Source organism: Lacisediminimonas profundi, from assembly GCF_008831265.1.
In the GTDB taxonomy this organism is placed as follows: Bacteria; Pseudomonadota; Gammaproteobacteria; order Burkholderiales; family Burkholderiaceae_D; genus Lacisediminimonas; species Lacisediminimonas profundi.
The window spans coordinates 230,687-288,357 of sequence record NZ_VTTH01000003.1 but is presented as its reverse complement, the minus strand read 5'-3'; the positions used below and the strand labels follow the sequence as shown (position 1 = coordinate 288,357).

At 62.8% G+C, this 57,671-nt stretch carries 45 protein-coding genes (2 of these 45 running past the window's edge); 23 read left to right on the top strand and 22 right to left on the bottom strand.

Annotated elements, in window-relative coordinates; all coding sequences use genetic code 11:
- Window positions 1-718, top strand: partial view of a beta-propeller fold lactonase family protein gene (locus FVE66_RS11045; RefSeq protein WP_151447487.1) — the 3' portion only. Its footprint begins 425 nt before the window's first position; only the last 718 of its 1,143 coding nucleotides appear in the window; the start codon falls outside the window, past its left edge; the stop codon is at window positions 716-718.
- Between the two features lie 172 nt (window positions 719-890).
- Here FVE66_RS11045 and FVE66_RS11040 read toward each other — a convergent pair whose 3' ends face one another.
- The gene (locus FVE66_RS11040) at window positions 891-1,760 is read right to left on the bottom strand and encodes a fumarylacetoacetate hydrolase family protein (RefSeq protein WP_151447725.1); all 870 of its coding nucleotides are present in this window, start codon (window positions 1,758-1,760) and stop codon (window positions 891-893) included.
- Between the two features lie 149 nt (window positions 1,761-1,909).
- Between FVE66_RS11040 and FVE66_RS11035 the strand changes: the two genes are divergently transcribed.
- The 4 genes from FVE66_RS11035 (at window position 1,910) to FVE66_RS11020 (ending at window position 7,415) form a co-directional block, all read left to right on the top strand.
- On the top strand, window positions 1,910-2,881 hold the full coding sequence (locus FVE66_RS11035; RefSeq protein ID WP_151447486.1) for a Bug family tripartite tricarboxylate transporter substrate binding protein: 972 nt from the start codon (window positions 1,910-1,912) through the stop codon (window positions 2,879-2,881).
- Window positions 2,882-2,991: 110 nt separating this feature from the next.
- Window positions 2,992-4,173: an alpha/beta hydrolase family protein gene (locus FVE66_RS11030; RefSeq protein WP_151447485.1), complete on the top strand. Its 1,182-nt coding sequence runs from the start codon at window positions 2,992-2,994 to the stop codon at window positions 4,171-4,173.
- Window positions 4,174-4,289: 116 nt separating this feature from the next.
- Window positions 4,290-4,757 (top strand): CreA family protein, encoded by a 468-nt coding sequence (locus FVE66_RS11025; RefSeq protein WP_151447484.1) that lies wholly within the window; start codon window positions 4,290-4,292, stop codon window positions 4,755-4,757.
- A gap of 207 nt (window positions 4,758-4,964) precedes the next feature.
- The gene (locus tag FVE66_RS11020) at window positions 4,965-7,415 is read left to right on the top strand and encodes a patatin-like protein (protein ID WP_151447483.1); all 2,451 of its coding nucleotides are present in this window, start codon (window positions 4,965-4,967) and stop codon (window positions 7,413-7,415) included.
- Window positions 7,416-7,560: 145 nt separating this feature from the next.
- On the opposite strand, the gene FVE66_RS11015 is transcribed toward FVE66_RS11020, so the two are convergent.
- From FVE66_RS11015 to FVE66_RS11005, 3 genes are all read right to left on the bottom strand, one after another.
- Window positions 7,561-9,447 carry a potassium transporter Kup gene (locus tag FVE66_RS11015; RefSeq protein ID WP_421829574.1) on the bottom strand — a complete coding sequence of 629 codons (1,887 nt, stop codon included), beginning with the start codon at window positions 9,445-9,447 and terminating at the stop codon, window positions 7,561-7,563.
- Between the two features lie 81 nt (window positions 9,448-9,528).
- Window positions 9,529-10,215, bottom strand: coding sequence for a response regulator (locus tag FVE66_RS11010; protein WP_151447482.1), 687 nt, complete (start codon window positions 10,213-10,215; stop codon window positions 9,529-9,531).
- On the bottom strand, window positions 10,212-11,672 hold the full coding sequence (locus FVE66_RS11005) for a sensor histidine kinase (protein ID WP_241673159.1): 1,461 nt from the start codon (window positions 11,670-11,672) through the stop codon (window positions 10,212-10,214). The genes FVE66_RS11010 and FVE66_RS11005 overlap by 4 nt, the downstream gene beginning before the upstream one ends.
- Before the next feature lie 310 nt (window positions 11,673-11,982).
- Between FVE66_RS11005 and FVE66_RS11000 the strand changes: the two genes are divergently transcribed.
- The gene (locus FVE66_RS11000; RefSeq protein WP_151447481.1) at window positions 11,983-13,539 is read left to right on the top strand and encodes an AMP-binding protein; all 1,557 of its coding nucleotides are present in this window, start codon (window positions 11,983-11,985) and stop codon (window positions 13,537-13,539) included.
- A 21-nt stretch (window positions 13,540-13,560) separates the two neighbouring features.
- Here FVE66_RS11000 and arfB read toward each other — a convergent pair whose 3' ends face one another.
- Window positions 13,561-13,971, bottom strand: a complete 411-nt coding sequence (gene arfB / locus FVE66_RS10995) for an alternative ribosome rescue aminoacyl-tRNA hydrolase ArfB (RefSeq protein ID WP_151447722.1) — start codon at window positions 13,969-13,971, stop codon at window positions 13,561-13,563.
- Window positions 13,972-14,588: 617 nt separating this feature from the next.
- Here arfB and FVE66_RS10985 point away from each other — a divergent pair.
- Window positions 14,589-17,936: a PAS domain-containing protein gene (locus tag FVE66_RS10985; RefSeq protein WP_206668753.1), complete on the top strand. Its 3,348-nt coding sequence runs from the start codon at window positions 14,589-14,591 to the stop codon at window positions 17,934-17,936.
- A 24-nt stretch (window positions 17,937-17,960) separates the two neighbouring features.
- Here the strand turns inward: FVE66_RS10985 and FVE66_RS10980 are convergent, their stop codons facing one another.
- From FVE66_RS10980 to FVE66_RS10965, 4 genes are all read right to left on the bottom strand, one after another.
- Window positions 17,961-19,439, bottom strand: coding sequence for an aldehyde dehydrogenase (locus FVE66_RS10980; RefSeq protein ID WP_151447478.1), 1,479 nt, complete (start codon window positions 19,437-19,439; stop codon window positions 17,961-17,963).
- 125 nt (window positions 19,440-19,564) lie between these two features.
- Window positions 19,565-20,551 carry a Bug family tripartite tricarboxylate transporter substrate binding protein gene (locus tag FVE66_RS10975; RefSeq protein WP_161993255.1) on the bottom strand — a complete coding sequence of 329 codons (987 nt, stop codon included), beginning with the start codon at window positions 20,549-20,551 and terminating at the stop codon, window positions 19,565-19,567.
- A gap of 49 nt (window positions 20,552-20,600) precedes the next feature.
- Entirely contained in the window at window positions 20,601-22,268 is a 1,668-nt protein-coding gene (locus FVE66_RS10970; protein WP_161993254.1) for a hydantoinase B/oxoprolinase family protein, read from the bottom strand.
- A 36-nt stretch (window positions 22,269-22,304) separates the two neighbouring features.
- On the bottom strand, window positions 22,305-24,404 hold the full coding sequence (locus FVE66_RS10965) for a hydantoinase/oxoprolinase family protein (protein ID WP_151447475.1): 2,100 nt from the start codon (window positions 24,402-24,404) through the stop codon (window positions 22,305-22,307).
- A gap of 173 nt (window positions 24,405-24,577) precedes the next feature.
- Between FVE66_RS10965 and FVE66_RS10960 the strand changes: the two genes are divergently transcribed.
- From FVE66_RS10960 to FVE66_RS10950, 3 genes are all read left to right on the top strand, one after another.
- Entirely contained in the window at window positions 24,578-25,579 is a 1,002-nt protein-coding gene (locus FVE66_RS10960) for a LysR family transcriptional regulator (protein WP_151447474.1), read from the top strand.
- Between the two features lie 199 nt (window positions 25,580-25,778).
- Window positions 25,779-26,657, top strand: a complete 879-nt coding sequence (locus FVE66_RS10955; RefSeq protein ID WP_151447473.1) for an EAL domain-containing protein — start codon at window positions 25,779-25,781, stop codon at window positions 26,655-26,657.
- Between the two features lie 3 nt (window positions 26,658-26,660).
- On the top strand, window positions 26,661-27,254 hold the full coding sequence (locus FVE66_RS10950) for an RBBP9/YdeN family alpha/beta hydrolase (RefSeq protein ID WP_151447472.1): 594 nt from the start codon (window positions 26,661-26,663) through the stop codon (window positions 27,252-27,254).
- Between the two features lie 37 nt (window positions 27,255-27,291).
- Here FVE66_RS10950 and FVE66_RS10945 read toward each other — a convergent pair whose 3' ends face one another.
- The 4 genes from FVE66_RS10945 to FVE66_RS10930 all read right to left on the bottom strand — a co-directional run bounded on the left by FVE66_RS10945 (window position 27,292) and on the right by FVE66_RS10930 (window position 33,035).
- Window positions 27,292-29,643, bottom strand: coding sequence for a molybdopterin guanine dinucleotide-containing S/N-oxide reductase (locus tag FVE66_RS10945; RefSeq protein ID WP_151447471.1), 2,352 nt, complete (start codon window positions 29,641-29,643; stop codon window positions 27,292-27,294).
- 4 nt (window positions 29,644-29,647) lie between these two features.
- Entirely contained in the window at window positions 29,648-30,628 is a 981-nt protein-coding gene (locus tag FVE66_RS10940) for a Bug family tripartite tricarboxylate transporter substrate binding protein (protein ID WP_151447470.1), read from the bottom strand.
- A gap of 74 nt (window positions 30,629-30,702) precedes the next feature.
- A complete protein-coding gene (locus FVE66_RS10935; protein WP_241673157.1) occupies window positions 30,703-31,320 on the bottom strand; it encodes a cysteine dioxygenase family protein in 618 nt (205 codons plus the stop codon).
- Between the two features lie 116 nt (window positions 31,321-31,436).
- Window positions 31,437-33,035 (bottom strand): rhodanese-like domain-containing protein, encoded by a 1,599-nt coding sequence (locus tag FVE66_RS10930; protein ID WP_161993253.1) that lies wholly within the window; start codon window positions 33,033-33,035, stop codon window positions 31,437-31,439.
- Window positions 33,036-33,225: 190 nt separating this feature from the next.
- Between FVE66_RS10930 and FVE66_RS10925 the strand changes: the two genes are divergently transcribed.
- From FVE66_RS10925 to FVE66_RS10915, 3 genes are read left to right on the top strand one after another with little or no spacing between them, the layout of a single operon-like run.
- Entirely contained in the window at window positions 33,226-34,140 is a 915-nt protein-coding gene (locus tag FVE66_RS10925; protein ID WP_151447468.1) for a reductase, read from the top strand.
- Window positions 34,137-34,385, top strand: a complete 249-nt coding sequence (locus FVE66_RS10920; RefSeq protein ID WP_151447467.1) for a glutaredoxin family protein — start codon at window positions 34,137-34,139, stop codon at window positions 34,383-34,385. The genes FVE66_RS10925 and FVE66_RS10920 overlap by 4 nt, the downstream gene beginning before the upstream one ends.
- Window positions 34,382-35,578: a CaiB/BaiF CoA transferase family protein gene (locus FVE66_RS10915; RefSeq protein WP_151447466.1), complete on the top strand. Its 1,197-nt coding sequence runs from the start codon at window positions 34,382-34,384 to the stop codon at window positions 35,576-35,578. Before FVE66_RS10920 ends, FVE66_RS10915 begins: the two co-directional genes overlap by 4 nt.
- A 104-nt stretch (window positions 35,579-35,682) precedes the next feature.
- Here FVE66_RS10915 and FVE66_RS10910 read toward each other — a convergent pair whose 3' ends face one another.
- The gene (locus tag FVE66_RS10910; protein ID WP_241673154.1) at window positions 35,683-36,489 is read right to left on the bottom strand and encodes an IclR family transcriptional regulator; all 807 of its coding nucleotides are present in this window, start codon (window positions 36,487-36,489) and stop codon (window positions 35,683-35,685) included.
- A gap of 389 nt (window positions 36,490-36,878) precedes the next feature.
- Here FVE66_RS10910 and mutS point away from each other — a divergent pair, with 389 nt between their 5' ends.
- Together mutS and FVE66_RS10900 are read left to right on the top strand one after the other, a co-directional pair.
- On the top strand, window positions 36,879-39,557 hold the full coding sequence (gene mutS / locus FVE66_RS10905) for a DNA mismatch repair protein MutS (protein ID WP_241673149.1): 2,679 nt from the start codon (window positions 36,879-36,881) through the stop codon (window positions 39,555-39,557).
- Between the two features lie 60 nt (window positions 39,558-39,617).
- Window positions 39,618-40,574 carry a hypothetical protein gene (locus FVE66_RS10900; protein WP_151447464.1) on the top strand — a complete coding sequence of 319 codons (957 nt, stop codon included), beginning with the start codon at window positions 39,618-39,620 and terminating at the stop codon, window positions 40,572-40,574.
- A 19-nt stretch (window positions 40,575-40,593) separates the two neighbouring features.
- Here FVE66_RS10900 and FVE66_RS10895 read toward each other — a convergent pair whose 3' ends face one another.
- Window positions 40,594-41,130, bottom strand: coding sequence for an FKBP-type peptidyl-prolyl cis-trans isomerase (locus tag FVE66_RS10895; protein WP_151447463.1), 537 nt, complete (start codon window positions 41,128-41,130; stop codon window positions 40,594-40,596).
- Between the two features lie 243 nt (window positions 41,131-41,373).
- Here FVE66_RS10895 and FVE66_RS10890 point away from each other — a divergent pair, with 243 nt between their 5' ends.
- Complete coding sequence (locus FVE66_RS10890) at window positions 41,374-42,495, top strand: ribosomal protein uL16 3-hydroxylase (RefSeq protein WP_151447462.1); 1,122 nt, start codon at window positions 41,374-41,376, stop codon at window positions 42,493-42,495.
- Between the two features lie 233 nt (window positions 42,496-42,728).
- Complete coding sequence (locus tag FVE66_RS20470; protein WP_151447461.1) at window positions 42,729-42,989, top strand: hypothetical protein; 261 nt, start codon at window positions 42,729-42,731, stop codon at window positions 42,987-42,989.
- A 148-nt stretch (window positions 42,990-43,137) separates the two neighbouring features.
- Here FVE66_RS20470 and FVE66_RS10880 read toward each other — a convergent pair whose 3' ends face one another.
- The gene (locus tag FVE66_RS10880; protein ID WP_206668752.1) at window positions 43,138-43,896 is read right to left on the bottom strand and encodes an SDR family oxidoreductase; all 759 of its coding nucleotides are present in this window, start codon (window positions 43,894-43,896) and stop codon (window positions 43,138-43,140) included.
- Between the two features lie 53 nt (window positions 43,897-43,949).
- Between FVE66_RS10880 and FVE66_RS10875 the strand changes: the two genes are divergently transcribed.
- Genes FVE66_RS10875 through tfpB form a run of 3 tightly spaced genes read left to right on the top strand, consistent with a single transcriptional unit; the run spans window position 43,950 to window position 47,146 of the window.
- The gene (locus FVE66_RS10875; protein ID WP_151447460.1) at window positions 43,950-44,444 is read left to right on the top strand and encodes a DNA-deoxyinosine glycosylase; all 495 of its coding nucleotides are present in this window, start codon (window positions 43,950-43,952) and stop codon (window positions 44,442-44,444) included.
- 49 nt (window positions 44,445-44,493) lie between these two features.
- The gene (locus tag FVE66_RS10870) at window positions 44,494-45,330 is read left to right on the top strand and encodes a class I SAM-dependent methyltransferase (protein ID WP_151447459.1); all 837 of its coding nucleotides are present in this window, start codon (window positions 44,494-44,496) and stop codon (window positions 45,328-45,330) included.
- A 34-nt stretch (window positions 45,331-45,364) separates the two neighbouring features.
- The gene (tfpB, locus tag FVE66_RS10865) at window positions 45,365-47,146 is read left to right on the top strand and encodes a type IV pilus assembly ATPase TfpB (RefSeq protein WP_151447458.1); all 1,782 of its coding nucleotides are present in this window, start codon (window positions 45,365-45,367) and stop codon (window positions 47,144-47,146) included.
- Here tfpB and FVE66_RS10860 read toward each other — a convergent pair.
- The gene (locus tag FVE66_RS10860) at window positions 47,100-48,035 is read right to left on the bottom strand and encodes an NAD-dependent epimerase/dehydratase family protein (protein ID WP_421829561.1); all 936 of its coding nucleotides are present in this window, start codon (window positions 48,033-48,035) and stop codon (window positions 47,100-47,102) included. The two genes, tfpB and FVE66_RS10860, sit on opposite strands and share 47 nt — an antisense overlap.
- 45 nt (window positions 48,036-48,080) lie before the next feature.
- Between FVE66_RS10860 and FVE66_RS10855 the strand changes: the two genes are divergently transcribed.
- The 3 genes from FVE66_RS10855 (at window position 48,081) to FVE66_RS10845 (ending at window position 51,175) form a co-directional block, all read left to right on the top strand.
- On the top strand, window positions 48,081-49,109 hold the full coding sequence (locus tag FVE66_RS10855; RefSeq protein WP_151447457.1) for a CDP-6-deoxy-delta-3,4-glucoseen reductase: 1,029 nt from the start codon (window positions 48,081-48,083) through the stop codon (window positions 49,107-49,109).
- Between the two features lie 222 nt (window positions 49,110-49,331).
- The gene (locus FVE66_RS10850; RefSeq protein WP_151447456.1) at window positions 49,332-50,531 is read left to right on the top strand and encodes an acetylornithine transaminase; all 1,200 of its coding nucleotides are present in this window, start codon (window positions 49,332-49,334) and stop codon (window positions 50,529-50,531) included.
- Between the two features lie 5 nt (window positions 50,532-50,536).
- A complete protein-coding gene (locus FVE66_RS10845) occupies window positions 50,537-51,175 on the top strand; it encodes an FMN-binding negative transcriptional regulator (protein ID WP_151447455.1) in 639 nt (212 codons plus the stop codon).
- A gap of 38 nt (window positions 51,176-51,213) precedes the next feature.
- Here FVE66_RS10845 and FVE66_RS10840 read toward each other — a convergent pair whose 3' ends face one another.
- From FVE66_RS10840 to aceE, 5 genes are all read right to left on the bottom strand, one after another.
- Window positions 51,214-51,864, bottom strand: coding sequence for a hypothetical protein (locus FVE66_RS10840; protein WP_151447454.1), 651 nt, complete (start codon window positions 51,862-51,864; stop codon window positions 51,214-51,216).
- A gap of 207 nt (window positions 51,865-52,071) precedes the next feature.
- Window positions 52,072-53,862 (bottom strand): dihydrolipoyl dehydrogenase, encoded by a 1,791-nt coding sequence (gene lpdA / locus FVE66_RS10835; RefSeq protein WP_151447453.1) that lies wholly within the window; start codon window positions 53,860-53,862, stop codon window positions 52,072-52,074.
- Between the two features lie 24 nt (window positions 53,863-53,886).
- A complete protein-coding gene (locus tag FVE66_RS10830) occupies window positions 53,887-54,453 on the bottom strand; it encodes an Ntn hydrolase family protein (RefSeq protein WP_151447452.1) in 567 nt (188 codons plus the stop codon).
- 122 nt (window positions 54,454-54,575) lie between these two features.
- Complete coding sequence (aceF, locus tag FVE66_RS10825; protein WP_151447451.1) at window positions 54,576-55,898, bottom strand: dihydrolipoyllysine-residue acetyltransferase; 1,323 nt, start codon at window positions 55,896-55,898, stop codon at window positions 54,576-54,578.
- Between the two features lie 97 nt (window positions 55,899-55,995).
- Window positions 55,996-57,671, bottom strand: partial view of a pyruvate dehydrogenase (acetyl-transferring), homodimeric type gene (gene aceE / locus FVE66_RS10820; RefSeq protein WP_151447450.1) — the 3' portion only. The gene runs 1,021 nt beyond the window's last position; the window shows 1,676 of its 2,697 coding nt (coding positions 1,022-2,697); its start codon lies beyond the right edge, outside the window; it ends in the stop codon at window positions 55,996-55,998.

Genomic DNA, 57,671 nt, shown 5'->3' with positions numbered 1-57,671 from the left:
TACCAACCTTGATCCGGTCAACGGTTCATTTCCAAACTGGCCCGCCGCAACGCCGGACGGCACACGCGTCTATGTACCGAATTGCCACCAACTGAACTACAACCTGAACAACACAGTGGCCGTGATCGACACCAGCACCAACATCGTCACCGCTGTCATTACGGTGCCGGGGCTTTGCCCCGGCCATGTCGTCATCAGTCCCGATAGCGCACGCGCCTATGTAACCACCTGCACCGGATCGTGCGATGGCGGCGCTCAGGGCCTTCTTTCAACAATCGACACGGCGACCAACACCGTCATTGCTTCGCTCGGCGTGGGCAATGGCGTGAACGGTGTCGCCCTGAGTCCTGACGGCAGTCGCGCGTATGTGGCAAATAGCGGCGACAATACGGTATCGGTGGTTGATACGGCGAGCAACAGCGTAATAAACACGATCACCGGACTGGGCAACATGTCAGTGGAAATCGCTGTTACGCCTGACGGCACAAAGGCCTATGTCGGGAACAATGCCAGCAACACCGTCTCGGTCATTGACACTGCCAGCAACGCGATAGTGGCCACCGTTCCTGTAGGCGCTGCGCCGCTTGGCATCGCCATTACTCCCCTGCCCCTGCCACCGACACCTAAAACCAAGCAAGATTGCATGAACCAAGGCTGGATCAAGTTTGGCTTCAGGAACCAGGGCCAATGCATCCAGTTTGTTCAAACGGGCAAATAGAACCGGCGCGCCAAGCTCGAGCTCGAGCGGAGGACCGAAGTAAAGGGTTGCGGACTGGCGATCTGCAACCCGATGCGGGTCGGGTCACGGAGAGGGGCCAAGCGATGATTTTTCCTGCCCAAGCGCTTGGCAAAGTACAAGTCAAGACCTGAGCTGTTATTTCAATACCCGGTCAGGCATTCGCCAGCCGAACCCCGACACTCATCGACCCGATACCATCAAATTCCGTAAAGATGGTATCCCCCGGCACTACCGGCCCCACGCCCTCCGGCGTGCCGGTAAACAGAATGTCACCCGGCTCCAGCGTGTAGAAAGAAGATGCGAATACGATCAGATCGGCAATATCAAGGATCAGGTCGCGCGTATTGGCGCTCTGGCGCACTTCGCCATTGACCGAAAGCGTGAAACCGAGCGCATAAGGGTCGCGGATTTCGTCAGCCGTCACCAGCCATGGGCCGAGCACAGTGTAACTATCGATGGACTTGCGCAGGCTGCGTTCCTCCGGACCGCGCGTGGTCATGTCGAGGCCGATGCAATACGCCGCTACATACTGCAAGGCATCGGCATGGGTCGCATTGCGCACGGTTTTTCCGATGATGGCCACCAGTTCGGCTTCGTGGTCATTGCGGCGATCAGGGTGGGCAATCCGGACCCCTGCGCCTGGACCGACGATTGAACTGGTCGCTTTGAGAAACAGGCCGACGCGCTGGATTTCCGCAATATGGCTGGCCATGTTGTTGTGGATTTCAACTTGCGAACGCGCTTCGTCAAGATGCTTCTGATAGTTCACCGGCGCGGCAAGGACCTTGCCGGGGTTGGCAACGGGGCTGAGCAATGTGACGCCATCCAGCGCAAAGGCCGGCGCCGTGAGGGCAAGTTCGGCAGCCCTTTTGCATACCTGGTCCAGGTTGGCAATCATCAGGTCGTGCCGGGGAAATGGATATCTGCATGCGGGCAATACATCGAGCGCTGCAGTCACGTCACGCACGGTATTGCCATCGACCAGACCCAGGCGATCATCATTAAATCGGCACAATTTCAATTCATTACTCCCGGATGATGGATCTGCATATTTTCGCAAAGCACGCAGCAAATTAATAGCGAAACGTTTTATGATCAAGTCGGCTAGTTCAGGACGATGCAGCCTGCTATTCGTGCCAACAATTTCAAACCTCAGGAGGCTATACATAAATGAAAAAAATTCTTGCGGCTTTACTGTTTTGCACTACCGCCTTGCCAATTGTGGCTCAAGCCCAGGCCCAAACCTGGCCAAGCAAGCCAATCAAATTAATCGTCCCCTTTCCGCCTGGCGGCCCTGTCGATTACATTGCCCGGCAAGCTGCCAATATCTTGCGTGACGAATTCAAACAGCCGGTCGTTGTTGACAATCGTCCTGGCGGCAACGGTGTTACCGGACATGACGTGCTCGCCAAGTCCGCACCTGACGGCTACACCATCGGCATGGAACTGATCACAGTCAGCATTGCTCCGCACCTGGGCGAGATTCCATTCGACCCCGCCAAGGATCTTGCACCCATTACCAATTTTGCGGCGATGACGCCGGTTCTGCTGGCGAACAAGGACACGCCTTTCAACAGTCTTGCGGATCTGGTTAAGAGCGCGAAAGAGAACCCGCGCAAATACGCCTTCGGGACGCCCGGCGTGGCCACCATTCCACACCTGGCCGCTGAACTTCTGAAGACCCAGGCAGGCATATCGCTGCTTCATGTACCGTACAAAGGCGCGACACAGCAAGTCCAGGATTTGATTGGCGGCACCACGCAACTGGACTTCCAGAGCTCGCTGACTGTCGCCCTGCCTCAGCTCAAGGCCGGCAGAGTCAAGGCACTGGTCGTGTTCACGCCAAAGCGTTCACCTCAATTGCCGGATGTCCCCACTGTGATCGAGGCTGGTTATCCCGAGCTTGTGGTGCAACCATGGTTCGGCATTGGCGCTCCTGCCGGCGTCCCGGATGCGATCATCCAGAAACTGCATGCGGCCCTGACCAAAGGCTTGAGAAGCCCCGAGGTGATCGAACATCTGACGAAAATCGGCGCGACTGCACAGCCAAGCGCCAGCCCGGCGGAGTTCGCGTCTTTCATCAAGAATGAATCTGTCCGCTGGGGCAAGGTCATCAAGGACAACAACATCAAGGCTCAATAACGCCTGCCAGGCTGTGATGGGCCGCTGCCGGGCGCGAAGCAGCCGGCAGCGGCCCCTATCGGTCACCAGTGAGCAAGCACATCAACGCATAACACCAGGAAGCTCGTCGCATGAATCAAGCTGTGCAGCCGCATGGTTTCGACCGTGTTCCAGTGATCATCAAATTCCAGGAACCTGCCGGAATGGTGGAGTCCTATGGGTTCGCAGGCAGCCAGGGCTATACCTTCCTCGAAGGACAGCGCCTGGTTCCGCGCAATGTGGACTCCAGCGTGGTGTATGTGTTCATGCATCCGGCCTCTACCCTGCAGCTGATGCCGATGCCCATCGCCCTGGCCGAAGCCGGCATGCATGTGCTGTGCGCCGCCAGTCGCTACGCGAAGAACGACTCCGCACTCATCATGGAGAAGGTGGCCTTCGACCTTGGCGCTTACATCCGTCATGCACGCGAAGATCTTGGCTACGAAAAGGTGATCCTGGTGGGCTGGTCAGGGGGAGGCGCACTGTCCTTGTTTTACCAGGCGCAGGCCGAATCGCCCACGATCACCCACACGCCTGCCGGGGATCCCTACGACTTGACGCAGGCTGGCCTGATACCCGCAGATGGACTGATCTTCGTCGCGGCACACTTGAGCCGGCCGGAAACGCTGACTGAGTGGATGGATCCCTCCGTGCTGGACGAGATCGATCCCGATCGCCGCGATCCGGAGCTCGACATCTACGATCCCGCCTGTCCAAACCAGCCGCCGTACAGCGCCAATTTCATTGCCCGCTTCCGCCAGGCGCAACTCGCCCGGAACCGGCGCATCAGCGACTGGGCGATAGCGATGCTCGATCGTTTGAAGAATGGCGGATCTGAATCGGAACGCTGCTTTATTGTTCACCGCACGATGTGCGATGTCAGGTGGCTGGACCCGTCGATTGACCCTAACGGCCGCCGCCCGAACTGGTGCTATCTGGGCGATCCGCGGGTGGTCAACTCGGGCCCGGTCGGACTTGCACGTTTCACGACCTTGCGGAGCTGGCTGTCGCAGTGGTCTTACGACCACTCCAATATCAAGGCTGCGCCCAATGCGGCGCGGGTAAGACTGACACCGGTCTTGCAGATCGAGAACGGCGCAGACGATGCTGTTCCGGCGACACATAACCGGCAGGTGTTCCAGGCACTTGCCACAGCTGACAAGGAATTGGTGCGGATCGAGGGTGCCACCCACTACTACCTGGGCCAACCCGATCAGTTACAGCAGTGCCTGGCGACTGTCATCCAGTGGTCCCGGCAGCATTCCCTTGTTTGACAAGCCGGCTGATGTTCATCGCTCGCGCTCATTGACGAGCATTTCAGTGAGCCGCCAGTCAACTGTGAAACCGCTAGACTGAGCAGCAATCTCCGATACACGCCTGAGGAATTCCCATGAGAAAAATAATCACGTTCGCCACCCTGGCTATCGCCGCATTGAGCGCGCAGGCAGAGACCGTCGGCGACGTCTCGACCACCTTCCGGTTTTTGGGTGCAAACAACAAGATCGTCGTCGACGTGTTTGACGATCCCAAGGTGAATGGCGTGTCGTGCTACCTGTCGCATGCCAAGACCGGTGGCATCAAGGGCACACTCGGGATTGCCGAGGATACGTCCGATGCTTCCGTCGCTTGCCGCCAGGTGGGGCCGATCGTTTTCAACGGGACTTTTCCGCGCGAGGAAGAAGTGTTTTCGGAACGGTCCTCGTTTCTTTTCAAGCATGTGCGGGTGGTGCGCATGGCCGACAGGAAGCGCAATACGCTGGTCTACCTAGTGTATTCGGACCGGATCATCGATGGCAGCCCGAAAAACAGCGTTACTGCAGTCCCGGTGCCGGCCAGCCAGCCGCTTCCGGTGAAATGATCTTCAGTGCAAGTAAATCTGCAGCGATTCCGGACATGTCCTTGAAGGCCTTTTCCCGCAGTGCCAGCCCGCCCTGCTTTCAGCGGCGTCAGGGTGTCGCCGGGTCTCGCACTGCCGCTTGATGCAGGTCAACAAGGCCCGCAAGCCTTGCAGCGCTGTCCGGATAGAATGGTTTTTGGCTCCTGGCGTACCAAAAGGAGGCTGGCCATGAAAGAAAAGGAATTGCGGCTGGCGGTGGTGTTCTTCGGCGGCGTCTCGCTCGCTGTCTACCAACATGGCATCAACCGTGAAATCCTGAACCTGGTGCGGGCATCAAAGCTCAATCAAAGGGATAGGCAGGAGGAGCCGGGCGAGGCACCTTCATTTCACAACCGCTATCCGGACGAACCGGAGCGATCGACTGGCGATGTCTATCTCCAGTGTCTGGAAAAAGTCGGTCAGGATCTATCGCTGCGCGTCATCGTCGACGTGATTGCCGGCGCGTCGGCGGGCGGCATGAACGGTGTCGCACTGGGCCGGGCCCTGGCTCACGACCTCAGCCTTGCGCCGCTCACCGACATGTGGCTGGCAGAAGCTGACATGCTCAAGTTGCTGGCGCCCGAGGCCCGGGCCCGGCTTTGGAACAAATGGATTTTCTGGCCCTTCGTGCGGCCCATGCTTGCACGGCTCCAGCGTGAAGGCCTGATCAGCGGAAAAATCGATGCCGAAATGCAGGAACGGGTTTCGGTATTCCTCCGTTCGCGCTGGTTCAAGCCGCCCCTCGATGGCCCTCGCTTCGCCAGCCTCATACTTGATGGCCTGGCAGCAATGGAAAAGCCGAACGACTGGAGCGAATCACTGATGCCGACCGGCACCAGGCTCGACCTGCTTCTCACGGTAACCGATTTCCGCGGCTTCGATCGCTCGATATTCATTCACGATCCGCCAGTGGTCCGGGAGCGCGAGCATCGTCATGTTTTCCGCTTTCACCTGGAGCATGACAAGGCCGGGCATTTGCAGAGCGACTTTGATTTCGAAAGCCTGCCGTCGCTTGCTTTCGCAGCGCGCGCATCTGCTTCCTATCCGGGCGCATTCCCGCCGGCGCAACTACGCGAAATGGATGATCTGCTGGCGTCCCGCCACCAGCCATGGCCCGCGCGCTCACGTTTCCTTGCCCGCAATTTCAGCAACTATATCGAGCAGGGAAAGAAGCCGGAAGATGCCGTGCTGGTCGATGGCAGCATCCTCGACAACAAGCCGATCATGGCAACACTGGAGGCAATCCGCTCGCATAGCGCTTTCCGCGAAGTGGATCGCCGCCTGATCTATATCGACCCCCATTCCAGGATCGACAAGCCGGCTCCCAGCAGCAGCGTGCCGGGATTTTTCGCGACCCTGAGAGGGGCGCTCTCCGACTTGCCACGGATCGACCCGACCTTTAACGAACTCGCAGAGGTCAGCCGATACAACAAGCAGGTCCGACGCCTGAAGGAGACCATTTATTTCGCCAGGCCCCAGGTTGAAAAAATGATCGCGGACGCGACCGGCGGGCGGATCATGGGCACGTTCACCGTCAATGATGTGCGGCACTGGCGCCTGACATCCACCAACCTGCTGGCCGGAACAACGATTGTCTACGACTCGTACATGCGATCCCTGGTGCTGGAAGCGCTGGATTACCTGGTCGACCTGATTCGCCGCGCCTGCCGCTTCTCCAGCGATTCGGCAGAAGCACGCAGGATCCAGGCGGTCGTCGAATGCTGGGCCGCACACCACGGCATACTGCTGTCCGATTCCTACCGTATGCCGGAGATCGTTCATGAATACGCCGAGATGCCCACGTTCTCGAAGATGGTCATCGACTTCGGGGTGATCTACAAGAAGAGGCGTTTGAATTTCATACTTCACGAGATCAATGAGTTCTATGGCAGTGCTGCGTCAGCGGAGCCGTATTCCACGAAATCCGGGGATCTCGATCTCCTGAAGATACAGATTCACAAACTCATCGATGAATTGGCGATTTACGAGGACGCCAATTTCCTGAGCAATCAGGCGCATGTCATGTGCCGGAAGCTGTTCCCGGCGGATTCGGGCGAGATTGATGTCGACCAGTTTTTCCGCACGAATGATGCCGCCATCACCAATGTAGTGAATCGGCTTGCCTTCGAATGCGACATGACGCGCAGGAACGACGATGCGGACGCGGTGCTTTCATCTTCGCTGGTGACCAGTCTCGATCCAGGTTCCCGCGGCGCGATTCTCTCCGCCTACCTGGGCTATTTTTACTGGGACATCATACTTCGGCCTGCGGTGAGCGCCCTGTCACCCGAAGGCGGAACAATAGAGGAAATCCTGATCGACCGGATAAGTCCGGACGATGCCCTCAGCCTGTCTGCACCAGACGCGACCAGGATGCTATTAGGCGGAACCTTTGCCGGCTTCGGCGGATTTCTCAGCCGCGTCACGCGGGAAAACGACTTCCTGTGGGGGCGCCTGCATGCCATCGATCGGCTGTTCGACATTCTGGCCAGCACGGTGCCAGCGAGCACCCGGCAAGCGATCGATTTTCGCGCCTTGAAGAAGGCTGCATTTGAACGCGTGATCGACGAGGAGGCCGGGCGGCTCAGCCTGGTTCCCGATCTGGTGGCGCGACTGCGGGACACGATTGCTGCGCTGTAGCCCGAAAGGGCCGGGTCAGGTCTTGACATTTACTGCACAGTCGTCCGGGAGTGGGGTCAGGTCTTGACCTCTACTGCCCAAACGTTCGATTGAGTACAAAGTTGAGACCTGCCCCCTCATCCATGGTGGGCTTGCTCTGATCGGATCAGATCTGGACGCGTGTTCCAAGCTCGATCACGCAGTTATCGGGCAGTCGGAAAAAGTATGCAACGTTGCCTGCATTGCGCGACATGATGGAGAACAAGGCCTCGCGCCATTTCGCCATGCCGGCCCCCTTGGTGGGCACCACGATCTCCCGGCTCAGGAAGTAGGACGTCTCGAACAGGTTGATCGTCAGCCCCTGCGCCTGGCACAACGCCAATGCCTGTGGAATGTCAGGCTGGTTGATGAACCCGTAGTTCACCTGCACTCGCCAGAAGCCCGGCACTAGCGGAGTGACCTGAACCCGCTGCTCGGACGGAATCCACGGTACATCGTGGAATACCACGGTGAGAATCAGATTGCGCTCATGCAGAACCTGGTTATGCTTGAGGTTGTGCATCAGCGCCTGTGGCACGGTGTCCGGATTGGCCACGGCATAGACCGCGGTGCGCGAAGCTCGGGGAATGGTATCGGCCGACAAGGCGCGCACAAATGGCAACAGCTCCGGATCGCCCTGGCGGATGTTCTCCAGCAGCAACTCGCGCCCACGTCGCCAAGTGGCCATGACGATGAAAATAAACGCCCCCGTGACCAGCGGGAACCAGCCGCCATCGAGAAATTTCAGCGCACACGAAACCACCAGCATGGCATCGAGCACCAGGAATGCACCAGTAGCCGCGAGCGCCAGCGGCAGAGGATAGCCCCAGGCATGACGAATGACGAAGAAGGTCAGCGCGGTTGTAATGAGCATGGTCACCGTCACTGCAATGCCATAAGCCGAGGCAAGTGCCGAGGAACTGCCAAAGCCGACCACGGCCAGCAGCACAGCCACCAGCAGCAGCCAGTTAATCTGAGGCATGTAGATTTGCCCCGCCTCGCGGGCCGAGGTGTAGCGCACCTGCAAGCGAGGCAGCAGGCCAAGCTGAACAGCTTGCTTCGTCATGGAATAGGCGCCGGAAATCACAGCCTGCGAGGCAATGACGGTAGCCACTGTGGCCAGCAACACTGCCGGTAGCAGCCAGGTCTCGGGGAACATGCGGTAAAAAGGGTTCTCCAGTGCCGAGGGGTCGCGCATCAGCAGCGCGCCCTGCCCCATGTAGTTGAGCGCCAGCGCCGGCAGGACCATTCCAGTCCAGGCCAACTGAATCGGCCGCTTGCCGAAATGCCCCATGTCGGCGTACAGCGCCTCGGCACCCGTCAAGGCCAGCACGATGGCGCCCAGCGCGACAAACATATGCCAGCCCTGCGCGCGCAGGAAGGCCAGCGCCTGCAGCGGATTGAGCGCCGCCAGGATGGCCGGTTCGCGCATGATTTCCGATACGCCGGTCCATGCCAGCACGCCGAACCACAGGCAGATCACCGGGCCGAACATCTTGCCGACCAGACCTGTTCCATAACGCTGAACCGAAAACAGGGCCACCAGTACAGCCACCGAAATGGGCAACACATAGGGCTTGAGAAGCGGCGTGACCACTTCCAGCCCTTCTACCGCGCTGAGCACCGAAATAGCCGGCGTGATGACGCTGTCGCCATAAAACAAGGCGGCCCCCATGACGCCAGTCAGCAGCAGGGCCACACGGCGCTGCTGCGTCTTGCCGGCGGCATGTGCGGCCAAGGCGGTGAGCGCCATGATGCCTCCTTCGCCGCGGTTGTCTGCGCGCAAAATCAGGAGCACGTACTTCAGCGTCACCACCAGCATCAGCCCCCAGAAAATCGTCGAGACTGCGCCAACCAGGTGTGCCGCATCGACTGGAATGCCGGTGGCAGGACTGAAGACTTCCTTCATGGTGTAGAGCGGGCTGGTGCCGATGTCCCCATACACAACCCCCAGGGCACCCAGCGTCAGGGCAGCCAGGCCTTCCCGGCGATGTGGCAATTGATTCATATCCATTCATTGATCCCTTCAAAGCGAATGGGCGTACTGTCGCCGCGCAGACATCAGGAACGCATAAGGAAAAATCGGCCTGCCGGATCAATCGGTTGCCAGCCTGTAGCCGACGCCGGTTTCGGTCAGCAAATGCCGTGGCTCTGCTGGGACGTGCTCTATCTTGGCCCGCAACTGGGCCATGTACAGTCGCAGGTAGTGTGTGTGCTCGGTGTACTCCGGCCCCCAAACGTCGGTCAGCAACTGGCGGTGCGTCACCACGCGGCCGGCGCTGCGAACAAGACGCGCCAGCAGCCTGAATTCGGTCGGCGTGAGATGTACCGGCTCGCCGTAGCGCGTCACCACATGCTTTTCCAGATCGATTTTCAGCTCGCCCAGCTCATGCACCGTAACCGCGGCGGCCAGCGTCGTGCCCCGATGCCTCAGCGCTACACGGATGCGCGCGAGCAACTCTCCCACGCTGAACGGTTTGGTCAGGTAGTCGTCGGCTCCGGCGTCGAGCAGTGCGATCTTCTGCGCCTCCTGATGCCGGGCCGATACCACAACGATGGGCACACTGGAATGCAGGCGCACATCGCGCACCAATTGCAGGCCATCGCCGTCGGGCAGCCCGAGGTCCAGTACTACGACATCCGGCGGCCGATGCTGCAACAAGGCGGCGGCCTCCCTGAGCGAGACCGCACTCTGCACCTTGAAGCCCTCCACCGTCAGCGCAGTATGGAGCAGGGCACGGATCTCGCTGTCGTCCTCCACCACCAGCACACGCAGGCTCATGGCGCCGGCCCCTTTGCCGGCACGGCCGCCGATGGCTGGACGTCGAGCGGCAGAACCAGGCAAAAGCTGCTGCCCCCCCCGACCCTCGGGCTCAGATGCAGCTCGGCGTGGTGCGCTTGGGCAATCGCGCGGCACACAGCCAGGCCCAGCCCGGTGCCGCGTCGCCCGGCATGATCGCCGCGCACATACGGCTGGAAAATCGCCTCTCGTTCAAGCTCGGGGATGCCAGGACCACGGTCGTGAACGCAGACCTCGATGCCCTTCGGCCGAATCTGCACCGTGAGTTCGACATCACCGTCGCTGTACTGCAGCGCATTGCCGACCAGGTTACCGAGCAACTGGGTCAGCAGAACCGAGTCGGCCTTAATGAGTGGCAAGTTCGGCGGCACACTGGATCGGATGCGGCGCGCAGGGTCATGCCGCCGCAGTCGTCCCAGGACGGCACCGACAATTTCCTCCACTGACTCCCAGTTGCGCTGAACCGCGGCACTCGATCCGGCCAGACGCACCAGCTGCAGTGTGTTGTCGGTCATGGCATCCAGATAGGCAGCCTCGCTGACGATGGTCTCCAACAGCCGGTCCTGATCTGCAGCACCCAGCCTGTCACGCTGCGTCTGAAGCGAGGTGGCGGCAGCCACCATTGCCGCCAGCGGCGTGCGCAGGTCATGGGAGATCGCCGCGAGCAGGGTGCTTTGCAACTGCTGCCGCTGCGCTTCGCTTTGAGCGGCCCGCATGGAGCCGACCAGCTGCAAACGCCTCAGGCTTTGGGCCAGGAGCGCGCAGAGTGCCTGAGCGTGCGCGCGGCCCGCGATATCTCCAGCCGGCGCCGGGGATATACAGGCTGCACCCAAGGACATGCCCTGCTCTGCCAGCGGCACATACCAGGCTTGCAGGCCGGGCCAGCGCCCGGTTCCGGGTCCGAGCACTGCCTGCTCCCGCAAGCAGCAATTCAAGCCGTCGCGTATATCGGAAGCCAGTTCATCGTCCTGCGCCAGGGTGCCAGTCGGTGAAGCCAGGACCAGAACACAAGGTCCCTCGAAAGCAGCCTGTAGCGCAGAGCGTCCCAGCGACAAGACATCCTGTGGCGTTGCGGCTCCCGCCAAGTCGGTGGCCAGCGTCTGCAGCTGGTGCGCCCGGCGCTCATTCAGGCGAGCCATGTCAGTTTCCCGTCGCAGGCCGCTGGCCAGGCGGCTGATGACGAGTGCCACCACCAGCATGACCCCCAGCGCGATGAAATGCTCCCGGCTTTCAATCTCGAAAGTCCGCCGGGGCGGCACAAAAAAGAAGTTCAACGCCGTGACCGCACCCAGAGCGCATGCGACCGATTCGAGCCAGCCCAGTTTGTAGGCTGCAATCACCACGGCCAGCACATAAATCATTGCCTGGCTCGTGATAGAGACGTAACGCTCCAGCAGCAAACCTGCCAAGGTGGCCAGCACAAGGAGGACCAGGACCAATCCCCAACCCCTTGCCCCGGGTGATGCCTGCTGTTTGTAAAGTGCCATCATGGGCGAGAGCGTAGCAAATCCTGTATCAGGAAGGCATATGAAAAGTCAGGACAACGGAATATATGCAAATCAAAGGATGTGAAAACGATGCCACACTTGAACAGATTTCGATCGGCTTGCACAATCCGGATGTCCACCCGACAATCCCCATGCGCCGACCGGCGCGATGACAGAGACCCCATGATTCACACCATGATTCGATCGATACCGATTTCCGGCCTGGCATTCGCCGGCGTGAACCCTGGCCGGAGCAAGGCGCATGCAACTGATTGATTTTTTCGACCGTGGCGTGGGCTACGGCGGGCATGCCCCATGCCTGATTGAACCGGATGGGCGCACCCTGAGCTATGGCGAGGTCCAGGTTCTGTCGTACCGCATCGCAAACGGCCTGCATGCGGCAGGCGTAGGGCCGGACAGCCAGGTCGGCCTGCTCAGCGGCAACCACCTACTGACCTTTGTCGCGGTGCTGGGCATCGTGCGCTCGTCTGGCGTCTGGCTGCCGGTCAACGCGCGAAATTCAGCCGAGGAGAATGTCAACATCCTGTCGCGCGGCGACTGCGAATTCCTCTTCATCCATAGCCAGTTCGCGCCACAGTTGCCGCTGCTGCGCCAGGCCATGCCCGGGCTCAAGGGCATTGTCTGCATCGACCGGGCAATCGATGGCATTCCGGATCTCGAGAGCTGGGCCGCCAGCCAGGACCCGGCTCCTTGCCGCAGCAATGCCCAGGCGGGCGATGTGGTCGCGATCCGCGGCACCGGCGGCACGACCGGACTGCCCAAGGGCGTGATGGTCACGCATCGCAATTACGCCACCATGTTTGCCAACTGGTACGCGGCCATGCCGGTGCAGGACACGCCGGTGCATCTGGTGGTAGCGCCGCTAACCCACGCCGCCGGTGCGGTGACATTTGCCACCATGGGCTATGGCGGCGCCAGTGTGATCCTGCCGACCGCCGAGCCCGGCGCCATCCTGTCGGCCATTGAGCGGTATGCGGTGACGCAGCTGTTCCTGCCGCCTACCGTGATCTACAAGCTGCTCGCGCATGCTGACATCCGCCGGCACGACTACAGCTCGCTGCGCTATTTCGTGTACTCGGCCGCGCCCATGTCAGTGGACAGGCTGCGCGAGGCGCTCGATGTGTTCGGCCCGGTCATGGTCCAGTGCTACGGCCAGGCCGAGGCGCCATTTGTCTGCACCGTCATGACCGCGCAGGACCATGGACGCATTGTCGATGACCCGGGTCTTGCGCACCGGCTCGCGAGTTGCGGGCGCAGTTCGCCCTTCGTCCGCGTCGCCGTGATGGATCCGCAGGGCCGCCTGCTGGGCGCCGGCGAGCGCGGCGAGATCGTGGTGCAGGGTGACCTGGTCATGAAAGGCTACTTCCGCGATCCCGAAAAGACCGCAGAAACCCTCAGGCACGGCTGGCTGCACACCGGCGACATCGGCTATCAGGACGACCAGGGCTACTACTACATCGTGGACCGCATGAAAGACCTGATCGTCTCGGGCGGCTTCAACATCTCCCCCGGCGAAGTGGAACAGGTGCTCTGGGCCCATCCGTCGGTCAACGACTGCGCCGTGGTCGGCGTGCCCGATGCCATCTGGGGCGAAGCCGTCAAGGCCATCGTCGAACTCAAGCCCGGCACGCAGTGGGATGCGGAAGAGGCGCTGGAATTCTGCCGCATCCGGCTGGGCAGCATGAAGGCACCCAAGTCGATCGAGGTATGGGAGCAGTTACCCCGCAGCCAGGTCGGCAAGGTCCTGAAAAAGGATATCCGCGAGAAGTACTGGGTCGGCCGGGAACGTCGTGTGTGAACCCAAATCCTCACCAAATCCTCAGTCCGAAACTTTTCCGCGCATCGACTTGATCTGGCCCCGGATGTTCTTCCCTTCCAGGCGCTTTCTTTGGGAACTGCGGGTTGGCTTGGTTGCCCGGCGCATGCGCGGCAGGACCGCGATGCTCGCCACCAGTTCCTGCAAGCGATCAACCGCCTCCTGCTTGTTCATTTCCTGGCTGCGGTGCGCCTGCGCCTTGATGATCACCACGCCGTCCTTGGTGATGCGCTGGTCGTTCAATGCAAGCAGTCGCTCTTTCAGGATGTCCGGCAGCGATGATGCGCGGATGTCGAAGCGCAAGTGGATGGCGCTCGACACCTTGTTGACGTTCTGACCGCCCGCACCCTGGGCGCGAATTGCGGTGAATTCGATGTCGTCAGCGGGGATGAGGGGAATACGAATGACAGTGATCCTGTGCGCTGCCAGCACACGCAGGCCGGGGCGGAGCCCGGCCGCCTGGGCTAGCAATTACCTTTTTTGGCTTGTCCTGGTGGACAGAATCCACGACCCTGACCAGGCGTGCAATTGCCTTTCTTGGCCTGTCCCGGCGGGCAGAACCCGGGGCCAGGACCTGGCTCGGCAACCTCGACCGGAACCAATACGCAACCCGCGAGAAGGAAACCTGCGGCCATCAATGATGCTAATAATTTAATCACGCCCTGTATCCCTTATGTAGTGCCTGAATCGGTGCCTGGAACCATCTGCCAAGCCCGCAAAATGCCGGACAAGACTAACAGAGTGGCGTTCATGTTCGGACAAAGCTTTCAGATAAAGCGAAGTTGACTGCGATTGGACGGCCTGAACCCTTGCCTCAATCTGTTTCGCAGAGGAAAATTGACGTTTTAGAATTAAAAATGGTGAGTGCCTTGTCTACTGCTACTGGTAACGCTTCGTGAAGCGCTTCGAGATTTCTTCCAGAAATGTCCAGCATGCGAACATGCGGATAGCGTACGAGCGGCTTCACCTGGCAAGCAGATGAAAGCATGGTGAAAACAATATCCAGAGTGGTCGCCCATGCCCGCGGGCGCATGTCTCGCCCCCTGATCGGTCTTCTGCTGGTGGTACTGCTCTGCGTCTTTTACTGGATACAGCTGTTAGGTGATCAATCGAATCAACTGAAATACGCCGAAAGCCAGACCCGGCAGCGCGCGACCCAGATGGCGGCCAGCATGGCCACCCAGGTCAGCACCCTTGTGTCTGGCCTGGAGTACCTCTCGCATAGCCTGGCGACCAAGTACGCGGTCGACCGCGAGCATTACTTCCCGCATGCAGTAAACACAGCTCTCAATACCTTTCCCAGCGGCAGCATCATGCAGATTTCCGTGGCCGACGCTGCGGGGGACATCACCTACTCCAACCTCGACGACAAGCTGCGCTCCGGTCAGCCCACGGTATCGATTGCCGATCGGGAGCATTTCCTGGTTCATGCAGAGACCAACCAGGAAAGGCTGTTCATCAGTCATCCGGTGCTGGGTCGCGTTTCGGGGAAATGGGCCATTCAATTTTCCCATCCCATCCAGCGCGAGGGCCGCTTTGCCGGTGTCGTGGTGCTGTCCGTTTCACCCGATTACATTTCCAGCCACTTCCGTGAAGTGTTCACCGGCAGCAGCGACGTGGCCTTGCTGGTCCTCAATGACGGCGGCTACCTGGCCAGCTCGCACCTTCAAGGAAGCGTGCTGGGACAATCGGTTCCGCCGGAGCGTGAATTCATCGCCAATCCGCAATCCTTGCAGGGTGAATATCAGGTGTTCGCACCAGTTGATGGCGTGGAGCGCTATTACGCCTGGAGCCGCCTGAAAAAATATCCGCTCATCGTCAGCGTCGGATTCGGCCGCGACCGCGCTCTGGCCAGCACCCGTAATGCCATTCATGACAGCCGGCTACGAAACGGCCTGGCTACAGCCATCCTTCTGGCGGCGGCGCTATGGATTGCCCTGCTGTTCTCGCGCGTGCGCCGGGAGCAGGACCTGCTGCAGGAAAACAAGCAGCGCTACCAGCTTGCCCTGGAAGGCGGGGAATTAGGCACCTGGGATTGGGACCTGAGCAACAACTACATCAGTGTCGACCGTCGCCTGACCGACATTCTCGGTCTTGCGCCTGGCGAACTGGAACCGAGCCTCGAAGGCATGCGGAACTTGATGCATCCGGACGACTTGCCTGGCCTGCAAGCCGCGCTGGACCGGGTCCTTGATGGCGCGACTGACAAGCTGGATTTCGAGCAACGCATGTGCCACCGTGACGGGCATTGGTGCTGGGTCAGCGGGCGCGGGAAAGTCACTCTTCGCGACGCCGATGGGCGCGCCCGCCGGGCATTCGGCATATTGGCCGACGTCTCTGGACGGCGCGAAAGCGAGGCTGCGCGTGTCGAATTACAGGAGCGCCTGACCAAGCTGATGGCGCAAGTGCCGGGCACCTTGTACCAGTACCGCCTGGATGCCGGCGGCACCAGCAGCTTTCCCTACGCCAGCCCGGGCATCATGGATATTTACGACATGACGCCCGAAGCCGCAATGCAGGACGCAGCACCTGTCTTCGAGCGCATCCATCCCGAAGACCTGGAGCCGGTGCGAATCAGCATCATGGAATCTGCGCGCATGCTCACCATGTGGAGCTGCGAGTACCGCTTCATCCGCGCCAGCGGCGAGATCCGTTGGCTCTCGGGCCGTGCCAAGCCGGAACGTGAGAGCGACGGCAGCACGCTGTGGCATGGCTACATCCATGACATCACGACCGAACATGCGGCGCATGAAGCACTGCGCCAAAGCGAAGAGCGCCTGCGCCTCACCTCCGCAGCGGTGCGTGATGGACTGTGGGAGTGGGATACCTCCACCGGGACCATCAAGCTGGATGCGCGGTGCAGCGAAATGCTCGGCCATCCGGCACAGGCTGGCAGCGTCACGTTCCAGGACTGGAGCCGCCTGATCCATCCCAAGGACAGCGCCAGTGTGATGCCCAGGGTCCAGCATCAGATAACGCAGGGCAGACCCTTCAACGCCGAGCTCCGTCTGCGAACGGCCGGGAATGAGTGGCTCTGGGTGGAGATCCGCGGACAGGCCACTCACTCTGCAAGCAACCCCGGGATGCTGGTGATTGGGACCCAGACCGACATCAGTCAACGCATGGCCGAGGCGCAACTGCGGCGCGCCCTGCTCGACAATGCTGCCGCGGCCTTGTTCGTGACGACGTCCGACAGAACTATCAATCTGGCCAATCAGCGGGCGGTGGACACCTTCTCCGAGGACGGACTTCCGCTCACTGGCCGCAACATGCGCCTGATCTTCCGCGACGACCAATCCCTGGCCGACTTCGAGCAGCTACATGCAGAACGGCGATTGGCTGGAGAGTTCAGGCTTGAATGCCAACTGCGCATCGCAGGCGGGGCTCTGCGCTGGTTCTCCATGCGCCTTAGCTGCCTCGACATCGAGCAGCCTGCAAGCGACCTGATCTGGACCATGGTGGACACCACCGAGCGCCGCAGGGCGGAAGAGGCGCTGACCGCCGCACGTGCACACCTGCTGGAGGTGATCCGCCATTTCCCCGGCGGCGTCCTGGTGCAGGAACCGTCTGGCAAGCTGGTGGTGATTAACCAGGCGATGTGCGACCTGTTCGGCTTCCGGGAGACGCCGGCCGCCCTGGCTGGCATGACTCCAAGCTCATTGCGCAGCAAGATGTCCGGGGCCGTTCTCGAGCGTTGGCCAGATGTCCAGGAACTGGCGGCCGGTAACACCGTGCTGGATCGCGAATTGTCCCTGGCTGATGGTCGCACTTTCAAGGTCAATTTCATTCCACTCCAGACTGGCGACGGCCACGGCGACGGTGACGTCGGGCGCCTGTGGATCGTCCACGACATTACCGAGCGGCGTCGGCGCGAACAGACACTGGAGCATCTGGCCACCACCGACGTGCTGACCGGTCTGGCTAACCGGCGCGCATTCATGGTCAGGCTGGAAGCGGAGCTCGCGCTCATCGAGCAGGGCGGTCCGGGGGGCATGGTGATCATGCTGGACCTTGACCACTTCAAGCGCGTCAACGACACCTATGGGCACGCCGCGGGCGACAAGGTGCTGGTGCACCTGGCCCAGATTTTGGGCGGCACCGCCTTGCGCACGCAAGATATCGCCGGACGGGTGGGAGGCGAAGAATTCGCAGTCTTGCTGCCCGATACCAGTGCGGACAATGGCGTTGCGATCGCAGACCGGCTGCGCCTTGCGCTGGAGCAAAGCCGTATCGACTCGGGTGATGGCCGCACTATCCAGATCACGCTCAGTGCCGGTGTCGCCCCGCTCATTGGCGATGCCGCCGCCAGCCTGGCGCGGGCAGACGCCGCGCTCTACCAGGCCAAGAACAGTGGCCGCAACCGGATTGTGATGGCGTAGCCGGCAGCCGGGGACGGCGAACGATCAGCCGCCGATAAAGGGATTGGCGCGATTGGGCCGGGTGGTGATCCACACGCTTTTCACCTGCAGGTATTCCTTGATTGCTTCCATCCCGCCTTCGCGGCCGATGCCGCTCTTCTTGTAGCCACCGAACGGGGTCGCGAAACTGGTGGCGCGGTAGTTGTTGACCCATATCGTGCCGGCACGGATCCGGTCCACGCAGTAGAAGGCGCGATGCAGGTCCTGCGTCCACACGCCCGCAGCCAGGCCGTACTGCACATCGTTGGCGATGCGGATCGCCTCATCTTCGTCTTCAAATTTCAGCACCGACAGCACCGGACCGAACACCTCCTGCTGGGCGATGCGCATGTCATTGGTGACGCCGGTAAAAATGGTGGGCGCAATGAACTGGCCCTGCCCATAGCCCTCCCCTTGCAGCGCATGGCCGCCGAGCGCGCAGTGGGCGCCGTCCTCCTTGGCCATGGCGATCATGGCCAGTATTTTTTCCCATTGCGGACGGGTCGCGATCGGCCCGATCTGGGTGTCCATTTGCGACGGATCGCCGATGCGTGCGGACTTCGCCAGCGCCACCAGCTTTTCGACGAATTCGTCGTGTATGGAAGCCTGCAGCAACAGCCGCGAGCCAGCCAGGCAGGTCTGGCCGGAGGCGGCGAAGACGCCGGCCACCGCGCCCTTGACTGCCTCGTCCATGTTGGCATCGGCAAAGACGATATTGGGCGATTTCCCACCCAGTTCGAGCGTGACCTTCTTGAAATCAGCGGCCGCGATCTGGTTGACCATGCGCCCGCCGGCTTCACCGCCGGTGAAGGCAATCTTGGCGACCAGCGGATGACGTACCAGCGGATCCCCGACTTCGGCGCCATAGCCGGTGACGACATTCACCACGCCCGGCGGAAATCCGGCCTCCTCGCACAGCGCTGCCAGTTCCAGCAGCGAGGCCGAGGTAAATTCGGAAGGCTTGATCACAATGGTATTGCCGGCCGCCAGCGCCGGCGCCATTTTCCAGGCGGTCAGCGCCATCGGCGAATTCCACGGCGTGATTGCCACCACCACGCCCAGCGGCTCGTACTTCGTGTAGTTGAATACGTCGTTGCGGGGCATGGGCACCACGCTGCCGCCGACCTTGTCCGCCAGGCCCGCGTAATAGTAGAACCATTGCGCAATGCCGCGCACCTGCGGCGCCACTTCGGCGATCAGCTTGCCGTTGTCGCGCTGCTCGATCGCGCCCAGCCGCTCGGCGTCGCGTTCGATCAGGCCGGCCAGCCGCCGCAGCAGCGCGCCACGCGCGGTTGCCGTCAGGCCGCTCCAGGCTTCTGAGAGGAATGCGCGATGCGCGGCCCGCACCGCAGCGTCGGCATCTGCTTCGGTCGCGCGCGGGATCTCGGCCCAGGCTTTTCCGGAATAGGGTTCGGTGGTCTCGAACCAGGAACCGGAGGATGGATCGCTCCATTTGCCGTCGATGTAGATCTGATAGCGTTGCACGTGAGGCCCTTGAATTGAAGATTAAGCGAGAGATAGGGGGAATGCCGGCGGAAGCTGCGAATGGAACGCGACTCAATGCCGGCCCTGGTGCCGCCCACAGGCAACGCCAGGGCAGACAGTCGCTGCTAATTCACCATCGGCAGGTTGGCCTTGCGGATGAAGTCGCCCCAGTACTGCTTCTGCTGCACCAGGAATCCCCGGAACTGCTCCGGCGAGGGGCTGGCAACCGGCTCCAGGCCAATGTCGCGCAGGCGCGCGGCGTAGTCGGGCTGGGCGGCGATTTCTGTCAGCACGGCATGGATCTTCTGCACCACGGGACGCGGCGTCTTGGCCGGTGCGGCGATTCCCAGCCATGCAGTGGCATCAAAGCCCGGCACGGTCTCGCCCATGGTCGGCACGTCGGGCAGCGTAGCCGAGCGTTTTGCGGTGGTCACGCTCAATGCGCGCAGTTTGCCGCCACGAATCAGGCCGAGCGGCGAAGGCAGCGAATCGATGAAGAACTGGATCTGCCCTCCACCAAGGTCGGTGATGGCCTGGGACGCGCCCTTGTAGGGCACATGCAGCAGCTTGGTGCCGGTCTGCATCGCAAACAGTTCGCTCATCAGGAACGGCGCACTGCCAATGCCGAACGAACCGTATGCGATCTTGCCCGGATCCTTCTTTGCCGCAGCGGCCAGGTCAGCTACCGTCTTGTAGGGACTGTCGGCCGCCACCACCATCGCATACGGAAAGGTCACGATCTGCGAGATCGGGGTGAAATCGTCGATCGGATTGAACGGGAAAGATTTCGAGAAATTGGGAGAAACGGTGTGCACCGTGGTCGACATCACCAGCAGGGTGTAGCCATCCGCCGGCGAATTGATCACCAGTTGCGAGCCAATCTGGCCGGTTGCGCCCGCCTTGTTTTCCACCACCACCGGCACGCCGAGCTTGGCGCTCATGCGTTCGGCCAGTTGGCGCGCGACGATATCCACGGTGCCGGCCGGCGTCCACGGCACAATCAGCTTGATCGGCTTGGATGGGTAGGTCTCCTGCGCCATGGCGGCCGGCCCGGCCAGACCCATCAATGCAGCAAGCGCAGCCAGGACAGTCCCTCTTCTACGGAAATTCATCGCTTCTCCCTGTTTGAACAGTTCCAATAAATTCGACGCTCCGGCGAGGCTATGCGTCGGAGTACCCATAATACTTGCGCGCATGCTCCGGTGAAATCAATTCGTTGCGCAAATCCTTCTCCACCATGCCGCGCTCGCGTTCCTGCGGATTGCCGTAACCGCCGCCGCCCGGAATATGGCTGACGATGCGGTCGCCGGCGCGCACGATCACATGCCGCCCGGCGTCATCGCTGGTGCCGCGAATGCTGAGGAAACCGTTGGGCGAATCGCCGCCGCCAAGCACGCCCGCAGGCGGATAGATGAAGCGGCCGCCGCGAAAGCTGGCCAGCACTTCGCCCACCGGGCCGAGGTCGCCTTCCAGCATGCGCAGCACATACTTCTGGCCGAACCCGCCGCGGAAACGACCCGGCCCGGCGGAGTCCTGCCAGAGCGAGCGTTCCTCGACGATCATCGGCACTTCGCTTTCAATCACTTCGGCCGGCGTGTTGCCGACGTTGTAGGGAAAAGCCAGGCAGGACACGCCGTCCTGAGCGGCGCGTGCCCCAAGGCCGCCGCTCGAAACGTTGAAGGGCGCGAAGTCGGCGCCATCCTTCCTCTTGCCGAACATGTACTGGCCCCACATCGGCGTGGCGCCGGCGCCGGCGCAGACGCGCTCCGGCGCTGCCGGTGCGATCGCCTGGTAGACCAGGTCGGGCAGGAAGTTGCCGATTGCAGTGCGCCCGAAAACCGGCGCCGGGAAGGTGCAGTTCAGCACGCTGCCCTCTTCCGCCACCACCCGGATCGGGCGCAGCGTTCCTTCGTTTACCGCCACCGGCAGGTTGAGCAGGCAGATCACCCCGAAAACGGTATAGGCGGCGGTGTAGGTCAGCGTGCAGTTGATGGCCGGCTTCACCTGCGGCGAGCTGCCGCTGAAGTCGACCACGATTTCGTCGTCGCTGATGATCACCGCTGTGCGGATGACCAGCGTTTCGCCGCCGACGATGTCGACCTTGGCTTCATGGGTATAGGTGCCGTTGGGCAGCTTGCGGATTTCGGCGCGCGTGACCTCTTCGCTGCGGCGCACGATCTCATCTGCCAGTCCCTGCACGTCGGGCCATTCCATCTCGGCGCACATTTCACGCATGCGCTCGGCGCCGACATGGCAGGCCGCGACCTGTGCGCCGATATCTCCGACCACGGTCTGATGCGAACGCACATTGCTCTCGATGAAGGACAGCACATCGCGATTGATCTCTCCCTTGCGGTAGTACTTCAGCATCGGGATGCGCAGTCCTTCCTCGTAGTTGTCGCGACTCTCGGTGGTGGCGCGGCGCCCGCCTATATCCACATGGTGGCAGCAGGTCATCACGTAACCGATGCGCCGTCCCTGGTGGAAGATCGGCAGCATGATGCTGACGTCGTTGTGATGCCCGCTTCCTGCCCACGGATCGTTGCCGATCAGGATATCGCCATCCTCCAGCGTCGCTGGTGGATGCGCCACCAGCATGTTGCGCAGCATGGCGCCCAGCGGTCCGCACAATCCCGGCGTGCTGTCCGGCGTCTGCGCCAGCAAGCGTGCATCGGCGTCGAACACCGCGCAGCCATAGTCGCCAATATCACGCACCACTGTGGAAAATGAAGTCCTGCGCAAGGTGGATCCCAGTTCGCCGACGATGGAAACAAGCCGCCGCCACAACATTTCCAGCGTGATCGGATCGATAGTGCTTGAGGTATTCATCTGAATGTCCTTGTCCTTGTCCGTGTCCATGTTCCGCTACTGAACCTGTGCGCTGGCCGACGCTGCGCGCGCCAGCTTCACGATCAGGCTGCCGTGTTCGTCGATATGAAGCGTGGCGCCGCTGGGCACCACCGTGGTGGACTCGTCTTCCTCGATGATTGCCGGTCCCGGCAACTGCAGGCCGACGGCGATGCGGTCGCGCCGGTGTACCGCGAAATCCATCCAGGTGCGCAGGCGCGGACAGTATGCGCGGCGGGTGCCGGTCCTGCCGTCGCTGCGCGCGGTGGAACGCGCACCTTCGACCGGGGCCACCCGGCGCTGCGAACTGGCCGACAGGCGGAAGGTCATCAGTTCCAGTTGCAGGTCCGGATAGACACGGCCATACAGCTTCAGGTAGGCGCGTTCGAAACCGCCGCGGATTGCAGCCAGCGTTTCATCATGCGTGCGGCCTGGCGTGAAGATCACGTTGACGTCATAGCCCTGGCCCAGATAGCGCATGTCGACGCTGTATTCCAGCGCTACAGCGGCCGAATCGACCGTCTTTGGCAAGCGCATTTCGCATTCGGCCGCCATCTCGCGCTGCAAGCCGCTCAATACTTCCGCCGTAAGCTGCTTGAATAGCACCCGGTGCGAGCGCACGGCGTCGTACGCAACCGGCGCCACGATCATGCCGAATGCTGCCGCCACCCCCGCGCGCGGTGGAATCAGCACGGTGTCGATGCCGAGCCGCGCGGCCAGGTCGCAGGAATGGACCGGGCCGGCGCCGCCGAATCCGACCAGCGCGCAGGAACGCGGATTCTCACCTTTCTCGCTGACATAGGCCTTGGCCGCGGACGCCATGTTTTCGTTGACGATGGCGTGAATGCCGAACGCAGCCTGGTCAACCGGTATGCCGAGCGGATCGGCCAGTACCCGCTTGATCGCGGCCTCAGCTGCGGCACGATCGAGCTTCATGCGCCCGCCAAGGAAGCTGTCGCCATCCAGGTAGCCCAGCACCAGGTCGGCGTCGGACACGGTAGGTTCGGTTCCGCCCTGTCCATAACAAGCAGGTCCCGGCACCGCTGACGAACTTTCCGGTCCCACCTGCAGCGTGCCGACCGGCGTGCGTTTGGCGATACTGCCGCCGCCAGCGCCGATCTCGATCAGGTCGACCACCGAAACTCGAACCGGAATGCCGCTGCCGCGCTTGAAGCGGTGAACGTGGGCCACCTCGAAATCATTGGTGCGGATCGCACGGCCATCTTCCACCAGCGCCAGCTTGGCGGTGGTGCCGCCCATGTCGAAGGCCAGGACCTTGTCCAGCTTTGCCAGGCGGGCGAAATGCGCGGCGCCGAGCGTGCCGGCGGCCGGGCCGGATTCGATGATCTGCACCGGGAAGTCGCGCGCAAACGCAACCGAGTTGATGCCGCCGCTCGACTGCATCATCAGCAGCTCGCCCTTGAAGCCCTGCTCCAGCACGCGCTGCTCCAGCCGGCGCAGGTAACGCGAGGTGATCGGCTTGGCATAGGCATTGATGGTGGTCGTCGTGGTGCGCTCGTATTCCTTGATTTCGGGAAGCACGTCGGACGACAGCGTGACCGGCGTGCCGGGCGACATCTCTTCAATGATCTCGCCCACCCGGCGCTCGTGGGCCGGGTTGCGGTAAGAATGCAGCAAGCACACAGCGAACGACTCGCAGCCCTGCTCCAGCAGCTTGCGCACCGCCGTCCTGACGCTATCCTCATCCAGCGGCGTCAGCACGGCGCCTGTGGCATGCATCCGTTCGTCGACTTCCAGCCGCCTGTAGCGTGGCACCAGCGGCTCGGGGAAAGCGATCTGCAGGTCGTAGGCATCGAAGCGCTTTTCCCGTCCGATCTCCAGCACATCGCGGAAACCGCGGGTGGTCAGCAAGCCGGTCCTGGCGCCCTTGCGCTCGATGACTGCGTTGATCACCAGCGTGGTGCCATGCACCATCACGTCCAGCGCCGCCGCCGTCCGGCCCTGGCGTTCGGCGAGCTTGCGCACGCCCTCGTCGATTGCCCGCGAGGGGTCGTCCGGCGTGGTCAGGCATTTGTAGACTTCCACCCGACCGCTTGTCTCATCCACTTCGACGAAATCGGTGAACGTGCCGCCGATATCACTGCCTAGCGTGATCATCCTGTTCCTTTCGTGACATCCCGCTTGCCGGGATTGATTTGACGCTGCCGGCCCCCGCTGCCGGCCCCTTGATTGGCTGCATTATCCGAATCCAATGTAGCACCCGACATTTGGCAACGGAATACTCACATTGGTAATATGAGTGTTAACATTTTGTTTAAGCGAGCGAAGCGATGGACAAGTTGCGAGCACTGGAATATTTCGTGGCGGCGGCAAAGGACGGCAGCTTTTCGGCGGCGGCCAGGCGGCTCGATGTCAGCACGCCGGCGGTGGCGCGGCTGATCACGGCATTGGAAACCAGCCTCGGGGTGCAACTGTTCCATCGCGCGACCCAGGGCATCGCGCTGACGCCGGACGGCGCCGGCTACCTCGAGGCCTGCAAGCCGGTGCTGCAGCAACTGCGGGCGGCTGATGAATCGCTGACTGGCGCGGCAGTGCGCGCGCAAGGGACGCTGGTGCTGGGCGTACCGCCCTCGCTATCGCAGCATTGCGTGCTGCCGGCCATGGCTGCTTTTCATGCACGCTATCCCGACATCCAGATCGATATCCGGACCGTCGACCTGGCGAGCGCGCCGGAAGCGCAGGAAGCCGACATATTGCTTTTGTACGGCTGGCAGTCTCATGCGGGAATGGTGCACCGGCGGATTGCGCAGACGCGTTCCCTGATCTGCGCCTCGCCGTCCTACTGGGCAGCGCACGGTGTACCGCAGCGGCCGAAAGACCTTGAAGGCCACACCTGCCTGCTGTTTCGCGACCAGGAAGACACCATCCTCGATTTCTGGGAATACGAGCGCGAGGGTCGCAAGGAGGCGGTCACGGTCAGCGGCTGGCTGATCAGCGATCACCGCGATGTGCTGCTCGATGCCGCGATCGCCGGCGCCGGCGTCGCGCGCTTCTCCGACCTGACGATCGCCAGTCACTTGCGCAGCGGCCGTCTGGTGCCGGCATTGCTGGACTGGGAGACCAAGCATGCACCACCGATCAACCTGATCTACCGCGCCAGCCAGCGCCGTACCCCGCGGGTACGGGTGTTCATCGACTTTCTGGTCGAACTGTTCAAGGAACTGGAAATGCAGAGGGTGCCAACGCCGACCGCGCCGCTGCCGGCGGAGCGTCCGCACTGGTACAAGCGGCGCCATGGACGGGCATCGGCTTCGCCGCGGGAGAAGGAATAAGCCAGCCGCCGGCATGTTTGTCATCGATCAAGACTCTTGAGTCCGACCATATCAGAAACCCGATTATCCATAGCCGCAAAGATTCGTTTGTGATCGGCCATGCCCGCCCTACCATGAGCAAGGCTTGGTGCGGCGTTGCGTCATGCGGCGCCGATGAGCCGGCCTTCGGGCATCGCGTTCCCGGAAAGGAAATGGATACATGCCGTCCCCCACAATCAATGACTACCTTGACCGGCTGCCGCGCTCGGCTGCGCCTGGCCAACGCATCTGGCTGGGCCAGGATGGCAGTGCGCGGGGACAGTATTTCAACTGCACGCTGACCAGCGTGTTCCAGCCGGTGCGGGAAATCGACTCCACGAGCATCGTCGCTTATGAAGCTTTCATCCGCAGCTACTCGAAGACCGATGGCGGCTTGTCGGTATGGAAGCTGCTGGAGCAGGCCGCCAGCGATGACGAGTCAGTCGAACTGGACCGGCTGTGCCGGATGCTGCATGTGCTCAATTTCCATCGGCAAGCGGAAGCGGCCGGATCCGACCTGTACCTGAGCGTGCATGACCGCCTGCTGGCCGCGGTGGGCAGCAACCATGGCATGGTGTTCCGGCGCGTCCTCGACAACCTGGGCCTGCCTGCGGAAAAGATCGTGCTGCAATTGCCGCAGTCGATGCCGAACCAGGGCTGGCTGCTCGACTATGTGGCCGACAACTACCGCCGCAACCGCTTCAGGGTGGCCGTCAACGTGGCCAATGCGGCGGATGGCTTGCAGTTGCTGGGCCGGGTGCGGCCTGATGCCATCAAGCTCGACGGACGGGAGATCACCGATCGGGACGGCGTCGAGGCGCTCTTGCGCAAATGCCGGACGCTCGGCGTCGAACTGCTGTTCAAGCGGGTCGAGAGCGAGACGGTCGTGGATGTGCTGGCCGGCATGCCGGCTGACGGCCGGCCGATCCTGGCCCAGGGCCACGCATGGGACCTGCCCAAGGCTGCGCTCGACCGCCGTTCAGGCCACGAGCATGCAGCGACATCGGCGCGCAGCCTGGCGAATCCCGGCGGCACCGCATCCCGAGCGGATGCGGCCTGAGCCATGCTGGCGCGCATTGCCGATTTCCGCGTCCTGATCGTTCCTGGATTGAATGACAGCGGCCCCGGCCACTGGCAGTCGCGCTGGCAGGAATTTTATCCCGCGTTCGAGCGTGTCGAGCAGCGCAATTGGGACGTCCCGGATCTGGAATCATGGTCGGAGCAGATCGGCCATGCCCTGCGCCGCTCGGCGCGGCCGGCTGTGATCATTGCCCATAGCTTTGGCTGCCTGGCGACAGTCCATCGTTCGCTGGCCCACGCCCCTAACCTGTATGGCGCCTTGCTGGTGGCCCCGGCCGATCCGGTGAAGCTGGGCGTTAACGAGGCTTCGCTCCAGGGGCGATTGCGGTTTCCCTCGGCCCTTGTCGCCAGCGAGGATGACCCGTGGATGAGGATGGAACGCGCTGCTTTCTGGGGCGACCAATGGGGCAGCGATTTCATCAATGCTGGCGCGCTGGGTCATATCAACGCCGAGTCGGGACTGGACGAATGGTTGTTCGGGCTGGCGCAGTTGCAGCGACTGGTGCAGCGGATTCCGGGGCGTCGCTCGTGCCAGTGCGGCGGGCTTGCGCATGATGCGCCGTCCGCTTCGGCTTGAAGGACGGCCGTTGCGGCTGGGTCAACGAGACGCCGGGTTACGGCAGAGCACCAGGCGCCCGCGCCACCAATGAAGGCTCCACAAACGCGGGCGCATCGAACGCCGTCACTTCCGGCACCGCGCCGGCATGCTTCTCCACTTCGACCAATGCAGTATGGGCGCTGCAACCCTGCGTCAGCCGCGAGGTGCCGGCGTCGCGCGTCAGGACGTTGGGATTGCCGTGCTTGTCCAGCGTACCGGGCTCGTCGGGATCGAGCGGGTCGTACCAGGCCCCGGTCGCCATGATGGCAACGCCGCGCAACAGTCCCGCTTCCAGGCGCGCGCCGGCCAGGCAGGCGCCGCGCGCATTGTGGACCCGCACGATGTCGCCGGCAGCAATCCCGCGCGCTGCCGCGTCGTCGGGATGCAGCAGGATCGGCTCGCGCCCGCCGATCTTGTTTTCCAGACTGACGATGCCGTGGTCATACTGGCTGTGCAATTTGGTCGATGGCTGGTTGGAAATCAGATGCAGCCAGTGGCCGTCGTGCGGCGCATTGCCTGTCCATTCGGCCGGCTCCCGCCAGACCGGATGGCCCGGACACTCCTCGTATCCAAAGCCGGCGATCGTTTGCGAACCGATCTCGATGCGTCCGCTCGGCGTGGGCAGCGGATGCGCCACCGGATCGGCCCGAAAATCTGCCAGGAACACCGCAGGCCGCGCCGGTAATGGCATCTCGACCAGGCCCTCTTCCCAGAACTGATCGAAGCCGGGCAGGTCGATCCCGAAGCTGCGACCCTTCTCGCGCGACAGTTCATACAAATGCCGCAGCCAGCCCATGGTGTCGCGGCCCTCGGTGTAGGCGGCTTCCGTCCCCAGCCGCCTGCTCAATGCAGTGAAGATGGCGTAGTCGTCCCGCGCCTGCCCCACGGGGTCGATTGCGCGTTTCATCGCGACCATGCACGGGTCGCGCGTGGCACTGCCGATGTCGTCGCGTTCCAGGCTGGTGGTGGCAGGCAGCACCACGTCGGCCAGCTTGGCGGTGGCGGTCCAGAACTGCTCGTTGACGATGATCGTGTCCGGCCGACGCCAGGCCCGTAACAGCCGATTCAGGTCCTGGTGATGATGGAAGGGATTGCCGCCCGCCCAGTAGACCAGCCGGATGTCCGGATAGTGCATCACGCCGCCGTCGAATTCGAGCCGGCCGCCGGGGTTGAGCAGCATGTCGGCAATGCGCGCCACCGGTATCGACGTCTTCACCGCATTGCTGCCCTGCGGCAGGGTCGGCCCGGAAAATGCGGCCGCATGGGCGCCGGCATTGTTGATCGCGCCATAGCCCAGCCCGAAGCCGCCGCCGGGCAAGCCGGCCTGGCCCAGCATGGCCGCCAGGGTCACCAGCATCCAGTACGGCTGTTCGCCGTGATCGGCGCGCTGCAGCGACCAGCTGGCGTTGATCATGGTCCGCTGCGCAGCCATGTCGCGAGCGAGTTGCGCGATGGTTTGCGCATCAATGCCGGTAATGCCGGCCGCCCAGCGCGCGTCCTTGGGCTGGCCGTCGCTCGCGCCTGACAGGTAGCGCGCGAATTCATCGAATCCGGTGCAATGGCTGCGCAGGAAGCCGGGATCGTGCAGCCCGCGCGCCATCAGTTCATGCGCCAGGCCCAGCATCAACGCGACATCGGTGTTGGGGCGGATCGGCAGCCACTCGGTCTGCGCGCCGTCGAGATCGCCGCGCGCAGGGCTGATATTGACGATGCGGCAGCCGGCTGCGGCCAGCCGTTGCAGGCCGCCGCGCAGCCAGTGGCGGGAAGCGCCACCGGTGCCGACCTGCGCATTCTTCGCCGGCACCCCGCCGAATGCGATGAACAGGCTGCAGTGTTGCTCCAGTACTGGCCACGCCGTCATCTGCGCGATGATGTCGTCCATGCCCATGACGATATGGGGCATCAGGGTGCGGGCGGCGCCGAGGCTGTAACTGCCGACATGGCCGGTGTACCCCCCCGCGCAATTCATGAAGCGGTGCACCTGGCTCTGCGCATGATGAAAGCGCCCCGCGCTCGACCAACCATACGAACCGGCGAAAATCGAGGCATTGCCGTGATGCTGGCGGACGCGATCGATCTCGCCGGCAACCAGGTCCAGCGCTTCATCCCACTCCACTTCGACGAAGGGATCGATGCCGCGCCGCTCTGGCGCACTGCCCGGCCCGCCTTCCAGCACGCTGCGCCGCACCGCCGGCCGACGCACGCGGGTCGGCCCGGTCAGGGCCGCCGGCATGGAGCGCGCAATTGGCGACGGGTCGGGATCGCCGGCATGAGGACGCAAGCCGGTGACTGCACCCGCCGCACGCTCGACCTCGTACAGGCCCCAGTGGGTGGACGTGAAGAGCGGCCTGGACCCGGACGTGGTCATGTCGTTATTGAAGCTTGGCGCCGGTCTCGGCCACCACCTTGGCCCACTTGTCGATCTCTTGCTTGAAGAAAGCACCGGTCTCCGCAGGCGAGGAAATGACCGGCGTCGCACCCTGCTTGGCGAACACTTCCTTCACCTCGGCAGAAGCCAGGATCTTGTTGATCTCGCCATTGAGCTTGCTGATGATGTCGGCAGGGGTGCCAGCCGGAGCGACGATCGCAAACCACGGCGCCGCCACGAATTCGGGCATGCCCAGTTCGGCAAAGGTCGGGGTATCGGGCAGGACTTCGCTGCGTTTGGCAGAGAGCGAAGCGACTGCACGCAGCTTGCCGGACTTGATGTGCTGCAGCACGGCCGGCACGTTCTCGAAGTCAGCATCGATGGTGCCGCCGATCAGGTCCACCACGGCCGGGGCCGAACCCTTGTAGGGAATCATGTTGATCGAGGTGCCGGTACGCAACTGGAACAACGCCGTCAGCAGATGGCTTTGCGAACCCAGTGCATTGAGGCCGAAGCTGAGCTTGCCGGGATTGGCCTTGGCATACGCCACCATGTCCTTGACTGTCGGCGTCTTCGAGTTGGCGCCGGTCGCCAGCACCATGCCGACCTCGCCGACCATGGAAACCGGGGTCAGGTCGCGCTGCACGTCATAGGGCAGCTTGGGATAGAGCTTGAGGCCGACCGCCAATGGCGCTGACGACGCCAGCAGCAGGGTGTAGCCGTCAGGCGCGGACTTGGCAGTCGCTTCGGTGCCGATCACGCCGCCAGCGCCGCTGCGGTTTTCCACCACGAAAGGCTGCCCGAGCGATGTCTGCAGGCGGCTGGCGATCACCCGCGCCATGATGTCGGTGCTGCCGCCCGGCGGGAACGGCACGATGATCTTCACCTGCCTGGCCGGATAGGACTGCGCGTGGGCAGCTGGCGACAGTGCCGCCGCAAGCGTGGCGGCCAACAGCGCGGCAATCGTGCAAAGCGTCCGTTTCATGATGTCTCCTCGTTTCATGTTTTATATTTTATGCAGCATGCTTTGTACTTCGTGTTTTGCTTCTTGTATTTTCTTCAGTCTGCGCCGCGGGCTTTCTGCACGCCAGTGGCAGCTGGAAAGACCTTGTAGCTGTTCTTGCTGCGACTGTACATCTTGCGCTGCAGGCAGTGTTCGACGCTCATTCCATACAGGTGCAGGTTGGCGTGCGGACCGTCATCCCCAAGATGGATGGAATGGATGTCGTCCGGCATCAGCGCGGTGGCAACGCCGGCGACCACGTCGAGTTCGCCGCTCTGCTCGATGCGCGCCACGCCAGGTTCGCTGCCGTCATCCAGGCGCCGGTACAGCTTGTTATGTTCACGCCCGTGCATGCCGACGATGACTGCCCAGGTGTCGTGATCGTGCGGCGGTGTGAAGCCTCCCGGCGCCGGCGCCACGACATACAGGGCGAAGCGGTGATCAGGATCTTCGGACAGCCGGTACATGCTGGCATTGCCACCCTCGATCGGTGGAAATTCCTCGACCGGGAACAGGTCGCGGCGCGCGGCCAGTCCCTGCATTTCGACGGTGATCTGCTTCAGCCGGTCGCGGTCGACGCCGCCGTCGGCCAGCTTGCGCACGCGCGCCAGCATCTCGCGCGCCAAGCGCATTCTTTCGGCGACGATGTCGTTGGCGGATACCGGCATGTTCATGTTTATTCTCCGTAGCTGGCTGCCGCTGCTCGTGTTGCGGCAAATTGTTGTCCTGCGACTTTATCGTTGCGACTTTATCGTTGCGACTTTATCGTTGCGACTTTATCGTTGCGACTTTATCGTTCTGATGCCGACGACTGCTGGCGGATCTGCTGTATCAACTGCTGCTCCCACGCCAAGTAGCGCTGCATCTCTTCCAGGCCGGCATCGTACGGTTGCACCACCAGGTCAGTCGCGCCGGCCAGGCCGCCAATTGCGCCCTGCTCGAGCTCAAAACCGGCCGATCGCCATGCAGCGACTCCGCCGGCCAGGACCGGCACGCCGGGCCATCCTGCACGCGCCAGGTTGGCTGCGGCCATCGTCGACAGGGTGCCGTCGCGGCAGGTCAGGACCAGGCGCGCGCGCTGCGCGTCGGACATCGCTGCCACCCGTTCTTCCAGATCGCCGTAGCGAATCCAGTCGGTTCCCGGCAAATGGGTCTTGGCGGCTTCGGCACTGGTATCGACATTGACGACCTGCATGGACGCCATGTGCTGCGCCAACTGTCCCGGCGCAATCGTGCGCGCCAGCTCGACGGCTTCGTCCCATCCGAGCGGCTGCTCCCGGCCACGACCGGTTTCCGTCATGCCGCCGGCCGCCTGCCATGCCCGCAGCCCGCCCTGTAACAGGTAGACCTGTGCAAATCCCATTTGCCGGTACCAGTAGGCAGCCAGCGCGGAACGCGTTTCATCGTTGTCGATGAACACCACGCGCCCGGCGCGAACCGGCACGAATTCATCGGCGCGCTGTATGGCCAGGCCACCAGGCACCGCGATCGAGCCGGGAACATGCCCATCCACAAATTCCGGCACCTGGCGCACGTCGACCAGATAGACATTGGCACGACCGTCTGCGCGCTCCTGTCTCCATGCCTCGAACTGCTCGCAGGACAGGCGTTGCGCGCCGGCCTGCAGCGCCAGCGCCAGCACATCGGCTTCAGATTGGGCGGCGAAGGCGGGATCTGGCGTCAGCACGCCGGCGCCCTGCCCGCGCTCCAGCGGGTAACCGGCCAACCGCCATCCCATGGTGCCGTTTTCCAGTGCATGGACGTCCGGCACCCCCAGCAGGCGCAGGGTCTGGCAGGCAACGATGCTGCGGGTGCGGCCCGAACAGTGGACCACGATTGGCCGCCCTTCGCCGCGCAGGCTCGGGGCCAGCCGCGCGAGTTCGGTGCCAAAGGCGCCGCGCGCGCCAGGAATACGCGAACTGCGGTACTCCTCGGGAGAACGGATGTCGCATACCAGGTGATCGCGCCCCTCGTCCTGCCACTGTTTGAGGGTGGCCACATCGATATGCGGCACATGCTGTCCTTCCTGGACTTCCTCGCCGAACAACTTGCTCGGCACATTGCTGCCGGCTACGAGTATCTGGCCGCTGGCGGCCCAGGCCTCTGTGCCGCCGTCGAGCACGCTGACCTGGCGATAGCCGAGCCGCTCCAGCGTTCCGGCTGCGTACCGGGCCCGTCGGTCGGCGCCACCGCCGTCGACCAGGCAAATGGCAGTGCCGCGGTCCGGCACCAGCGCCGCGATACGGAATTCGATCTGGCGGCGCGGCAGGAAGCTCGCGCCAAAGATGTGGCCACGGTGGGCTTCACCGGCTTCGCGCACATCGAACAGGGCATGTTCCTGCCCTGATTCAAGCCACTCGCGCAGTTCAGGGACGGAGAGAAGGATCATGCAAACGAGTATCGTGCATGCACGGGCCGCGGACAACGTCCGACAAGCGCCAGCAGCATTACCGTTCGCATTGCGAAACGTCCGACGAATTGCTGCGCCGCAGTAAGGTTGGCATGCATTTTGTGCAGTGCATTTTGAAATGCGAACGCTTTGTGCCGATTCCTTGACACCCCGGCACCGCCTGCCGATCATGGGCTCAACCTCAGAAGGAGATCCTCACATGGCCGGACCCGTACGCTATATCGAGAAGACGCGCGAATACTACCTGTCACAAGGGTATGACAAGCCCTACCAATGGGCGCACTACGACGAAGTGCCATTCACGCCGCTGACCAAGCCGCTTGCGCAATGCCGTGTGGCGCTGATTTCCACCAGCGAGATTTCGATCCATGGCGTCGAGTCGGTCGAAGACGAAAACCAGATGGGCATCGTCGGCGGCGCCTACACATTGCCATCCGACACGCCTGCGTCCCAGCTGTACAGCCCATCGCACAGCTTTGACCAGGCCGCCACGACACTGGAAGACGTGGATGCGTTCTACCCGACCACGCGCCTGCATGAAGCGGTTGCGGCCGGCCGCATCGGCAGCCTGACGGCCCGTTTCCATGGCGTGTTCAACGCCTACAGCCAGCGCCGCACCCGCGAACGGGACGCGCCGGCGGTGCTGGAACGCTGCCGCGAAGACGGCGCCGATATCGCCGTGCTGGTGCCGGTCTGCCCGGTCTGCCACCAGACCATCAGCCTGGTGGCACGCCATCTGGAAGCCAATGGCATACCGACGGTGGTGCTGGCTGCCGCCCGCGACATCGTCGAATACGTCGGCGTGCCACGCGTGGTCCATACCGATTTCCCGCTCGGCAATCCCTGCGGCGAACCGCACAATCCCGCCCAGCAACGCGAGATACTTGAAATCGGCTTCAAGCTGCTGGAAACGGCCTTCCTGCCGCGCACCACGGTGCAGACGCCCTTCCGCTGGAGCCATGGAGAAGCATGGAAAGACCTGGTCTTCACGCCGGAACAGCCGTGGAAGACCGGCGAAGTGGAACAGGACTGGCTGCGCAAGAAGGAGCTGTACAAGCAACTGAAGGCCGAAGGAAAGGTATGACCATGCCCACTGAAATCACTGTTTATTCGACGCCGCTGTGCGCTCCCTGCGAGCGGCTCAAGCAATACCTGCGCACCAACGGCGTCGCCTTCGTGGCGCGCGACCTGATGATGGACGAGGACGCCGCTGAGAAAATCGAAGACCTGGGCATCCGCTCGTCGCCGGTGCTGGAAGTTGACGGCAAGTTCTACTCCGGCGCCCAGCTGACGCCGGAGACGCTGGCCGGGGTGCTGGGTATCGCATGAGTGGTCCGCTTTCAGGCGTGCGCGTGCTCGACCTGTCGACCGTGCTGATGGGCCCTTTCGCTGCCCAGATGCTGGGCGACATGGGCGCCGACGTGATCAAGATCGAGTCGCCGCAAGGCGATGTCACCCGCCAGTTGTGGCCGTTCCGGAATCGCGGCATGGGCCACATGTTCATGAACGTCAACCGCAACAAGCGCTCGATTGCGCTTGACCTCAAGCGCGAGGAAGCGCGCGCGGCCTTGCTGGCGCTGGTGGCCGGCGCCGACGTGCTGCTGTACAACTCGCGCCCGAACTCCATGGCGCGGCTGGGCTTGTCGTACGAGGAAGTGCGGGAAGTGAATCCCCGCATCATCTATGTCGGCGCGTTCGGCTACAGCCAGCGCGGCCAGTACGCCGCCAAGCCGGCCTATGAAGACCTGATCCAGGGCGCGATCGGCCTGCCCGCGCTGTTCATGCGCCAGGGCGCGGAGCAACCGCACTACGCGCCGATCAACCTGGTGGACCGCGCGGTCGGCCAGCAGGTGGCCAGCGCAGTCAGCGCCGCACTCTACTTCCGCGAAAAATCCGGCAAGGGCCAGCGCATCGACATCCCGATGTTCGAGCACATGCTGGCGATAGTGATGGGCGAGCACCTGGGCGGCGCAGCCTTCGAGCCGCGCGTGGACGAACCCGGCTATTCCCGCATCCTCTTGCACGAGCGCCGGCCGTTTGCCACCAGCGACGGCTACATCTGCACGCTGATCTACACGGACAAGCACTGGCGTGCCTTCTTCGCCCTGATCGGCAAACCCGCGATGATGGACGAAGACCCGCGCTTCACCAGCGCCGCCTCGCGCAGCCAGCACTACGGCGCGGTCAACAGCATGGTCGCCGAAGAATTGCGCAAGCGTTCCACGGCCGAGTGGCTGCAGGATTTCGAGCAGGCCGACATCCCGGCCCAGCGGGTCAACGACCTGGAAGACATCCTGGCCGATCCGCACCTGGCGGAGATCGGCTACTTCACCGAGCACGACCATCCGACCGAGGGACGGATCCGTACCACCGCCGTGCCATCGGAATGGTCGGAATCCAAGCCGGAATACCGCTTGCACGCGCCGCAACTGGGCGAGCACACGAGGGAGATATTGCGGGAGGCCGGGCTGGACGAGGAGCGGATCGAGGCTTTGCTGAAGAGCGGCGCGGCGCGCGGTTGAGGGGCTGTATCTGACCCGGTGCGCCTGCAATCCGCGGGCGCGCCGGCATTCCCGCGAAGTCGCCTCACGCCACCTTACTCCGCCTTACTCCGCCTCACTCCGCCTCACTCCATATCCAGCGCACTCTCGATCGCCCGCACCATCTGCGCCAGCCGCGGCCCAAGGTCATTATCAAGAGCCCCCGGCGCAAGGTCGTCGACGCGCACTGCGCAATTGAACACCATAACCTGGTTGGTGCCCGGACGCCGCAGCGGCACCGCCACCGTGTGCGTGTTCGGATCGTAGTCGCCCCGCCCCACGCAGAAACCACGCTCGATATAGTCCTGCAAGCCCTGCTCGACCCGGTCCGCGTACGTTGCCCACAGATCCGGCGTCTTGACCTGCAATTGATTGATCAGCTCTTCACGCTCCCGGACCGGCAGCGCCGCCAGGTGCGCGCGGCCCATGGCGGAAACGACGATAGGAAAAGTCTGGCCGATGTCGGGCCGCACACTTCGGGAACGAGTCGAACGAGCGGTCTCGATATAGACCATGTTGAGCCGCTCCCGTATTCCGAGCGAGACCCACCCGTGCGCATGGTCCGCCAGTTCCTTCATCGGCAGCCGCGCCACCTGCCGCACGGCGATATTGGCCAGCAATGGGTGAGCAAGCGACAACACCGCATTGCCCAGTTCGTATTTGCCGTACTTGCCGATATGCGGATGGTGCTGCAGGTAGCCCAGCAGCGTCAGCGTATAGGTCAGGCGCGACACGGTCGGTCGCGGCAAGCCGGTCCGCTCGGCGATTTCCTTGTTGGTCAGGATCGGGGCGGCAGCGCTGAAGCACGCCAGCACCTGCAGGCCGCGCTGCAGGGTGGTGGCGAACTGGCGGTCGCCATGGGCGTCTTCGCCGGGTGGGAGTTCGGGTTTCAAGGAGAACCAGGGTGTCGAGTCGGACATACCGTACCAGAAAATCGGGCCGGGGACGACCGCCTGTGGACATTGGCTGGTGCAAGGCCCTTCCAGATCCGCAGCCGGAACGGTGCCTGACGTTTCGCCATTCATCGCCAATGATGCCTCCTTCCCTGCGCACGCCTGGAATACAATCACCCCTTTGCCGCCGGCGGGCCCTGCATTGAAGACAGCGCGGGACCGGATGCTCATCTGGCCGATGCTGCCCCTCATTAGCGAAAGCACCACATCCTCGCCATTGATACGGGCTCGCGGGCGGCTACCGGAATGAGCGGCCACAGGACTGATCACCGGCCGCCCTCGTTCGCTGCAATCCAGCCGAACGGGTGCCAAGTCCAAGAATTGAGCTAATGACAAACATGAAAATTTCGGGCGACCTCGAAAAACAGACTCCGATGATGCAGCAGTATTTACGCATCAAAGCCGACCACCCCGACACCCTGCTGTTCTACCGCATGGGCGATTTCTACGAGCTGTTCCACCAGGACGCGGAAAAAGCATCCCGCCTGCTCGGCATTACCCTGACCCAGCGCGGCGCCAGCAATGGCTCGCCGATCAAGATGGCGGGCGTGCCTTTCCACTCGGCTGACCAGTACCTGGCCCGGCTGGTCAAGCTGGGTGAATCGGTGGCGATCTGCGAACAGATCGGCGATCCCGCGACCAGCAAGGGGCCGGTGGATCGCAAGGTGGTCCGGGTGGTCACGCCGGGCACGCTGACAGACAGCGACCTTCTGCCGGAAAAATCAGACCGCCCGCTGCTGGCGGTCTGCATTACCAGCCAGCGCCGCCAGCTGACAGTCGGCCTGGCATGGCTGTCGATGGCGGCCGGGCGGCTGCGTACGATGGAGTTTGGCGGGGAGGAGAAATCCGTCGCTGCGCGCCTGCGCCAGGAGCTGGAGCGGATTGCACCGGCCGAGGTGCTGGCCAGCGAGGCACTCGAGATGCCGCTTCCGGCAGCGCGGGTGACGCCGGTCCCCGACTGGCATTTCGACCTGCCGGCTGGCGAGCGGGCATTGAAAGCACAGCTGGCGGTCGCCTCGCTCGCCGGCTTTGGCGCGGACAATCTCACTGCCGCACTGGGTGCGGCCGGTGCCCTGCTGCGCTATGCCGAATCGACCCAGGGCCGTGGCCTGCAGCATGTGCGCTCGCTGACGGTGGAGTCGGAGAACGAATTCATCGGCATGGATGCCGCCACCCGGCGCAACCTCGAGCTCACCGACAGCCTGCGGCCGCAAGATACGAATTCGCCCGATACCACGCTGTTCGCGCTGCTCGACCACTGCCGCTCCGCGATGGGCTCGCGCCTGCTGCGTCACTGGTTGCACCACGCGCCGACCAATCGTTCGATCGCGCGCGCGCGCCATGCCGCGATCAATGCACTGATGGGCAGCGACCTGTGCGGCGACATGAATGCAAGCTTGTCGCAGGTGCCGGACATCGAACGCATTACCACCCGCATTGCGCTGCTTTCCGCGCGCCCGCGCGACCTGTCGGGACTGCGCGATGGTCTGGGCCAGCTTGAACCCTTGCGCTCACTGGCGCTGCGTGCGGCCAACGGCATGCCGGACGGACTGTTGTCGCAACTGGCGCAGGCCATCATGACCCCGTCCGAATGCCTGGATTTGCTGAGGCGCGCGATTGCAGCGGAACCGGCGGCGATGGTGCGCGATGGCGGCGTGATCGCGCCCGGCCATGATGCCGAGCTGGACGAATTGCGCGGCTTGTCCCAGAACGCCGGACAGTTCCTGCTCGACCTGGAAACACGGGAGCGCGCCCGTACCGGCATCAGCAACCTGCGGGTGGAGTACAACAAGGTTCACGGCTTCTACATCGAGGTGACGCACGGCCAGACCGACAAGGTCCCGGACGACTACCGCCGCCGCCAGACGCTGAAGAATGCCGAGCGTTACATCACGCCGGAACTGAAGGCCTTCGAAGACAAGGCACTGTCAGCGCAGGAACGGGCACTGTCGCGCGAGAAGATGCTGTACGAGGAACTGCTGCAGCAACTGGCGCCGCATATCCCGCGCCTGCAGGAAATCGCACAGGGCGTGGCGCAACTCGATACGCTCAATGCGCTGGCCGTGCATGCGCTGGCGAACGACTGGTGCGCGCCGAACCTGGTGGACGAGCCCTGCATCGTGATCGAACAGGGACGGCATCCAGTGGTGGAAAAAACCATCGAGCGTTTCATCGCCAATGACTGTCAATTGAATCCGGAGCGCCGGCTGTTGCTGATCACCGGTCCCAACATGGGCGGCAAATCGACTTTCATGCGGCAGGTGGCCCTGATCACCCTGCTCGCCTGGGTCGGCAGCTTCGTGCCGGCCGGCAGCGCGACCATCGGGCCGGTGGACCGCATCTTCACCCGCATCGGCGCCGCCGACGACTTGGCGGGTGGCCGTTCGACCTTCATGGTCGAAATGACCGAGTCGGCGGCAATCCTGAACGGCGCCACCGAACGTTCGCTGGTGCTGATGGATGAGGTCGGACGCGGCACCTCCACCTTCGACGGCCTGGCGCTGGCTTGGGCCATCGCCCGCCACCTGATCGAAACCACCAAAAGCTTCACGCTGTTCGCAACACACTATTTCGAACTGACGCAGTTGCCGCAATCCTGGCCGGCGTCAGCAAACGTCCACCTGTCGGCGATCGAGCACAAGGACAGCATCGTGTTCCTGCATGCGGTGCAGGCGGGGCCGGCTTCGCAAAGCTATGGCCTGCAGGTGGCCCAGCTGGCGGGCGTTCCCGCTGCGGTGATCCGCGCCGCGCGCCGCCACCTGGCACAGCTGGAAGCGCAATCGGTCGGCTCCGCCACCCAGTTCGACTTGTTTGCATCTGTTACAGATGCGTCAAACACGGAGCTTGAGCCTGACGCTACGATGACGGTGGCGCAGACGAATCCGCTGGCCGATGCGCTGGGTGATGCCCTGGCTGATGCCCTGGCCAAAATCGACCCCGACAGCCTGTCTCCGCGCGAAGCACTGGACGCGCTGTACCAGCTCAAACAGCTGGCCAACAACGAATAGCAGCGCGTAGCAACGAATAACAACAAGTAGCAACGAGTAACAACGAAAACAACGCACTGAATGAAACTGCCACTGGCACCAATGCTGGCATGGCCAACCGTCCGGTTGCCGGCCGCCCTTGTCCTGCCCCTTCTGTGCCTGCTGCTTGCGCTGGTGCCGGATGCGCAGGCGCAGCAGCGCCGCTTCAGCTTTGGCGTGATCGGCCAGCCGGACCGCATCGGACCGAGCGAAGATCCCTTGCGCCAGGCACTGGCCGAGACTGATCGCCAACGGCTGGCATTCGTCGTACTGACCGGCCTGAAATCCGCGTCCGAGCCGTGCTCGGATCGCCTGTATTCCGAGCGGCGCGAAATGCTGGCTGAGGCGCGCAGCGACATCATCGTGTCACTGTCGGCGAGCGACTGGGCGGAGTGCAGGCGCGAAGACGGCGGGTCGGCTGCCATGAACCGTCTGGAGCATGTGAGGGAGATATTTTTCACCGGGCCAACCAGCATCGGCGGAGCCAGATTACCGGTCGCACGCCAGTCCGCGAGCGCGCAATTCCGCAGATTTTCCGAAAACATGCGGTGGGAAGCCGGCGGGATACTGTTCGGCACTGTGAACGTGCCGGGGGATAACAATCATTACAAGGCAGAGGCCGGCCGCAACAGCGAGTTCGAAGACAGGACGATTGCCAACCGGGTTTGGCTAAAACGCCTGGCGCAGACGGCAAGCCGGGACAGAAAGCGCGCGCTGGTCTTGTTTTTCGATGGCGACCCGCGAATGACGGCGCCCTTGCGGGGCGCCAGGCCGGCCGCTGGCGGACGCGACGGCTATCAGGAATTCCGGCGCCAGTTGCGCGAACTGACAGCGCAGTTCCCGGGCCGCGTGCTGCTGGTGCACCAGCCCCGGGAAGCCGGCGCCGCGACCGGCATGGTCTGGCGCGGCAACCTGGGTGAACTGATGGTCGGCCCGGGCTGGATCCGGGTCATGTTCGATGCCCGGACAGCTACCTTCAGCATCGCCAAAGGCAGCTGACAGGTGGCGAGCCGGATCCTTACTGGATCGGTACCGTGCGGAACTGGTCGCCCGCGTCGTCTTCGTCATCGCCATGGTGATGATGACCGTGCGGACCATGGGCATGGCCGTGGGTCTTTTCTTCGTCCGATGCCGGGCGCACCGCAACGACTTCCAGCGAAAAACGCAGGGCCATGCCGGCCAGCGGATGGTTGCCATCCAACACGACCTTGTCGTCCGCAATGTCGGTCACGGTGAAGATGACCGACTCTTCATCGTCCGCGTCCGGCGCACCTTCGAACTGCATGCCGACTTCGAGCGGATCTGGCAGGCGATTGCGTGCTTCGATGCGCACCAGCTCCGAATCATATTCACCGAATGCGTCTTCAGGCTCGACCTGGACGTCGAGCTTGTCGCCGACATTCTTGCCGGCCAGTGCTTCTTCCAGCTTGGGCAGTGTATTGCCGTATCCACCATGCAGGTAGACCATGGGCTCGCGGCTTTCTTCGATCAGATTGCCCTGGGCGTCGGAGAGTTTGTAATTCAGTGTGACTACGGTGTCTTGGGCAATCGTCATGATGCGTCCTTGTGTGTGAAATGTGCGGCGAATTATACCGGTAGACCCAGCGGTAGACCCAGCGGCAGACCCGACGTCCCGGTCTGGCCGGGACATCCGTCCCCGCCATGAATCGCCGCCCGCATGCCCTGCCCTGGCGGCGCATCAGCGTCCTTGCATCCCTGGCTTGCGGGTCCTGCGCATCTCAGTAGATCTCGCCGTGGATCTCGCCGTGGAACTCGCCGTGAACTATATAATGCGCTGATGAAAAAACTGACCCTGCTCGGCGGACTGACGCCTGCCAGCTTCCTGAAAGAATACTGGCACAAAAAACCGCTCCTGATCCGGCAGGCAATCCCCGGATTCACGGCGCCTTTGTCGCGCGACGAGCTATTCGCACTGGCGCAGCGGGACGATGTCGAGTCTCGGCTGATCACCCATTTTGCCGGGAAATGGAAGCTCACAGCCGGGCCCTTGCCCGAGCTGCCGCCGACCACCCGCCGCAACTGGACCACGCTGGTGCAGGGCGTGAACCTGCATGACGACCGCGCCGACGCCCTGCTGGGCCAGTTCCGATTCCTGCCAGACGCCCGCCTTGACGACCTGATGATCAGCTATGCGACGGACGGCGGCGGGGTCGGCCCGCATTTCGATTCCTACGACGTATTCCTGCTGCAGGCGCATGGCCAGCGCCGCTGGAGCATAGGCCGTCAGCGCGACCTGACCCTGGTAAAAGGCTTGCCCCTGAAGGTACTGCAAAACTTCGAGCCTGAAGAGGAATACGTGCTGGAGCCGGGCGACATGCTGTACCTGCCGCCGCATTACGCGCATGACGGCATCGCGGTGGGCGAGTGCATGACGTATTCGATCGGTTTCCGGGCGCCGGCCTGGCAGGAGCTGGCGGAAAGCTTCCTGCAATTCATGTCTGACACCGTCGAACTGCCCGGGCGCTACGCCGACCCTGACCTGCAACCGGCCAAACGCCCGGCAGAACTCCCGGCTCAGATGGTGGAGCAGGTAAGCCGCGAGCTGCAGCGCATCCGTTTCGATCGAGACGACATCAGCCTGTTCCTTGGCGAATACCTGTCCTCGCCCAAGCCCCAGGTGTTCTTCGAATCGCCGGCTCGCCCGCTGAGCCCGGCGAAGTTCGCCGATGCGGCCCGGCGGCGCGGCGTGCGCCTGTCGCCCCGCTCGCGCATGCTGTACGCCGGGAGCCGGGTTTTCATCAATGGCGAATCCTTTGATACCGGCCCCGAGGACCGGGCAGTCCTGCGCCTGCTGGCAGACCAGCGCATGCTGTCAGGCGAGCAAGCCGGACAGGCTTCGCCGGACGTCAGCGAAGCGCTCTGCACATGGTACGAGGACGGCTGGCTGTTGCTGGCATAGGACTTTTCCCGCCCGATCATTGGATCTGTGTCAAAACAACACACAATTATTTACACGCTACCGCAACAGGAACAAGTCTATTGTGCGTTCGCAATAAAATTTTCAGATATAATCTTCGGCTGGAGTGTTTCCCCATGATGCTTGCGTGTCAGGGGGATTCAAACCAATCGAGCGATAATTACCGGTAATTATTCATCGTTACATATTATTTGATTTATTTCTGAGGAATAAACATGAAAAAGACATTGTTGATCGCTTCCCTGCTGGCTGTTGCCCTGGCCGCTTGCGGCAAGAAAGAAGAAGCAGCTGCTCCTGCTGCTCCTGCTGCTGCTCCTGCCGCTTCGGCACCTGCTGCTGCTCCTGCAGCTCCTGCTGCTTCGGCTCCGGCTGACGCTGCTGCTGCTCCTGCAGCCGCTCCTGCTGCTTCGGCACCGGCCGCTTCGGCTCCGGCTGCTTCGGCACCTGCAGCTGCTGCTCCTGCAGCATCGAAGTAATCCAGCTCGCCTGGAAAGAAAACCGGCCTTCGGGCCGGTTTTTTTACGCCTGTTGATTCCGGCACGCAGGGATAATGGGACCGCGACATGTGGCAGGTTTTCTCCTCATGACGAGCTCGTACCGCTGGATTTTTTCCAGTATCACTGATCACCGGCCACCGGTGACATCGATGATTGCCCCGGCAACATACGATGCCTGCTCCGACAACAACCACAGTATTGCCTGTGCCACTTCCTCCGGTTGCCCGCCGCGCAACATCGGCACACTTTGGCTTACGCGCTCGACCCGGTCCGGTTCGCCGCCGCTGGCGTGAATCCCGGTATGAATCACACCCGGCCGCACTGCATTCACACGGATGCCCTCCCCCGCCACTTCCTTGGCCAGGCCCAGGGTAAAAGTGTCGATCGCCCCTTTGGAAGCGGCGTAATCGATATATTCGCCGGGGGCGCCAAGACGAGCCGCAACCGAGGACAGGTTGACGATCGCGCCGCCCTGACCGCCATTGCGCGTCGACATCCGCCGTATTGCCTCGCGCGCGCAAATGAAACTGCCGATCACGTTCGTAGAAAAGACGCGCTGCAGGCGCGCCGCCTGCATGTGCTCCACCCGCGATTGCATTTCCAGCATGCCGGCATTGTTGACCAGCGCATCGAGCCGGCCGAATTCACGGTCGACCGCTTCGAACAGGGCGACGATATCGTTCTCGTCGGCGACGTCGCAGGGCAGCGCCAGTGCCTGCCCGCCGCCACGCCGGATTTCCTCAGCCACCGCCTCGGCGGCGCTGCGCGCGCTGCGGTAGCTGATGCAGACCCGATATCCGTTTTGCGCAGCAAGCAAGGCCGTTGCCGCACCTATGCCCCGGCTGCCACCGGTGATGAGCACCACCTTGTCAATCCTGTCCGCCATGTCAACCTCCTGTCCCCGGGTGATGGATTCTCGCCGACCACTATAATCGAAGCATGCAAGCACACGACGCCGAACTGCTGACCGGTCTTCCTCCCGTACTTGACCGGAACGTCCGGGTGCTGATCCTCGGCAGCTTTCCCGGCGCCGCGTCATTGGCAGCCGGACAGTACTATGCCCATCCACGCAATCAATTCTGGCGCCTGCTCGGGGCGGCAATCGGCGAGGACCTGGCCGCGCTTCCCTATCCGCAACGCCTTGTTCGCCTGCTCGCGCACCGTATCGGCCTGTGGGACGTGATCGCAGCCTGCAACCGCAACGGCAGCCTCGACACGGCGATCCGCGATCCGCGCGCCAACGATTTCACCCGGCTCCGGCAACTCTGCCCGGCGCTGCGCCGCGTTTGCTTCAATGGCAAGACAGCGGGCCGCCATGCGAAAGATTTCGAGGCCGCCGGATTCGAGACGCTGGTGCTGCCTTCTTCCTCCCCCGCACACGCCGCGCTGGGATTCGAGCAGAAACTTGCGTCGTGGCAGGCGCTGGCCGGATAATGCGGCCTCCCCTCCCGCCGCATTATCCGGCCAGCGCCCGCCTCAAGTCATGCTGATCAAACGAAAATCCATAGAAAACGAACAAGCCCATCGCCCATCCGCCAGAAAAGCCGAGGCAGGGGCACCCCCCGGGCGCCGCAAGCCGAAATATGCGCCGGTCACCCTGTCCGAGATGGATGGTGTGCGCTACCTCCATTTCGGCACCGAGTGGGTGCAGGGTGCGATGCGCATTCGCAAGCCGAACTGGATCGAACTGGAATACGCCCAGCAGATGATGGCGTGGATGCTGTTCATCGATTCGCCACGCCACATCGTGCAACTGGGACTGGGTACCGGCGCCCTGACCAAGTTCTGTCACCAGCAATTCCCCGAAGCGCGCGTGACTGCAGTGGAACTCAACCCTTCAGTCATCCGCATCTGCGAGGAAATGTTCAAGCTGCCGCCCAATGACGACCTGCTGACGGTGCTGGAAATGGATGCGCTCGACTACATGCAGCAGGCCGCTGCCACACCCGGGCAGATCGATGTGCTGCAAATCGACCTGTACGACGCCACTGCCCGCGGCCCGGTGCTGGATACGCCCGAGTTCTATTCCGATTGCGCTGCCGCGCTTTCGCCGGGCGGTGTGGCAACCGTCAACCTGTTCGGCGATCATCCCAGCTTCAAGCGCAACATCAAGGCGATGCGCTATGCCTTCAATACGGTGATCACCCTGCCCGAGGTACATGACGGCAATGTGGTCGCGCTCTGCTTCAATACGCTGCCGGTGCTGGATTTCTCGCTGCTGTATGAAGAAGCCGCGAACATCAAGGAAGCTACCCGGCTGCCAGCACGCAGTTGGGTAAATGGCATCAAGTCGGCGCTGGATCACGGCTCTGCTGACTGACCGCTGCCACGCCACGCCCTCACCGGAACCCGCCATGACCAAGGCCGCCCGCAAGACACTCGACCTGCAGCATGTCTTTTCCTGGCTGCTGACCGACAAGCTGATCGACAAGGCCGGTGCCAGGGCGCTGTATAACCAGGCGCAGGGCCTGCTGCGCAACGGTCCGACCACCATGCATCCGCTGACGGCGGTGGCGCAGTGCAAGATCCGCGCAGCCGAGCCGCCGCACCAGCCGATGACTCTCGAGTGGCTGACCGAGTGGCTGGCTGCCAGGATGCAACTGCCTTTTTTTCGCATCGATCCGCTGAAGATTGATTTCACTCGCGTGGCCGACGTCATGTCCGCCACCTACGCAGCACGATTCAATATCCTGCCGGTGGAACTGACCGCGACTGAACTGACCATCGCGACAGCCGAGCCGCTGGACCTGGAGTGGGTGGATGAAATCGCCAGGATCTCGCGCCGGCAAGTGCGGCTGGTGATCGCCAATCCGGTCGACATAGCGCAGTACATCAGCCAGTTTTTTTCATTGGCAAAATCGATCCGGGACGCCAACCGCGCCAGCGGCCAGGACCTCGCGCTGCGCAACAATTTCGAGCAACTGGTAGAACTGGGCCGCAGCAACAAGCAGGTTGACGCCAACGACCAGCACATCATCAACATCGTCGACTGGTTGTGGCAATACGCGTTCGAGCAACGCGCATCCGACATCCACCTGGAACCAAAGCGCGACTTCTGCGCGGTGCGCTTCCGTATCGACGGCGTGCTGCACCAGGTCTACCAGGTGCCGGCCGTGGTGATGATCGCGATGACCGCGCGCATCAAGCTGCTCGGCCGCATGGACGTGATCGAGAAGCGGCGGCCGCAGGACGGCCGGATCAAGACCCGCACCAATGCCGGCCAGGAAGTCGAATTACGGCTATCCACCCTCCCCACTGCATTCGGCGAGAAGCTGGTGATGCGTATCTTCGATCCCGAAGTAGTGGTCAAGACACTGCCGGAGCTCGGCTTCCCGCCTGACGATGCTGCCCGCTGGGATGCGCTGACCAGCCGCCCGCACGGCATCGTGCTGGTCACCGGGCCGACCGGATCGGGCAAGACCACCACGCTTTACACCACGCTCAAGGCGCTGGCGACACCCCAGGTGAATGTCTGCACGGTCGAGGACCCGATCGAAATGGTGGAGGCCTCGTTCAACCAGATGCAGGTCCAGCACGGCATCGACCTGTCGTTTGCGGATGGCGTGCGGGCGCTGATGCGGCAGGATCCGGACATCATCATGATCGGCGAGATCCGCGACCTGCAAACCGCTGAAATGGCGATCCAGGCAGCCCTGACCGGTCATCTCGTGCTGTCGACCCTGCACACCAACGACGCGCCTTCAGCAGTGATGCGCCTGCTGGAACTCGGCGTGCCGCACTATCTGCTGGAGGCGACCCTGACCGGCGTGATGGCGCAACGGCTGGTGCGCACGCTGTGCACGCATTGCAAGGCGGTCGACGACGAATTCCCGGTGACGCTGTGGGAAAGCCTGGTACAGGAATGGCCGATGCAAGCGCCAGCCGCGGTGTACCGGGCGGTCGGCTGCCCGGAATGCCGGCAGACCGGTTACCGCGGCCGCACCGGTCTGTACGAACTGCTGACCGTGACCCAGAAGTTTTCCGGCGAGATCCGCGAAAATGCCGACATCCATCGGCTGCGCCGGCAAAGCATGGCCGACGGCATGAAACCGCTGCGCATCGCCGGCGCCGCCAAGATTGCCGAGGGCGTCACGACGATCGAGGAAGTGCTGAAGGTGACGTCCGCGCTGAGTTGAAGAATCTGAGGAAGCCCTGCACGTCCGGATAGCGCAAGCGCACGCCCAGCTCGGTCTTGATCCGGTCATTGGCCAGACGACGCGACTCCGACATGAACGACAGCATCATCGGCGAGACTTGCTGCTGCAGGGCTGCGCGCGACAGGCGCGGCGGCCGCGGCAGCCTGAATGCATCCGCCACCAGGTCGAAATATTCCCCCATCCGCAGATCGGTGTCATCGACCGCATGATAGATGCGTCCCGGCGCCAGCCGGAACATCGCTGCGGCAATGATGCGCGCCAGGTCGTCCGCATGGATATGACTGGTATGGACATCCTCGGCAGGCAGCAGCGCCGGCATGCCCTTGGCCAGCCGCTCCAGCGGCAGCCGATCCTCCGCATAAATGCCGGGCACCCTCAGGATCGCAAGCCGCGAGTGGCTGCGGCGCGCCCATTGCCGCAAGGTTTGCTCGGCGTCGACCCTGCGCCTGGCGCGCTCGTTGCGCGGCCGCACCGGCCGCGTCTCGTCAAAAAATGCCCCGCCGCAATCGCCGTAGACGCCCGTGGTGCTGACATAAACCACGGTCGCCCCCTCGGGTAAAATGGCGCTCAGGTGGCGCGTGCGCCGATCGATGGCGCCGCTGGACTGCGGCGGCGCCAGATGCACGATGAACGACGCCAGCCTGCCCAGCCGGGCCAGGCTGGCTGGCCGGTCGAGGTCGGCGACGATGGGAATGGCGCCGGCCACCCGCAATTCGGCGCGGCGTGCGGGCTGGCTGGTCACGGCGAACACCCGAAAGCGATCGCGCAGCAAAGGCAGCAGGCGCATGCCGACATCGCCGCAGCCCACGATCAGGACACGCGGCGCTCCGAACCGGGCTCCCGACGGGTATTCCAACGGGTATTCCAACGAATTTTCCAATTTCTCCACTTTCATTTTCATCATCGGGATTGTATGACTTTCCAGGTTACGGTTCAGCCTTCGGGGCACCAGTTTTCATGCGAAGAAGGCGAGAACCTGCTCGCTGCCGCGATCCGCGCCGGCATCGGCTTGCCTTATGGCTGCAAGAGCGGCGCATGCGGCAGTTGCAAAGGCCGGGTGCTGGCCGGCGAAATCACGCACGGCGCCCATCAGGAAAAAGCCCTGCCAGTCGCGGAGGAACAGCAGGGCTATGCGCTTTTCTGCTGCGCCACGCCGCACTCCGACCTCACGATCGAAGCGCGCGAAGTGGTCGGTCTGGGTGATTATCCGGTCAAGAAGCTGCCGACCCGGGTGTCCCGCATCGAGCGGGTCGCCGACGATGTCATCGTGCTGCACCTGCAACTGCCTGCCACCGAACCCTTCCGGTACCGGGCCGGCCAGTACATCGAATTCCTGCTCAAAGACGGCAAGCGGCGCAGCTACAGCATGGCCAATGCGCCGCACAAGGAGCCGACGCTGACACTACACATCCGCCACATGTTCGGCGGCCTGTTCACCGACCAGGTCTTCAATACCATGAAGGAACGTGACATCCTGCGTTTCGAAGGCCCGCTCGGCAGCTTCTTCCTGCGCGACGAATCCACCAAGCCGATGGTATTGCTGGCGTCCGGCACCGGATTTGCGCCAATCAAGGCAATTGTGGAAGATGCCATCGCCAAGGACCTGAAGCGGCCGATGGTGCTGTACTGGGGTGGCCGCCGCCCGCAGGACCTGTACATGAATACGCTGTGCGAGGAATGGGCGCGGACCGTGCCGGGCTTTCAATATGTGCCGGTGATCTCGGACGCCTTGCCCGGGGATGGCTGGAGCGGACGCACCGGCTTCGTCCACCAGGCCGTGATGCAGGACCTGCCGGATTTGTCCGGGCACCAGGTCTATGCCTGCGGCGCGCCGGTGATGGTGGACGCGGCGCGGCGGGAATTCTGCGCGCTGTGCAAACTGCCGGAAGAAGAGTTTTACGCCGATGCGTTCACTTCCGAAGCCGATCTGGCCGCCGGGTAAACACGCAGCCAGGTCAAAACCATCACAACTTTTTGACGCACTGCCCAAAAAACCCTTACTATTCATCCCATGAAAACGACAGTCACCTTTCTGCGACGTTGCGCCCGGCCCTTGTAACCCCGGATGCCTTGCATGTAAGCTCTTGCTGCTCAACAAGCCACAGGCCTCTCCTGTGGCTTTTTTTTTACCACCGCTTTTGCTTTGTTTCCCCGAGGACCCGCCATGGAATTCAGTCAGTACGACATCGACTCGCTGCTATCGATCACCAACCGGCCGGAGCTGGTTTTCACCGAAGGCCGCGGCATGTGGATGACCGACCATCGCGGCAAGCGCTATCTCGACTACCTGCAGGGCTGGGCGGTCAACTGCCTCGGCCACTCTCCGCAATGCATGCTGGATGCGCTGGAGGCGCAGGCAAAGAAAATCATCAATCCCTCGCCCGCGTTCTATAACGAGCCGTCGATCCGGCTGGCATCGATGCTGACCGCCAATTCCTGCTTCGACCGGGTGTTCTTCGCCAACAGCGGCGCCGAGGCCAACGAAGGGGCGATCAAGCTGGCGCGCAAATGGGGCCAGAAGAACCCGAACAAGAAGGGCGAAGCCCGCTACGAAATCATCACCTTCGACCACAGCTTCCACGGCCGCACGCTGGCGACCATGTCGGCCTCGGGCAAACCGGGCTGGGACACGATCTTCGCGCCGCAGGTGCCCGGCTTCCTCAAGGCCGAGCTGAACGACCTGGCCAGCGTCGAAAGGCTGGTGACGGACCGCACCGTCGCAGTCATGCTGGAACCGGTGCAGGGCGAAGGCGGCGTGATCCCCGCCACCAATGAATTCATGCGCAGCTTGCGCGAATTCACCGAGCAACGCGACCTGCTGCTGATCGTGGACGAAGTGCAGACCGGCATGGGACGCACCGGTGAACTGTTTGCCTACCAGCTGTCGGGCATCGGGCCGGACATCATGACCTTGGGCAAGGGCATCGGTGCCGGCGTGCCGCTGTCGGCCATGCTGTGCAGGGAACGCTTCGCCGTTTTCGAGCCGGGCGACCAGGGCGGCACCTACAATGGCAATCCGCTGATGACTGCGGTCGGCGCTGCGGTACTGGAAACGCTGCTGGCGCCAGGCTTCCTGCAGCATGTGAAGGACGCCGGACGCCACCTGGCGGAAACCTCGCTGCGGCTGACGGCAAAGCACGGACTGGAAGGCGAGCGCGGCGAAGGCCTGCTGCGCGCGCTCAAGCTCGGACGCGACATCGGCCCGCAGATCGTCGAACGTGCCCGGCAGCTCGAGCCGGTCGGCCTGCTGCTGAATTCGCCACGCCCTGACCTGCTGCGTTTCATGCCGGCCCTGAACGTGAGCTTCGACGAAATCGACCAGATGGCCGACATGCTGTCGGGCGTCATCTCCAGCCTGGACTGAGTTCCATGTACCTGCCATCGCATTTCGCGCAGGACGATCCGGCGCTGCTGCTCGATGTGATGCGCAGGCATACCTTTGCCACACTGGTGACGGCGGAGGACGGCGTGCCGTTGGCGACGCCGCTGCCGCTGCTGGCCCGGCGCGAGGACGACGGTTTTCGCATCGAAGGCCACATGGCGCGCGCCAATCCACAGTGGCAGGCATTCGAGCGCGGCGCGACCGCGCTGGCCATCTTCCACGGCCCGCACGCCTACATCTCGCCGACGCAGTACAAGAGCAGCGAGCGGGTGCCGACCTGGAACTATGTGACCGTGCAGGCGACCGGCAAGGCGCACACCGTGCATGACCGCCAGCGCAAGCTGGCAACGCTGGAACGGCTGATCGCCCATCATGAAGTCTCGTACCAGGCGCAGTTCGAACGCATGCGGCCCGAACTGCTCGACGTCATGCTGGACGCGATCGTCGCGTTTGAAATTCGCGTCGAAAAGGTCGAAGGCAAGTTCAAGCTGAACCAGCACCGGCTGGCTGACCTCCGGCCTGAAGTCCAGGCGCTGCATGAAAGCGGATCGCTGGATGAACGGGAAATGGCGCAGTGGATGAAGCGCCTGGGATACTGGATCGACAGCCCGCGGTCGGACGACTGATCAGCGGCCGTCGACGGCAAGGCGCGACGCTTGCCGCCTCAGCTGGTTTCCTTCATGTCGGCGAGGGCGTACACGACGTTGCGGTTGGTGATCAGGTAGTTGTCCACCAGATCGTCAAGCGCATCGCGAAATGGAATGGCATCCGAGGCGGACTTCATCGTGGAACGACTGGTCAAGGCTTCGTCCGGCAACTCGCTGCTACGCAGGTTGTACCAGCACAAGGCCACCAGTTTCGCCTCGGGCGACTTGTCGGCGGGATCCAGCGACAACAATATCTGCAATCTCCCGGCCCCGGTGGCGGCGCCGTTCGGTTGCCCGAGCAACTCGCGCACCTGCTCGGCGGCATCGGCCAAGCCATCTTTCGCGCCGCTGGCGTAAGGGGTCTCGATGCCCACGATCGAGCGGCTGCGACCCCGGTTCAGACAGACGGTCAAATCAGATTTGACGGAAGCGGACAGCTTCTCGAAAGACGGCATGCCAGTCGCAAGCGGGGATTTGAGCGGCGCCGTCGTCGTCTTGTTGCCGCCTTTCACGGAGGCAATGCCGCCAAGGCCAACGGCAGCTTGCGCCAGTTTTCTTGCCCCGTTTTCCACCCCTTTCCCGGGCTGCCTGGCAGGCTTTTTGGCAGGGGCTCCGGCATCCGGCCCCTTCCACGTCGCCTTCAAGACCGACTTGGCTATCCTGTTCATTCCCAGCTCCCCGTTTTGACGTTCACTTCGTCCCAGCTTGTCAAATGCGTTCGACTTTCGCCCAATCGATCGCTAGGTAACAAATTGATCGATTTAGTTCCATCAAGCAGTCCGGACTCGCTCGGCGCGCCGCAGTGAACCCGCCGCCGTAAATTCGCAAAAAAAAACGCCGGCTGGAAGCCGGCGCTCGGATTGGCATGCTGCTGCCTATTTTTTGGGCAGGTACAGGTCGGTAATACTGCCCAGCCCCATTTCGGCTGCGAACATCGGCGTCTCCGACAGCGTCGGATGCGCATGCACCGTCAGTGCCAGGTCTTCAAGGTCCGCGCCCATTTCCATCGCCAGCACCGTTTCCGCGAGCAGTTCGCCGGCATTCACGCCGACGATGCCGGCGCCGATGATGCGCTTGGTCTGCGGATCCCACAGCAGCTTGGTCAGGCCGTCTTCGCGCCCCATTGCCAGGGCGCGGCCGGAAGCGCCCCACGGGAATGCTGCCTTCTCGTACGGTATGCCCTTGGCCTTGGCCTCGGTCTCGGTCAATCCCATCCACGCCACTTCCGGATCGGTATAGGCAACCGACGGAATCGTCAGCGCGTCGAATTCCACCTTGTGGCCGGCAATCACCTCGGCCGCCACCTTGGCCTCGTTGGTCGCCTTGTGCGCCAGCATCGGGTCGCCACAGATGTCGCCGATGGCGAAAATGTGCGGCACGTTGGTCCGCTGCTGCCGGTCGACCGGGATGAATCCGCGTTCGTTGACCACCACACCGGCCTTCTCGGCTGCGACCTCGCGTCCGTTCGGGCGCCGCCCCACGGCCAGCAGCACCATGTCGTACAGCTGCGGGTCCTTCGGCGCATTTTCGCCCTCGAAGGTGGCAAGCAGGCCTTCCGGCTTCGCCTCCAGCCTGGTGACCTTGGTCTTCAGCCAGATGCCGGCATAGCGTTTCTCGATGCGCTTTTGCAGCGGCTTGACAATGTCGCGGTCGGCTGCGGGAATCAGCCCGTCGGCGAACTCGACCACCGTGACCTGGGCGCCGAGTGCGTCATACACACAAGCCATTTCCAGCCCGATGATGCCGCCGCCGATCACCAGCATCTTCTTCGGCAGCGCCCGCAGTTCAAGCGCGCCGGTAGAGTCGATCAGGCGCGGGTCCTCATACGGGAAGCCGGGAATGCGCGCCACCGAGGATCCGGCGGCGATGATGGCATTCCTGAAGGCGATGGTCTTGCTGCCCTCGGCAGTCTCGACCACCAGCGTATTGGGCGAGCTGAAGCTGCCGCGCCCCTGCACTACCGTCACCTTGCGGGCGCGGGCGAGGCCGGACAGGCCGCCGGTCAGCTTCTTCACGACGCTTTCCTTCCAGCCGCGCAGCGCGTCGATATCGATCTCGGGCTTTGCCATCTTGATGCCGAAGTGGGACATTTCTTCGGCTTCCGTGATCACTTTGGCTGCATGCAGCAGCGCCTTGGACGGAATGCAGCCGACATTCAGGCAGACGCCGCCGAGCGCGGCATGGCGTTCCACCAGCACCACCTTCTGCCCGAGGTCGGCCGCGCGGAAAGCCGCGGTATAGCCGCCAGGCCCGGCGCCCAACACCAGGGTGTCGCATTCGATGTCGGCCTTGCCAGAAAAACTGGCCGCCACTGGCGCTGCGGCAGGAGCGTGAGGCGCTGCCGCAGAGGGTGCAGGAGAAGGTGCAGGAGAAGCGGCGCTCGCTGGCGACGGAGCCGGCGCAGCTGCGCTGCCAGCCGCGACGGCTTCGGCAGCTTCCAGCGTCAGCAGCAGCGAGCCTTCCGCGATCTTGTCGCCAATCCTGACCTTCAGTTCCTTGATGACACCGGCCTGCGGCGAAGGAATCTCCATGCTGGCTTTGTCGGACTCCACCGTCACCAGCGACTGGTCGACCGCCACCCGGTCGCCCGGCTTGACCAGCAATTCGATGATCTCGACTTCCTTGAAGTCGCCAATGTCGGGAACCCTGACTTCGATACTGCTCATAGCTGTTTGCTCCGTTTGCGCGGTTTATTTCGCCCAGATGCTGAAAATGCGGAAAGGTCCCGACGAACTCTTGTCGAATTCCGCTCCCGCCTGTACGCCGATCTCCGCAATGTCACGTGCGCTGGCGGCTTGCCCGTACACCGCGTGCATTGCGCCCAGCGCAAAATTGCGGCCGCTGCCGATACCCCAGAAGCGCTCGAAACTGAATACCTCGCGATACGAATACACCCCGAATATGCCGTACGGATTGGCTATCAGCGAAGTGATCTGCGACGATTCGTAAGGATCGTCCTCGTCTTCCTTGGGGTTCAGGAAGTACTTCTCCTTCAGGATCGCATGCACGCGGGAATAGGTGTCGAACACTTCTTCCCGACTGTGCAGCTTGCATTCGTCGCCCATCTCGAGCAGCAGCTTGCGCATCACCGGGAAGTGCGCTGCTGTGCCGGCCAGCGTGATGTACGAGTCGCCGACCTTGAAAATTTTCTCGTTTGCTTCGTATGCATTGGAAAGACGGGTATCGCCGAACGTGACCAGCGAGTCGGACGCGATCGCGATCTCGTTGCCTTTCTTGACGACGACGCAGGTAGTCATTGGTTACTTCTCCATCAGGAATGGTCGGGCCGCGTGCCAGCCGGTCATCGCATGGATGGCGGCCGGGAAAAGTTGAATTCTCCCACCAGTGCGGCGCTCTTTTGCGGCCCTTTCCCTTTGATCTATAGCAAGGTCTTGCGCATGTCGCCCAGCACTTCGGCCAGGTACACCGTGAAACGCGCGCCCATCGCGCCATCGATTACGCGGTGATCATAGGACAGCGACAGGGGCAGGATCAGGCGCGGCACGAACTGCTTGCCATCCCAGACCGGCTTCATGTCAGTGCGCGACAAGCCAAGGATCGCCACTTCCGGCGCGTTGATCAGCGGCGTGAACTTGGTGCCGCCAATGCCGCCCAGCGACGAGATGGTGAAGCTCGCGCCCTGCATGTCGGCCGGCTTGAGCTTGCCCTCGCGCGCCTGGGCGGACAGATCGCCCATCTCCTGCGCGATCTGCAACACGCCTTTCTTGTCGGCGTCCTTCAGGACCGGAACCACCAGGCCCTGCGGCGTGTCGGCGGCAAAGCCGATGTTGTAGTACTGCTTGAGGATCAGGTTCTCGCCGGCGCCATCGAGCGATGCGTTGAAGCTCGGGTACTTCTTGAGCGCGGCGACGCAAGCCTTGATGACAAACGCCAGCATGGTGAGCTTGACACCGGATTTCGCCAGCGCGGTATTAGTCGACTTGCGGAATTCTTCCAGCTCGGTGACATCAGCCTCGTCGTACTGCGTCACATGGGGAATCATCACCCAGTTGCGGTGCAGGTTGGCGCCGCTGAGCTTCTTGATGCGCGACAGCGGCTGCAGTTCGGTTGCACCGAACTTGCTGAAATCCAGCGAAGGCCATGGCAACAGGTCCAGCCCGGCGCCACCGCCCTTGGCAGAAGCTGGCCCGGCGCCCGCTGCGGCACTGAGCGCGTCCTTGACGTAGGCCTGCACGTCTTGCTGCGTAATGCGTTGTTTCGGGCCGGTTCCCCGCAACAGGGAAAGGTCGACGCCCAGTTCACGGGCGAATTTGCGCACCGAAGGCGAAGCATGCGGCGTGGCTCCGGGCACGGGAGCGGCAGCAGCAACAGCCATTTTGGCCGGCGCTGTCATGGCTGCCGGCATCGGCGCGGCAGGAGCCGGAGCAGCAGCGGGGGCGGCTACAGGTGCAGGCGCAGCCGCCGCTGCTGCTGCCGGGGCCGGGACCGGGGCTTCGCCTGCGCCTTGCGCTTCGACGATCGCCAGCAGCGAGCCTTCGGTAACCTTGTCACCCAGCTTGATCTTCAATTCCCTGATGACGCCCGCCTGCGTGGACGGGATCTCCATGCTGGCCTTGTCGGACTCCACCGTGACCAGCGACTGGTCGACCTTGATGGTATCGCCCACCTTGACCAGTAATTCAATGACTTCCACTTCCTTGAAGTCGCCGATATCCGGTACTTTCACTTCCAGCAAACTCATGGTTGTCGCTCCGTTCTAATCCCGCGGCAGGCAGGGCGCACTTGCGCCCGCCCTGCGCACGGCAGCAATCTTGTTGGTGTGAGTTACTGCGTAACTGTTATTGGGTGACCGGATTCGGCTTGTCTGCGTCCAGGCCATACTTCGCAATCGCCTGCTGGACCACTTTCGCGTCGATCGCACCCTCGTCTGCCAGCGACTTGAGTGCAGCGACCGTCACATAGTAGCGGTTGACCTCGAAGAACTCGCGCAGTTTTGCGCGGGTGTCGGAGCGGCCAAAACCGTCGGTGCCCAGGACCTTGTAGGCCCGTCCTTTCGGAATGAAGGCGCGGATCTGTTCGGCGAAGGTGCGCATGTAGTCGGTAGCAACCACGATCGGCCCCTTGCTCGGCTCCAGGCATTGCGCCACATAGGACAAGCGCGGCTTCTCGGTCGGATGCATCATGTTCCACCGTTCAGCGTCCTGGCCCTCGCGCGCCAGCAGCGTGAAGGAAGGAGCAGACCAGATGTCGGCAGCGACACCCCAGTCGTCGCGCAGCAGGTCAGCACCGGCGATGACTTCGCGCAGGATCGTGCCCGAGCCCATCAGCTGCACCCGCAGTTTCGACTTGCCCTCGGCCGGATTCAGCAGGTACAGGCCCTTCAGTATGCCCTCCTCCTGGCCCGGCTTGAGGCCAGGATGCGCATAGTTCTCGTTCATCACGGTGATGTAGTAGAACACGTCCTCCTGCTGCTCGATCATGCGCTTGAGCCCGTCATGCACGATCACCGCCACTTCATGTGCGAAGGTCGGGTCGTAGGGCATGCAGTTCGGTATGGTCGATGCCAGCACGTGGCTGTGGCCGTCTTCGTGCTGCAAGCCTTCACCGTTGAGCGTCGTGCGTCCTGCAGTGCCGCCCATCAGGAAGCCGCGGGCGCGCATGTCGCCGGCTGCCCACGCCAGGTCGCCCACCCGCTGCAGGCCGAACATCGAGTAGAAGGTGAAGAACGGGATCATGACGCGGTTGTTCGACGAATACGAGGTCGACGCCGCGATCCAGGTGCTCATCGCGCCCGCTTCATTGATGCCTTCCTGCAGGATCTGCCCGGCCTTGTCCTCGCGGTAATAGCTGACCTGGTCCTTGTCGACCGGCTCGTACAACTGGCCACGCGGACTGTAGATGCCGATCTGGCGGAACAGGCCTTCCATGCCGAAGGTACGCGCTTCGTCGACCAGGATAGGCACCACCCGCTTGCCCAGGCCCTCGTCGCGCAGCAGCAGTGAAATCATGCGCACGTAAGCCTGGGTGGTAGAGATTTCGCGGCCTTCCGCGGTCGGCTCCAGCACCGCCTTGAATGCATCGAGGCCGGGTACCGGCAGTGTCTCGTCAGCCTTCACGCGGCGCTGCGGCAGGTAACCGCCCAGCGCACGGCGACGCTCGTGCAGGTACTGGATCTCGGGCGCGTCGTCCGACGGCTTGAAGAACGGCACCTCGTGCAGCTTGTCGTCCGGGATCGGGATGCCGAAACGGTCGCGCATTTCGCGGATCGCATCGTCGTCGAGCTTCTTGGTCTGGTGGGCGGTATTGCGCGCCTCGCCCGACTTGCCCATGCCAAAGCCCTTGACGGTCTTCAACAGGATCACGGTCGGCTGCCCCTTGTGCTCAAAGGCCTGCTTGTACGCAGCGTAGATCTTGTGCGGATCATGACCGCCGCGCGTCAAGCGCCAGATATCGTCGTCCGACATGTTGGCGACCATTTCAAGCAACTTGGGATGCTTGCCGAAGAAATGCTTGC

Excerpts from the sequence above, each read along its gene's own strand:
- FVE66_RS11035 (WP_151447486.1), top strand. The coding sequence starts at position 1,910 with ATGAAAAAAATTCTTGCGGCTTTACTGTTTTGCACTACCGCCTTGCCA.
- FVE66_RS11030 (WP_151447485.1), top strand. The coding sequence starts at position 2,992 with ATGAATCAAGCTGTGCAGCCGCATGGTTTCGACCGTGTTCCAGTGATC.
- FVE66_RS11025 (WP_151447484.1), top strand. The coding sequence starts at position 4,290 with ATGAGAAAAATAATCACGTTCGCCACCCTGGCTATCGCCGCATTGAGC.
- FVE66_RS11020 (WP_151447483.1), top strand. The coding sequence starts at position 4,965 with ATGAAAGAAAAGGAATTGCGGCTGGCGGTGGTGTTCTTCGGCGGCGTC.
- FVE66_RS11015 (WP_421829574.1), bottom strand. The coding sequence starts at position 9,447 with ATGGATATGAATCAATTGCCACATCGCCGGGAAGGCCTGGCTGCCCTG.
- FVE66_RS11010 (WP_151447482.1), bottom strand. The coding sequence starts at position 10,215 with ATGAGCCTGCGTGTGCTGGTGGTGGAGGACGACAGCGAGATCCGTGCC.
- FVE66_RS11000 (WP_151447481.1), top strand. The coding sequence starts at position 11,983 with ATGCAACTGATTGATTTTTTCGACCGTGGCGTGGGCTACGGCGGGCAT.
- FVE66_RS10985 (WP_206668753.1), top strand. The coding sequence starts at position 14,589 with ATGTCTCGCCCCCTGATCGGTCTTCTGCTGGTGGTACTGCTCTGCGTC.
- FVE66_RS10975 (WP_161993255.1), bottom strand. The coding sequence starts at position 20,551 with ATGAATTTCCGTAGAAGAGGGACTGTCCTGGCTGCGCTTGCTGCATTG.
- FVE66_RS10970 (WP_161993254.1), bottom strand. The coding sequence starts at position 22,268 with ATGAATACCTCAAGCACTATCGATCCGATCACGCTGGAAATGTTGTGG.
- FVE66_RS10965 (WP_151447475.1), bottom strand. The coding sequence starts at position 24,404 with ATGATCACGCTAGGCAGTGATATCGGCGGCACGTTCACCGATTTCGTC.
- FVE66_RS10960 (WP_151447474.1), top strand. The coding sequence starts at position 24,578 with ATGGACAAGTTGCGAGCACTGGAATATTTCGTGGCGGCGGCAAAGGAC.
- FVE66_RS10955 (WP_151447473.1), top strand. The coding sequence starts at position 25,779 with ATGCCGTCCCCCACAATCAATGACTACCTTGACCGGCTGCCGCGCTCG.
- FVE66_RS10950 (WP_151447472.1), top strand. The coding sequence starts at position 26,661 with ATGCTGGCGCGCATTGCCGATTTCCGCGTCCTGATCGTTCCTGGATTG.
- FVE66_RS10945 (WP_151447471.1), bottom strand. The coding sequence starts at position 29,643 with ATGACCACGTCCGGGTCCAGGCCGCTCTTCACGTCCACCCACTGGGGC.
- FVE66_RS10940 (WP_151447470.1), bottom strand. The coding sequence starts at position 30,628 with ATGAAACGGACGCTTTGCACGATTGCCGCGCTGTTGGCCGCCACGCTT.
- FVE66_RS10935 (WP_241673157.1), bottom strand. The coding sequence starts at position 31,320 with ATGAACATGCCGGTATCCGCCAACGACATCGTCGCCGAAAGAATGCGC.
- FVE66_RS10930 (WP_161993253.1), bottom strand. The coding sequence starts at position 33,035 with ATGATCCTTCTCTCCGTCCCTGAACTGCGCGAGTGGCTTGAATCAGGG.
- FVE66_RS10925 (WP_151447468.1), top strand. The coding sequence starts at position 33,226 with ATGGGCTCAACCTCAGAAGGAGATCCTCACATGGCCGGACCCGTACGC.
- FVE66_RS10920 (WP_151447467.1), top strand. The coding sequence starts at position 34,137 with ATGACCATGCCCACTGAAATCACTGTTTATTCGACGCCGCTGTGCGCT.
- FVE66_RS10915 (WP_151447466.1), top strand. The coding sequence starts at position 34,382 with ATGAGTGGTCCGCTTTCAGGCGTGCGCGTGCTCGACCTGTCGACCGTG.
- mutS (WP_241673149.1), top strand. The coding sequence starts at position 36,879 with ATGACAAACATGAAAATTTCGGGCGACCTCGAAAAACAGACTCCGATG.
- FVE66_RS10900 (WP_151447464.1), top strand. The coding sequence starts at position 39,618 with ATGAAACTGCCACTGGCACCAATGCTGGCATGGCCAACCGTCCGGTTG.
- FVE66_RS10895 (WP_151447463.1), bottom strand. The coding sequence starts at position 41,130 with ATGACGATTGCCCAAGACACCGTAGTCACACTGAATTACAAACTCTCC.
- FVE66_RS10890 (WP_151447462.1), top strand. The coding sequence starts at position 41,374 with ATGAAAAAACTGACCCTGCTCGGCGGACTGACGCCTGCCAGCTTCCTG.
- FVE66_RS20470 (WP_151447461.1), top strand. The coding sequence starts at position 42,729 with ATGAAAAAGACATTGTTGATCGCTTCCCTGCTGGCTGTTGCCCTGGCC.
- FVE66_RS10880 (WP_206668752.1), bottom strand. The coding sequence starts at position 43,896 with ATGGCGGACAGGATTGACAAGGTGGTGCTCATCACCGGTGGCAGCCGG.
- FVE66_RS10875 (WP_151447460.1), top strand. The coding sequence starts at position 43,950 with ATGCAAGCACACGACGCCGAACTGCTGACCGGTCTTCCTCCCGTACTT.
- FVE66_RS10870 (WP_151447459.1), top strand. The coding sequence starts at position 44,494 with ATGCTGATCAAACGAAAATCCATAGAAAACGAACAAGCCCATCGCCCA.
- tfpB (WP_151447458.1), top strand. The coding sequence starts at position 45,365 with ATGACCAAGGCCGCCCGCAAGACACTCGACCTGCAGCATGTCTTTTCC.
- FVE66_RS10855 (WP_151447457.1), top strand. The coding sequence starts at position 48,081 with ATGACTTTCCAGGTTACGGTTCAGCCTTCGGGGCACCAGTTTTCATGC.
- FVE66_RS10850 (WP_151447456.1), top strand. The coding sequence starts at position 49,332 with ATGGAATTCAGTCAGTACGACATCGACTCGCTGCTATCGATCACCAAC.
- FVE66_RS10845 (WP_151447455.1), top strand. The coding sequence starts at position 50,537 with ATGTACCTGCCATCGCATTTCGCGCAGGACGATCCGGCGCTGCTGCTC.
- FVE66_RS10840 (WP_151447454.1), bottom strand. The coding sequence starts at position 51,864 with ATGAACAGGATAGCCAAGTCGGTCTTGAAGGCGACGTGGAAGGGGCCG.
- lpdA (WP_151447453.1), bottom strand. The coding sequence starts at position 53,862 with ATGAGCAGTATCGAAGTCAGGGTTCCCGACATTGGCGACTTCAAGGAA.
- FVE66_RS10830 (WP_151447452.1), bottom strand. The coding sequence starts at position 54,453 with ATGACTACCTGCGTCGTCGTCAAGAAAGGCAACGAGATCGCGATCGCG.
- aceF (WP_151447451.1), bottom strand. The coding sequence starts at position 55,898 with ATGAGTTTGCTGGAAGTGAAAGTACCGGATATCGGCGACTTCAAGGAA.